The organism is Bartonella sp. 1-1C (assembly GCF_002810325.1).
Classification (GTDB): Bacteria; Pseudomonadota; Alphaproteobacteria; order Rhizobiales; family Rhizobiaceae; genus Bartonella; species Bartonella rochalimae.
Genome location: NZ_CP019489.1, coordinates 1,289,879 through 1,347,549, shown reverse-complemented (window position 1 = coordinate 1,347,549; position 57,671 = coordinate 1,289,879). Strand labels below are relative to the sequence as shown.

Genomic DNA, 57,671 nt, shown 5'->3' with positions numbered 1-57,671 from the left:
TTGCCCTGCTTTCAGAAGAGGAACAATATTGTTTGCGGTAACAGTTTTTGAAACAGCAATGAGTTGAATATTCTTTACAGGGCGATGATAGTCTTGACATGTTTTGGCAATGTCTTGTTGAAGGTTTTTCCACGCGTCAATAGAGGAAATCTGAGGTATATTCATAGGAGTATGCTTTCTGTTTTTATGTAGGAATTAGATAATTTTTTATAAAAGCTTTAAAATAATTCATGAAAAGGTTGACGATAAAGTTAATCCGTGGTGAATCTTGCAAGAATTTTGAAGTTAATTTTATAAAGAGTATAACGGGAATGGTAAGCGAACGCTATAATCCACGTGCACAGGAAAAAAAATGGCAAGCGATTTGGGATGAAAAGAAAATTTTTCAAGTCGCTGATAATGGTGAGCATGAAAAATATTATGTTTTAGAGATGTTCCCTTATCCTTCTGGACGTATTCATATGGGGCATGTGCGCAATTATACTATGGGCGATGTTGTTGCCCGATATAAGCGGGCAAAGGGATTTCATGTGCTGCATCCAATGGGATGGGATGCTTTTGGAATGCCTGCTGAAAATGCTGCCATGCAAAATAAAGTCCATCCTAAAGTATGGACCTATGATAATATCAAGGTCATGCGAAAGCAGTTGCAGCAACTGGGTTTTTCTTTGGATTGGTCCCGTGAATTTGCTACATGTGATGTCAACTATTATCATCGTCAACAAATGCTGTTTCTGGATTTCTATCAGAAAGGGCTTATTTCACGGCAGGTGGCTAAAGTTAATTGGGATCCTGTTGATCAAACAGTTTTAGCGAATGAACAGGTTGTTGATGGTCGTGGTTGGCGTTCTGGTGCATTGGTTGAACAACGCGAATTAACCCAGTGGTTTTTCAAAATCAGTGATTTTAGTGATGATTTATTGGCAGGACTTGAGACGCTTGATCAGTGGCCAGAAAAAGTACGCATTATGCAAAAAAATTGGATTGGCAAATCACAGGGGCTTCTGATTCGTTGGGCTTTGCGTAAAATCAATATAGTGGATGATGTCTGTGATGCATTTGATGAGATTGTTTGTTATTCAACACGTCCTGAGACTCTTTTTGGTGCTTCTTTTTTAGCACTTTCTGTTGATCATCCAATTGCAAAGGCTTTAGCGCAAAAGGATAAGACACTTGATACTTTTATTAAAAACTGTCAGTGTCATGGTACTACAGAAGCGGCATTTGATACAGTGGAAAAACAAGGATTTCGCACGCCACTTTTTGCTATTCATCCTTTTGATTCGACGGTGCATCTTCCTGTTTATATCGCTAATTTTGTTCTCATGAATTATGGAACTGGGGCTATTTTTGGATGCCCTGCTCATGATCAGAGAGATTTGGATTTTGCTCGAAAATATAATCTTGCTGTGCGTCCAGTAATTGTACCAAAAGAAAGTGACGTTGAGAAGTTTGTCATTGCTAAAACAGCTTATTTGGGCGATGGCGTGATGATGAATTCAGGTTTTTTAGATGGTTTGACACCGCAAGAAGCTTTTCAAATGGTTGCTGAACGGCTTGAGAAACAGTTGCTCAAGGGTCAGCCTCAAGCACAAAAAACAGTGCAATTTCGATTACGGGATTGGGGAATTTCGCGTCAGCGTTATTGGGGTTGCCCAATTCCTATGATCCATTGTACGGATTGTGGTGTTGTGCCTGTCCCACATGCTGATTTGCCCATTGTGTTACCCGATGATGTTACTTTTGATCAGCCTGGTAATCCACTTGCGCGCCATGATGAATGGCAAACGGTGGTTTGTCCTTCTTGTGGTCAGTTGGCAAAACGTGAAACCGATACAATGGATACTTTTGTTGATTCTTCTTGGTATTATGCACGCTTTACGACACCTCATGCCCAAGAACCAATAGACCCGAAAATAGCAGCGCAATGGTTACCTGTTCAGCAATATATCGGAGGGATTGAACATGCGATTTTACATCTTTTATATGCACGTTTTTTCACACGGGCAATGAAGATGATAGGCTATGTTTCGATAGATGAGCCTTTCAAAGGTTTGTTTACGCAGGGTATGGTAGTGCATGAAACCTATCAAGATGAGAAGGGGTGGGTTGCGCCGGCAGATGTCGCAATTGTTGAAAAGAATGGAAAGCGTTGTGCCTATAAGCTTACCGATCAAAGTGAAGTAAGGATTGGTTCAATTGAAAAAATGTCCAAATCAAAAAAGAATGTGGTTGATCCTGATGATATTATCGCCTCCTATGGAGCGGATACTGTACGCTGGTTTATGTTGTCGGATTCTCCTCCTGAACGTGATGTTATTTGGTCGGAATCTGGAATTGAAGGGGCGCACCGTTTTGTGCAGCGTGTTTGGCGTTTAGTGGCTTTAAGTGCTCCGGTTTTAAAGGAAGTAAAGTCATGTGCAGGACAGCAAGGAGCTGCTTTGGAGCTTTCCAAAGCAGCCCATCGCACACTTTGTGCTGTAGAAGATGATTTAGAAAAACTTGCTTTTAATCGAGCTGTTGCACGCCTTTATGAATTATTGAATGTGATCGCTTCCTCTTTAAATAATCTAGAAAATGCTGAAGATGAGATGAAGTCTGCACTGCGTCAAGCAATGGATTTTTTCATTGCAATGATCGCTCCTATGATGCCTCATTTAGCGGAAGAATGTCATGCTGCTTTAGGTGGGAATACACTGATGTCGCAGTGTGCTTGGCCTGCGTATGATTCTGCATTAACGGTTGAGGAATATATTACTTTACCAGTGCAAATTAATGGCAAAAAGCGGGGGACTGTCACTCTTGATGCGGTTGCTGATAATGCGGCAATTGAAGAAGCGGTTTGTGCTCTTGACTTTGTCCAAGCACACTTAGCTGGCAAATCTATTAAGAAAATGATTATTGTTCCAAAAAGGATTGTTAATGTCATTATTTGATGGATTGATTGTTGCTGTTTTTTCTTGTTTGTTTGCTTTTCTTAGTGGATGTACCGTTGAACCACTTTATCGTCAGGTCTCGCAGGGGTCGACATCCGCAATTTCTCTTTTGCATGGTGAGACATCAGAAAAGATTTCTACAGGACTTTCTGAAAAATTTGCAGCCATTGTAATTGAAGAACCCTCTGATCATTTCAGTCAAATGGTCCGTAATCATTTATTGTTTCTTCTCTATGGGCATGGAGGAAAGCCTTCTGTACCTCTTTATCAATTGTCATTGCAAACATCGGTTTTTACACGAACATCTTTCGAGATAGATATAGATAATGACCAAGAAGGGGATGGAAGAGGGCATCCATCTGTTGGGACAATTGTGGGTCAAGCTTCTTATCTTTTAAAGACTATGAACAATGAACTTATTGCGAAAGGGGCAGGAACAATAAGGGCCTCTTTTGATCGACTTCGTCAAGAATATGCAACGGTGCAAGCTGAAAAAAATGCGCAAAAACGCGTTGCTGAAGAATTAGCTGAACGCATTTTTATGTTGCTTGCAAAAGATCTTGCAAAAAATCCTTCTTTGTAAAAGCTCAAATTTTTTCACAATTAAAAGGATATGAAGAATTTCTGGACACGGTATAGCCCAAAAAATCTTATTTCCACTCCTTCAATTTATATGTTTGTCTGTTTCAATGTCCCAGTTGAGATGTTTGAAGAAGAATCACAATATTTGTAGGGTTTTAAATGCTTTTTAAGCGATGCTTTGTCCCGTTTTTGCCCAGTCCGCCGCAAATGTTTCTAAGCCTTGGTCGGTTAGAGGATGTTTAATCAGATTTTTTAGGATTGCTGGTGGAACAGTTGCAACATCTGCACCACTTAATGCTGCTTCTTTAACGTGATTGACAGAGCGGATAGAAGCAGCCAAAATTTGAGTGTTGAAATTATATTGGTCATAAAGAGTGCGAATTTCGTGGAGCAGTTCAATACCATTATATCCACAGTCATCGATTCTTCCGATAAAGGGTGAAATAAATGTTGCGCCTGCTTTTGCAGCTAACAAAGCTTGATTAGCTGAAAAACAAAGGGTAAGGTTTGTTTTTAATCCCTGTTCAGTGAGAGCTTTACAAGCTTTTAATCCATCAAGTGTTAAAGGCAGTTTGATGCAAATATTGTTAGCAATTTTTGCTAAAATAGCCGCTTCTTTCATCATGTTGTTGAAGTCAGTTGCAACAACTTCAGCGGAGACTGGTCCGTTGACAAGAGCACAAATCTCTTTGATAGTTTCTAGAATATTACGTCCAGATTTGAGAATGAGAGAAGGATTGGTTGTGACACCATCGACTAATCCTAAATTTTGTAATTCTTGGATATCTTCTTTATGAGCACTATCCACAAAAAATTTCATTTCAAATCTCCTTGGTTTTTAAAAATTTGTTTTTAACACTTTCATTGGTTCTTGTTGTCTATGTTATGCGTCATTCTTTATAGAAAAAGCAAGGATTTGGTTGACGGATAAAGAAGTGGTACAAAACGTCTTAAGACGAAAAAAAATCAATGAAAAAAGTCTCTTATCGTATTGTTTCGTTCTGGGATAGTTATTGAATTGGTTATATTAAAGGACAGATCAGGGAAAAAATGGGGTACAAGAATAGAAAAATGCAACAATAAAACCAAAGTACTGTTTATGAAAAGGTGATGTCCATTGTGACAGAAATGAAAATTGTTTCGGTTGTGGTGCCAATCCCAGTTTTTCAGGCTTATAGCTATGGGGTAGAACCGCATATAGAGGTAAAAGTTGGTTCTTTTGTACGTGTTCCTGTTGCAGGACGCGAGATTTGTGGTTTTGTGGTTGCTCTTGGTGAGTCGATCTTTGAAGAAGAAAAAAAGGATCATTTAAAGAAAATAACCGCTGTTTCTGTGGCGCGTGATAAATTGCGTTTTGTGACGCATGTTTTTGATTGTCCGCCATTAAAAGCTGAGATGATCGCGTTTTTGCGTTTTGTCAGTCAGTATACCATGACGCCTTTCGGTCTTATCGCGGGATTAGTTTTACGTGTGCCGACAGCTTTAGATCCAGAAGAGAAGATGGTGGGACTGCGTTATTGTGGAGGGAACGTGGCACGATTAACACCAGCGCGATCGCGCGTTTTAGACTTGGCGCGTGATGGAATGATTTGGAATCGTTCTGATCTTGCTCATGCGGCCAAAACTGCGCTTTCAGTGGTAGATCTTTTAAAATCACTTGGGGTTTTTGAAGAAGTTATGGTGCCAGCACAAGCAGTCGTTGCTCTGCCTGATCCTGATTTTTGTCCACCTGTTTTAGAAGGAGCACAGAAAGCGGCAGCGAATGTGTTGCGAGAAGGTATTGTGTCTTCTCAATTTCAGGTTTTTTTGCTTGATGGAGTTACGGGGTCTGGAAAAACAGAAGTCTATTTTGAAGCGGTAGCTCAAGCGCTAAGGGACAATAGACAGGTTTTGATTTTATTGCCAGAAATTGCTTTAACACAACAATTTTTAGACCGTTTTCATGCACGTTTTGGAGCTTCAGCAGCTGAATGGCATTCTGATTTAACACCACGTCGTCGTGAACGTGTGTGGCGGCAAGTTTTAGAAGGAAAGGTGCGGGTTGTTGCAGGAGCACGTTCAGCGCTTTTTTTACCTTTTCTGGATCTTGGATTAATCGTTGTTGATGAAGAGCATGATGGTGCTTATAAACAAGAAGAGCGTATTTTTTATCATGCGCGGGATATGGCTGTGGCGCGGGGATCTTTTGAGCGTTGTCCTGTTATTTTATCATCAGCGACTCCTTCCATTGAAAGTCAGGTGAATGTTTTATGGGGACGTTATCAGCGGGTGCATTTGCCTTCACGGTTTCAAGCAGCAGCACTGCCGCATTTGCAAGTCATTGATATGCGGAAAGGGGGTGTAGAAAAAGGACGCTTTATTTCTTCTGTTCTTGAACGAGCTTTGAGAAAAACTTTGGAAAGGGGTGAACAGGCGCTTTTGTTTCTCAATCGGCGTGGATATGCGCCTTTAACGCTTTGTCGGATGTGTGGACATCGTTTTCATTGTACGGATTGTTCGAGTTGGTTGGTTGAGCATCGTTTGCGAGGACAGCTTAAATGTCATCATTGTGGTTATTATGAACCTCTTCCAGAAGCGTGTCCAGAATGTGGAACATTGGATCATTTAGTGGCTTGTGGCCCAGGGGTGGAAAGAATTGCCGAGGAAACACAGAGACTTTTCCCACAGGCACGGTTGCTTATTCTATCTACTGATTTAAAAGGAAGAATTAGTCAATTGCGACGAGAATTAGAAGCAATTGCAAAGGGGGATGTGGATATTATTATTGGAACACAGTTAGTTGCTAAGGGGCATCATTTCCCTGGATTGTCTTTGGTTGGGGTGATTGATGCTGATTTAGGGCTTGCCAATGGTGATTTACGTGCAAGTGAACGGACCTTTCAGCTTTTGTCTCAGGTTACAGGGCGTGCAGGGCGTATGGGATTAGAAAGTCTAGGATTGTTGCAAACATATCAACCAGATCATCCGGTTATAAAAGCTTTACTTTCACAACAGCGTGAGGATTTTTATAAGCGGGAGATTGCAATGCGCCAACATGATGTTTTGCCTCCTTATGGACGACTTGCAGCTTTGATTATTTCTTCGGAAAAACGCCAAGTGGCGGAAAATTATGCCCGTGCATTGCGCCAAGTTGCACCATCGATGAAAGGTGTATCGGTGATGGGACCTGCAGAAGCACAGTTGGCACTTGTGCGGGGCCGTTATCGTTTTCGCCTATTATTTCATGGGCAGCGTTCTTTTGATTTGCAAGGGTTTATTCGTGTTGTTCTATCTCGTGCACCAAAGAAGCCTAGTTCGGTTCGGGTTCAGATTGATATTGATCCGCAAAGTTTTCTCTGAAAAGGCTAAGGGTATTTGTTTGTTAAAAGACTATTTTAAAGGGGGAGTTGTTGTGAAAAAGATGGGATTTACCCTTTTTATTTTGAGCTGGTTTATTGGGACAGGGGCGCACGCATCGATTTCTGATGTCATTAAAAATAATGAAAAAAAGGAAATGAAAAGTGTCGATGCGACTGTTTTTGTTTTTACTTATCGCTTAATAAGAGAAGTGGAAAAAGTTTTTCAGCCAATCATTGCTTCTCCACAAAAAACAATGCAGTCCCTTTGTGGTTTTCCAGTTGTACATGCTCGCCAGTTGGTTTATGCCTACGCGGTTTTTTATGATGATATAATTTTGCAAGATATTATGGCCTTTAATAAATTATTGAATATTGATCATAAGGCTGTTGTCGGACCATTGACAGCACAAATTTTGCAGCATTTACAAAATCATCGCAAATTGATGGAAAAGGCACGTATATTGGATCTTTCAGGAGACGTTGTGAAAGCCCTTTTGATGGATGAAAGTTTTAAAATCGATATTTTATTATCTAAAGTTGGACAAGAAATTTCTTCTTCAGTGTTCGATACCTTTCATGAAGGAGATATGAGAAACTTAAATCAGGTATCAGCCAAGATTAAAAATGGACTCAAAGAAAATTGTGTTCCTCATTCTTCAACTGAAAAGCTATTTTAATTATTTTAACGAAAAATTTTCAAAAAGCATGACTTTGTGGTGTTGCGAGTCAATTATGTCTATGCTAGAGATTGGAAAATTTTTTGTTCTGAGTTTCAAGAAAAAAGATTTTTAGAATTTGAAATATGTGGTCCATTTTTTCTGATCAATATCAGAGAATCCCTTAAGGAAAAGAGGCGGTATTTCGTGTCAGATTCAGTTTCTCTTGTCCCATTGCCGCTCGTGAGCCAGCGTTATGCAAAAGCTTTTTTTGATTTGGTTCAAGAAGCAGGATGTGTCGAACATGTGGAAAAGGAAGTGGCGTCTTTATTGAACGTTTTAGAGCAAAATGAGGATTTAAAATATTTTGTGCATAGTCCGTTTTTTTCAGAAAAAGAACAAAAGGAAGCGTTAAATGTCTTCTGTGAAACTATAGAGTTTGCGCATGAAGAGGCAGGTCGTATTTTTCGCAATTTTTTAGGCGTTATCGCAGCTAATGGTAGGCTTTTTGCACTCTCTAGTATTTTACGTGCTTTTCAGCGTCATATTGCTCTTTTCCGGAGAGAATTTTTTGCGCAAGTTGTTTCTGCGTATCCATTAAATGCTGATCAGAGAGAAATGTTGCGCACGGCATTGGAGAATGTTGTGAAAGGAAAAATTGTATTACAATTTTCCAGTGATCCAACAATTCTCGGTGGGTTTATCATTCGTTTAGGGTCATGTCAAATTGATATGTCCCTTATGACAAAATTATCTTCACTTAAGCTTGCATTGAAAAAAGAGGTCAGCTGATGGATATTAGACCGTCTGAAATTTCAAAAATCCTAAAAAAACAAATCAAAAACTTTGACCAAAAAGCTGAAGTTTCAGAAGTTGGTTGGGTTTTATCTGTGGGTGATGGAATTGCTCGTGTTTATGGTTTGGATAATGTCCAAGCAGGTGAAATGGTTGCTTTTTCCAATGGCGTGCAGGGGATGGCGCTGAATTTGGAAACGGATAATGTTGGGATTGTGATTTTTGGATCAGATCGTGACATTCGTGAGGGCGATACTGTTAAACGGCTCGGGGCTATTGTAGATGTTCCTGTAGGGCCCGCTTTGCTTGGTCGTGTTGTCGATGCACTTGGTAATCCCATTGATGGAAAAGGTCCTATTAAAGCGAATGAGCGTCGTCGTGTTGATGTTAAGGCTCCTGGTATTATCCCACGTCAGTCTGTGCATGAGCCAATGTCAACTGGATTAAAGGTTATTGATGCCTTAATTCCCATTGGACGTGGGCAGCGTGAATTGGTGATTGGTGATCGTCAAACAGGAAAAACAGCGATTTTGCTCGATACATTTTTAAATCAGAAGCATTTTCATGACAATGATACTGAAGAAGATCAAGACAAAGTATATTGTATCTATGTGGCAATCGGTCAAAAACGTTCAACGGTTGCACAGTTTGTTAAAGTTTTAGAAGAAAGGGGAGCTCTTGACTATTCAATTATTGTTGCAGCAACAGCTTCTGATCCTGCTCCGATGCAATTTATTGCTCCTCTCGCTGGTTGTGCCATGGGAGAATATTTTCGTGATAATGGTCAACATGCGTTGATTGGTTATGATGATCTTTCTAAACAGGCTGTTGCTTATCGTCAAATGTCTCTTTTGTTACGTCGTCCTCCTGGCCGTGAAGCTTATCCAGGAGATGTTTTTTATTTGCATTCTCGTCTTTTGGAGCGAGCTGCAAAGCTTAATGCTGATTATGGTTCTGGATCTTTAACGGCACTGCCAGTGATTGAAACACAAGCCAATGATGTTTCTGCTTATATTCCAACCAATGTGATTTCGATTACTGATGGTCAGATTTTTCTGGAGACAAATTTATTTTATCAGGGTATTCGTCCTGCAGTGAATGTTGGTCTTTCTGTTTCACGTGTTGGTTCTGCTGCTCAAATTAAGGCAATGAAGCAGGTTGCTGGTTCTATCAAGGGTGAATTAGCACAATATCGGGAAATGGCTGCTTTCGCGCAATTTGGTTCAGATTTAGATGCGTCAACGCAGCATCTTTTAAATCGTGGTGCACGTTTGACTGAGCTCTTAAAGCAGTTACAATTTTCACCACTTAAAGTAGAAGAACAAGTTGTTGTTATTTTTGCTGGTGTGAATGGCTATCTTGATTCATTAGCTGTTTCTGATGTTGGGCGATTTGAACAAGGGCTTTTAACACTTCTCCGCAGTAATCATGAGGAGCTCTTAGAGGCGATTGCTGAACAGAAACAAATAACAGATGAAATTAAAAGACAGATGATTATTGTTCTTGATTATTATGCAAAGAATTTTTCTTAATTGATTGGTGGAATGCTTGAATGGCGTCGCTAAAGGATCTTAGAGACCGTATTGCCTCGGTTAAGGCAACGCAGAAAATTACCAAAGCTATGCAAATGGTTGCAGCAGCAAAGTTGCACCGTGCGCAAGAAGCCGCTGAATCTGCACGGCCTTATGCTCAGCATATGGCTGCTCTTTTAGCGCATGTGTCTGCTGATCTTGATCCAGTGGATTCCCCAGCTTTGATGCGTGGTACGGATCGAGATGATAAGTATCTCTTGGTTGTATGTACAGCTGAGCGTGGCTTGTGTGGGGCTTTTAACACGCAAATTGTTCGTTGTGCGCGTGAACACATTAATAGCCTTCTTTCTATTGGTAAGACGGTTAAAATTTTAACTGTTGGAAAAAAGGGAGCTGATATTTTACTTCGTGATTTTAAAGCTCTGATGATTGATCATATTGATTTGCGCTCTGTGAAACAGATTAGTTTTGCAGAGGCAGCTACAGTAAGTCAACGTATTATTGACCTTTTCAATGAAGAGGTGTTTGATGTTTGTACACTTTTTTATTCTGAATTTGTATCGGTTATTAACCAGTCTCCAAAGGCTGTCAATTTGATTCCAGTTGTTGCTCAAAATGAATTTTCTGATGAGGTTGGTGGTGTTAAAAAAGAAAAGAAAGGTGGGATTGTCCAAGCGGCTGTTTATGATTATGAACCAGATGCAGTTTCTTTGGTGGATGAGCTTGTTGCGCGTAATCTCTCTGTGCAAATTTTCCGTGCTTTGCTTGAAAATGTTGCGGGTGAAATGGGTGCAAAAATGAGTGCTATGGATAATGCATCACGGAATGCCGGTGAAATGATTAATAAATTGACGGTAACGTATAATCGTCAGCGTCAGGCGCAGATTACAACCGAATTGATTGAAATTATTGCGGGCGCTGAAGCGCTTTAAAGTGAGAAGGTAAAGATTAATGATGAAAGCAACAACGTCAAAAAAAAGAACAGCAAAGGGTGAAGAAAAAAAATCAGTTGCTCGTTCAGGCGTAAAAAAGACTTCCTCAGCAAAATCGGCAAAAAAGGCTCAAGGCTCTTCTAGTCTTGCCCATGTTGATTCTAAGACTGTTCGTCAGAAGGGATCTATTGGTGAAATTAGGCAAGTTATAGGAGCTGTTGTTGATGTGCATTTTGAAGGAGAATTACCTCATATTCTTAATGCGTTAGAAACAGACAATTTGGGTAATAAGCTTGTTCTAGAAGTTGCTCAACATTTGGGTGAAAATACAGTTCGTACCATTGCAATGGATACAACAGAGGGCCTTGTTCGTGGTCAAAAGGTTTATGATACGGGAGCGCAAATTTGTGTGCCTGTTGGAGAGGCAACTCTTGGTCGTATTATGAATGTGATTGGGGAACCTGTTGATGATGCAGGACTCATTATGGCGACTAAAAAACGTTCAATTCATCAAGAAGCGCCTCAATATGTGGAACAATCAACCGAATCAGAAATTCTTGTTACCGGAATTAAAGTGATTGATTTGCTTGCTCCTTATTCGAAGGGAGGAAAGGTTGGTTTGTTTGGGGGAGCTGGTGTTGGTAAGACCGTTTTAATTATGGAACTCATCAACAATATCGCAAAAGCACATGGAGGTTATTCAGTGTTCGCCGGTGTAGGAGAGCGTACGCGTGAAGGGAATGATCTCTATTATGAAATGATTGAAAGTCGTGTGAACGTTGATCCAAGAGAAAATGGGTCAACTATAGGTTCAAAATGTGCCCTTGTTTATGGGCAGATGAATGAGCCACCAGGGGCACGTGCACGTGTAGCGCTTTCAGGTTTGACAATTGCAGAGAATTTTCGTGATGAAGGGCAAGATGTGCTTTTCTTTGTGGATAATATTTTCCGTTTTACACAAGCTGGTGCCGAAGTTTCAGCTCTGTTGGGACGTATTCCTTCTGCTGTGGGGTATCAACCAACTTTGGCAACGGATATGGGTGCTTTGCAAGAGCGTATTACAAGTACCAAAACGGGATCTATCACGTCTGTACAAGCTATCTATGTTCCCGCTGACGATTTAACTGATCCAGCGCCTGCTACGTCTTTTGCGCATTTAGATGCCACAACTGTTCTTTCTCGTTCAATTGCGGAGAAAGGAATTTATCCAGCAGTTGATCCACTCGATTCTTTTTCGCGAATGCTGGATCCATTGATCGTTGGTGAAGAGCATTATACTGTTGCTTGTCAGGTTCAGACTATTTTGCAACGTTATAAATCTTTGCAGGATATTATTGCTATCCTTGGTATGGATGAATTGTCTGAAGAAGATAAATTGTTGGTTGCGCGGGCGCGTAAAATTGAGCGTTTCCTTTCGCAGCCTTTCCATGTAGCAGAAGCTTTTACTGGAGCTCCTGGAAAGTTGGTTTCTTTAGAAGAGACTATCGATGGATTTAAAGGATTGTGTGCTGGTAATTATGATGATTTACCAGAAGCAGCTTTTTACATGGTTGGTTCGATTGATGAAGCCATTGAAAAAGGAAAGCGTTTGATTGAAGAAGCTTCTTCATAAAAGGTGTTCTGTGATGAGTGTTTGTCCTAGAAAGACAAGGGGTTCCCGTGGAAAATAAAAGAACAGAATCTTTCTTGTTTGAGCTTGTCTCACCTGAGAAACTTATCTTTTCAGAAAAAGTGATGGCTGTTGTTCTACCTTCAGTATCGGGATATTTAACGATTATGGCTAATCATGCTCCTTTAGTGGTAAGTCTCGTTCCAGGTGTTATTAGGGTTATGTCTTCCTCAGAAGAAAAAATATTTGCTCTTTTGGGAGGGGTTGCAGATATTACATCTTTGGGATGCTCTCTCTTAGCTGAAACCGCTGTTGCTATTAATCATTTATCTCTTCAGGATCTTGAGCAGCGCATGGCAGAAGTTCGAGTCATGGTGGAAGAAAACGTAAGCGGTAGGACTCATCATAAAGTGGAAGAGGTTTTTCAGAAATTAATTTCTGTGGGTGGTGTTTCAGCACTGGCATAATGAAAAATGTGAGAATAGAAAGATGAGCAACGAGGGGAACAGTGGGGTATCGTCCGCAGAACTTGGGCCTTTCACTCATCTAGGTGCTATTTTTGCAGGACCTTTGCCAAAATGCTTCACTTATATTTTTGCTTCTTTTATTTTACAATGGGCTTATGGATTAGGGGCCAATATGGTTCAATCCAATATTATCGAGCTCACAGGAGATTTCAACACAACACTTATTGAAACGACATGGTTGGTCAGTGCTTATATGGCACCGCATGTCAGTATTGCAATCATGTTGATTAAGATTCGTTATCAATTCGGCTTAAGGAATTTTGCTGAATTATCGATTCTTGGATTTGTTGTGGTGTGTATTTTGCATTTGTTTGTTACAGATTTACGTTCAGCTTTGATTATTCGTTTTTTCGCTGGTATTGCTGCTGCACCAATGGCTTCGTTAGCTTTTCTCTATATGATGGAGGCTTTTGCACCGGCAAAAAAATACACTATTGGTATCAGTTTAAATTATATGAATGCGGCTTTAGCAGTTCCTTTATCTCGTTTGATTTCACCAAGTCTTCTTGAAAATGGCGGATTTTCTAGTCTTTCAGCAGTGGAGATGGGACTTGTTTTGATCGGTTTAGGATGTATTTTTTCTCTTCCACTTACGCCAGTTATTTGCAACAAGGTCATTAAGAAATTAGACTGGGTAAGTTATAGTTTGATTGCACTTGGACTCGGTTTAAATGCTATAGTGATGTCTATTGGCAAATGGTATTGGTGGACTGAAACACTATGGATTGGTTGTGGACTTGCACTTGCCATTTTTTCTTTGACGATTGCTATTATAATTGAACTAAATAGAGAAACTCCGTTGATTGATTTACGGTGGCTTTTTAGCAAAGAAATGATCCAAATTGTTTTGGTTTTGTTGGTGTTTCGAATTCTTTTATTAGAGCAATCAACTTTAGCTGCGGACTTCTTTAATCTTTTTGGTTTGTTAAATCGTGATATGGCCCCTATGTATTGTGCAGTCACTTTTGGTACTCTTTTAGGAGGCGGTGTTTGTGTCTTTTTTTTACGAATGGGTCGAGAGGATTATTTTTATCTTTTATCTTTGAGCTGTTTAGCGGTGGGATCTTACTTAGATAGTCATGTGAGCCAGTTAACTCGTCCGATGGATATGATTATAAGTCAAGGCTTGATTGGTTTTGGTTATGCTCTTTTTTTGCCTCCTGCTTTATGTAATGGTTTTGTTAAAGCTAGTGCGCGAGGGCCCAATTATGTTTTGAGTTTTATTGCGATTTTTTTATTGGCACAAGTTACAGGAGGGCTTATGAGTGCAGCTCTTTTTAGTAGTTTGCAATTTTTTTTCGCACGTCATCATTTTGAATATTTAACACAAGAAATTACAACGACGGGCACATTTGTTTTTGAGAAGATAAATCACTTATCTTCTCCTTACAGCGCTTTAGTTTCTCATAGCTTAAAGGGTGAAAAAACGATATCAAGTCTAACGGATCAGTTGCAATTGACAGCAAATGTTTTGGCTTATGATGATGTTTTTCGGCTTTATTTTTATATGACAATGATTGTTTTAATTATTTTTCTCCTCAAAATATTTTATAAATCATATTTTATGAGGTCTTTATGATGTTGTTAAAAAGTAAAGTGTGATTAGTAAGGATATGTGAAAAGCAATGATCAAAATCTTGCGATCAAAATCAACCATTGTTGCCTTTCTGTCCGGTATAATGGGAATTGTATTGATTTTATGGGCGTGGCAATTACCGCCATTTGTGAGTACCCTTCAAAAAACCAATAATGCTTTGATTAAGGGGAATATTACTCTGATAAGTCCGCAAGTTTCTGGTATCGTGAAACGGGTTTATGTTCAAGATTATCAAAAAGTTGAAAAGGGAATGGTTTTATTTGAACTGGATGATACCCTTTTCCGATATCAGCTTGCGCAGGCACAAGCAATTCTTGAGGCAAAAAAAGCAAAGCTCGCCAGTGTTTTGTTACAGATTAAATTGTTGCAAAAGGAAATTGATAGGATAAGAACCGAGTTGTCTCATTCTAAGAATTTAAATGCTCAAGGAACTTTGCCATTATCTTCTGCTTCTTCACATTTATCAGCAACATTTGAAACAAAGAGCCAATTGCACAAGAAATTGGAATTTGAACGACAAGGTTTACAATCGGATATTGCGGAAGCAAAAGCGGGTGTTGAAGTTGCTGAGCTGAATTTAGCGCACACTAAAATTATTTCTCCTGCTGTAGGACATATTGGATCGGTTGGCATACAAGTGGGGCAATATGTAGAGTCTGGTATGCGGTTGGTGGCTGTTGTTTCTGATGACATTTGGATTATTGCCCATTATAAGGAAACACAGATTTCTAATATGCGTATTGGACAGCCTGTTATTTTTTATGCTGATGCTTTAAAAAATCAAAAATTAACAGGCCGTGTGGTACGCTTTGCTCCTGCGACAGGATCAGAATTTTCATTATTAGGAACAGAGACTGCACATGGTAATTTTATCAAAATTGCGCAACGCATCTCTATTCGTATTGCCATAGATCAAGGGCAAGAGGGAATTGAAAAACTTATTCCTGGAATGTCAGTGATTACGTATGTTGATACAGCATCGCATCATTCTAGGGATTGAAATATTCTCTTTATTTTATACTCAAGTTTATTTTCAGTTTAGAGGATTTCGTTGGATTTATTTTTTCATTATTATTTTAGTTTAAAAAAATGGTGCAGGACTCTTATTTTTGCAAGATAAGATAACAAAGTGCCCATTTTAGGTGAATGGTGAAAAAAGTGTTCAATGAATCATTAAAAAAGGAGCACTTGGTACGTTGATTAGTTTTTGCGCATTAAACAATAGCTAGTTAAAACGAGTCCAGCGGTTAATAAGAGAGTTGTTTTAGGATTGTCTTTTGCTTTCTTTTTTAGCTCTTCGGCATGGTTATTGATATGGTAAAGAGCATGGTGTCCTTTTTGTTTCCATTTTTTCAGCATTTTAGAGATGCTACCAAAACGATCATTCTGAAGGGGCTGACGGTTGATAGTTATGAGCTCCTCTTTTAATTGTGCAATGCGTTTTTTGATTTTATCATTTTTACTGCAAGGGTTTTGAAAGATATACATGGTTTTACTCCTTCTTATTTTTAATGTCTTATAGCAAATATATAAGATGGAAATTGTCTGTGGAACTTGATATAACGGATCGAGAATTGAAAGGTTGCATTTTCTTTCTAAATCTCTGTTGCGTGTTGGTTTTTGATGTTTAAAAAGAGAGACTCTTGAAAGAATTTTCTCATGAATCCATTCTTTTTAATTGTGCTATGATGTGTATTACCATAAGGCTGGATAAGTTTAAGTTTTGAAAGTTTTAAAGAGCTGATGAATATAGCACATTATTTATCTAAACCTTTAGAGCGTCATCGCTCTGTTCCGGTTACGGTTGGTGATATTATGATTGGGGGCGGGAATCCAATTGTTATTCAGTCTATGACCAATACGGATACGGCTGATATTGATGCAACAGTTGCTCAAGTTGCTGCTCTTTGGCGCGCAGGATCCCAATTGGTTCGAATAACTGTTGATCGGAATGAAGCGGCAGCGGCTGTTCCTAAGATACGAGAGCGGTTGGAACGGTTGGGTATTTTTGTACCATTGGTAGGAGATTTTCATTATATTGGTCATACGCTTTTGGCTGATTATCCTGCATGTGCAGAAGCGCTTTCAAAATATCGCATTAATCCTGGCAATGTTGGTTTTGGCGCAAAAAAGGATAAGCAATTTATTCAAATTATTCAGATGGCATGCCATTATCGTAAACCTATACGGATTGGGGTGAATTGGGGGTCACTGGATCATGTGTTATTGACACGGCTTATGGATGAAAATGCTCGGCAGGAAAAGCCTTTGTCTGTTACTGAAGTTATTCGGGAAGCTGTCGTTCAATCGGCACTTCATTCAGCTCTTTTAGCTGAAGAAACTGGCTTAGGACGGGAGTATATTATACTCTCTGTTAAAATGAGTGGTGTACAAGATCTCATTGCTGTTTATACTATGTTGGCAAAACGGTGTAATTATGCTCTCCATCTTGGGTTGACAGAGGCGGGTATGGGGACAAAAGGAATTGTTGCTTCATCTGTGGCGTTAGGGATTTTATTGCAGCAAGGAATTGGTGATACAATTCGTGTTTCATTAACACCTGAGCCAGGCGGTGATCGAACGCGAGAAGTAAAGGTCTGTCAAGAACTTTTGCAAGTTATGGGATTTAGGCAGTTTGTTCCTGTGGTTGCTGCGTGTCCAGGATGTGGTCGGACAACGTCGACGTTTTTTCAACAATTAGCACAAAAGATCGAAGCAGATTTATGCAAAAATATGCCAATTTGGCGGAATAAATATCCTGGTGTTGAAGGTTTAAAAGTTGCTGTTATGGGGTGTATTGTTAATGGACCAGGGGAATCAAAGCATGCCGATATTGGAATCTCCTTACCTGGGGTGGGAGAAAATCCAGCAGCTCCTGTTTTTATTGATGGCAAAAAAGTAAGGACTTTGCGCGGTCCTCATATTGCCGAAGAATTTGAAACGATTTTAAAAGAGTATATTCATACCCGTTTTGGGACATAATGGATAAAAGAGGAATATATTGTTCTCTCTACTTTGTTCTCAATTGCTGAGATTTTAGAAGAATATATTGACGTGTATTTTTGGTATGGGTGATACAAAAGAATTATTTCATTCTATTTGCTTTTATTTTATTTATGATCCCAAAAGAATGGGAAGCGTTAATTTTTACGTGTTGCAATAAAGTGTGCTGCTTGTTTCAATGGGATTGCTTTAGCTCCAAAAGGAAGAAGAAATTCTTCTGCTTTTGTGATAAGTTCATCTCGTTTTTTTTTAACTTCGTCAAGGCTATAAAGATTGATAAGTGTTGCTTTGTTGGCTATTTGATCTTTCCCTGCAGTTTTTCCAAGAATTTTTGTATGAGAAGTAAGGTCAAGAAGGTCATCGGTCAATTGAAAAGCTAAGCCAATATGTGTCCCAAAGGAGGCTAGTTGATGCGTCAATGTTTTGGAGGCTCGACCCATAATAGCACCTGCTTGACAAGCAAAACGGATAAGAGCAGCTGTTTTCATTTGTTGTAAAGTGGTCGTTGCATTTTCATTGTGTGGTTTTTTTTCAGCTTCTAAATCGAGCAGTTGTCCACCGATCATACCGCCGAGACCTGCAGCCTGTGTAAGAGCTGTAATCAGTTCAATTTTCGTTTTTGGAGAAAAGGAACAGGTTTTGTGGGCAATGATTTCAAAAGCAAAAGTGAGGAGCGCATTCCCTGCTAAAATTGCAGTGGCTTCATCAAAAGCTATGTGAACAGTGGGTTGTCCACGTCGGAGTGTGTCGTTATCTAAAGCAGGAAGATCATCATGAATGAGTGAATAACAGTGAATACATTCCAATGCGACACCAATATCAAGAGAGTCTTCAGGAGGGATATCAAAAAGAGCCGCACTTTGAATCACCAAGAAAGGACGCAAGCGTTTGCCGCCATTCAAAACACCATGGCGCATGGCATTGATGAGCATTTCAGGCCGGATAATTTCATCATTTTGGGCTTTATGACTAAGAAGCATATCGAGGCGCTTCTCAACATTCTGCGCATGTTTTGCAAGAAGAGTCGTGAATTCATGCATCCTTTCTTCCTTTCTTCTTTGCAAAATGATAAGGTTCTTTTTATGATAAAAAAATGAAGAATAAAACGGTTATTTTCACACTCTTAAATTTTATAAAAAATAAAAAGAAAGAAAAAGATGGCGATGAGGCGAATGCGTTATTTGATCAGTTTTCTTGTGTTTTTATTTTTGTGTCCAATTATTTTGTTGTTGATTTATCGTTTCGATTTTGTTCACCCTGTTTCTACTTTAATGATACGCGATTGGGTGAGTGACAAAAAATATAAGCGTAAATGGGTTGCACTGCCTGATATTGCATTTTCAGTCCCCTCTGGAGTTATTATGTCCGAAGATGGGCGATTTTGTCATCATTCTGGTGTTGATTGGGCTATGTTGATTGATATCTTAAAAACGGATTCAAAGCCTTTACGAGGGGGATCAACAATCAACATGCAAATGATCAAAAATCTTTTCTTATGGCCTAATAGATCTTATATCCGCAAGGTTATAGAAATTCCTTATTCTGTTATGGCTGATGCTATTTTATCAAAAAAACGGATTATAGAAATTTATTTGAATATTGCAGAATGGGGACCTGGAATTTATGGAATAGAAGCTGCGGCTTTTTATTATTTTCAGAAATCTGCACGAAATTTGACTGTGCGACAGGCTGCTGCTCTTGTAGCGAGTTTACCCAATCCTTATTGGCGTAATCCATATCAACCAATCGATAATTTTATAGCTTTAACCCATCTTATTGAAAAACGAATTTATTTTTCACGTGCTTATACACACTGTCTTCATTAAAGAAGAGTGAGAATTGTTAGAAAAGAAAAATAAAAAAAATTATATAAAAGTCTGGTCAAAAGATTATAATCAATGTATAAAGCAGTGAGATTTAATTTTGTTGTTGACAGAAGTTGTCATTTTGAGCATTAGCGCTTCTGTGTTGATGAGTGTGGAGTGTCCTGTTATGGCTGTACCTAAACGAAAAACTTCTCCGTCTAAACGTGGTATGCGCCGTTCGGCTGATGCCCTTAAAGCACCAACTTATATCGAGGATAAAAGTTCCGGCGAATTGCGTCGTCCTCATCATATTGATTTGAAAACAGGTATATATCGTGGGCGTTTGGTTTTGCCTGCTAAAGAATAAGCTTTCTCTCAGTTACCAAATAAGTTTATTGTTTCTGTTGTATCCTAAGTTTAGTCAACAAAAAGCTTTTCCGCATTTCTTACAGTTAACTGCTTGTTCTTTTGACAAGGGAGGTTTTTTGTTGTCGTAGCGATTATATTTAATAAAAGTTCCAGCGTGTTGCGTCATCTTCATCATATTGATTTGAAAACAGGTATGTATCCGTAAATGTTGGTTTTGTTTGCTCAAGATCGATTGTCTATCAGATGACAATAATCAAGTTGATTGCAAATTCTGTAATTCGGATTAAATGAATAGGAAGCTTTTTCATAATTTATACAGTTCACTAGCTTTTATCATAAAGACTTTTATTGTGTTTACAATCTACTCTATAAAGCTATAGTCTCTCTTTTTTGAGAGACTACAGTGTGTATGTGCAGTTGATATATTAAAAAATCCTTCGGCTTACAATTGCAAAGGATAAAAGCTTAAGAAGCAGATCAAGGAATAATTAAAATTGACTTTTTACCAATTTATCTTGTTATAAGGCAAAATTTTTCAGGAGCTTACGCAGCGTAAACAGCATTATTTCCTTCATCAATCTCATTTTTAAATTCGCATTTCGATTTTTTATCTAGGTGTTTTTCTATTAAGTTTATCGCTTCTGTTTCGGTGAGATTATTGATAATAGCAATTTCACGGGCCATGCGATCGAGAGCAATAGCGTAGAGTTGACGTTCTGAATAAGATTGCTCAGGTTGTAGAGCTGAACGAAAGAGATCGCGAACGACTTCAGCAATAGAAATAATATCTCCTGAATTAATTTTAGTATCATATTCTTGAGCACGTCGTGACCACATAGTGCGTTTAATGCGTGCTTTTCCTTGAAGAATTTTAAAAGCACGATTCACAGAATCAACTGTAGATAATTTGCGCATTCCAGTAGAAAGAGCTTTTGCAACGGGCACTTTTACATCCATTTTATCTTTAGCAAAGTGGATTACAAAAAGTTTTAATTTATGCCCTGCAACTTCTTGTTCTTCAATCGCCATAATTTGACCTACTCCATGGGTAGGGTAAACGATATACTCAGAAGTTGAAAAATCTTCAGCACTGAAAGAGGTATTTCGCGGGGGTGCCATATTTTAGTTTACTCCCTTTACGGCCAATAATAATATTGGCAAACGAATTAAATGCTTTAAAGCTAAATATCTTTAGAGTTGAGCGTTGAAGCTAAGTACTTTAAGGCCAAAAAAATGCTTAGCAAAATAGTTATGTTAAGACTTTGTTAACATAAAAATTCAAAAGAATCAATCATTTCTCGTAAGAATTTTGTATACCCATACAATAGTTTAAACTTTTGGAAAGATCTTTTGTTCAGAAGATGAGGTATTATTCGCCATTTCCTGGATTTTCTGAAAAATATTTTTCTAGTTTATTGGGAATACCATCCATTTCTTTTGCTTGGGGAAGTGGATCTTTTTTGGTCATTAAATTAGGCCATTTCTTTGCATAACGGAGATTGAGTTCCAGCCATTTTTCGAGTCCTGGTTCAGTATCTGGTTTAATCGCTTCGGCTGGGCATTCTGGCTCGCAGACACCACAATCGATGCATTCATCAGGGTGAATAACAAGCATGTTTTCACCTTCATAAAAACAGTCAACAGGACAAACTTCAACGCAATCAGTATATTTGCACTGAATACAATTGTCAGTTACAACGTAGGTCAAGATCAAACTCCATTTTCTGTTTTAGTGATCTTTAAAAAGGGTTTATAAGCGTGCGTCTTTATCACGTTTAAGTTGATCACGCAGCACAGCCAATTTTGCAAAAGGTGAATTGGAATCATAACTTTGTGTTCGCGGTGATTTATTGTGTGAGGAAGCATTTTTCTTTTTATTATACTTATAAGAATGTTGAGCTTTTAAAGGTTTTTCTTGAGAAGCGTTATAGGGTGTATTGCTTCCTAGTGTAGAAGTTTTTTGGCTCTTCTCTTGCCATTTTTGTTTAGAGCTATTACGGTTTCGATCATGTTGCGTTTGTTGAAAATGATAATGCCATAATAAAATAGTTTTATTTTCTGTTTTATTTTGTATGTGTTTGGCAAAATCGCCAACGGGTTCAGCTTTTGGTAGACAATCTGTGGCACAAGGGCGCTGTTTAAGAGAAGAAACCGTTTTTATTTCGGCTTGGAGTGAGTTGGAGTGTTGTATTGTTTTCCAAAGATCACCTACACATTCTGCTTCAGGAAATAGTTTCCTTGTTTTTGAGGTATTATGCGCCAAATCTTGATGGACGAGATTTTGTGTAAGCACAGAATTATCATAACGATTCGACCGATAACCAAGTCCTTTAAGAATTTCCTCCATATCAGTCTCATTGGCTCCAAGAGTAGACATCATCGCTGGAGTAACAAAAAAACTTTTACCATCATAGGCACCATCTGGTTTTGGCTCTAATCCTGGTTTCCAATGGAATGCAGGGCGAATAAGATTGGCAAGACGTTCTAGAATATCAATACGTACAGCACGTTTTCCTAGAACTTGATAACCCGCTAAACGATAAAATGTGGAGTTATATGTTGGGTCCGCAACAAATGAAGTTCGTCCGTTGTTCAAAGCCGCCAATATTTCATTTAACCCTGTTTGATCACTGTCTTTATTTTGGAGACACCAAAGCAGTATGAGTGCTTGGATCGGTGCTGGTTTGAGCATTCCCATAACATAGATATTAAAAGTACCGAAGCGAATGCCGAGCTGTCGAAGATTTCCCCGTGCTTCTTGGTCAAGATTTTTAACCATTTTGGCAACACTACGACGGGGTAAAATGCCTAAAGAATCGAAAAGTTGTGAAGCAAGTTTAGCTGTTGAATCTGTCAAATGATTAGCATTGCGTAAATCTAAGAGCGGTTTTAAAATTGTTTCAAAATGAAAGATTACAAAACGCTCTAATCGTGCTATCACTTGGTCACGAGGTTCGCCTGTTAGTTGTGCATCTGCTAAGAGAAGAACTTTGGGCTTTAAAATATCTGTTGTTGCAATGAGTTGTCCGACAGGTTGACCAATCCAGCGAATAATTCCATCGGAACTGAGTGTAAAATCCCCATTAGCGGCAGCACAAAAACGTGTTGCACGTTTCGTAAAGGCAGCAATTAAACTTTCGTTATTGATACTGTTTTGTTCATCAGTTTCTTTATTTGTCTCTGTGTTGCCTTTATTGATATAAAAACGAAACCCCTCAAATCTACCACTTCCACTTTTTTCAATAAGAATATCATCCTTTTGAATAATTTCGCTCTCCATGATCATTTTCTTTCTCAAAGTTTTATGGGGTAAAAGGTTATTCTTAATAAGACCATTTTGCATTCTCTTTAGCATTTTAGCATGTTTATTATGCTTGCTTCAATGTGTTCTTATTGTCTTTTTATAGGTATTTTAATTTTCGATATTGTCTTATCAAGACACTATACAACTTTTAATTGTAAATATAGGCGCTAATGTTAAAATTTCTCTCTTATTTCACAATTAAAGTGAGTGATAAAAGACACTAATTTCTCTTTTATTTATCCTTTTTAATTTTTTTTCTTCATTTAATTACGTGGTGAAAGCAAGCATTTGCAGGCATTTGCTGTGTAAAAACCTATGCGTGAAGAAATAAGTTGTGTCGTCAAAATAAAAAAAACAATTGCGATTGTAAAAATACACGTTAAAGTAGTATTCGTAATAATAAACAACTTTAAAGTTTATTAGAGCAAATAATGATGTTGTTGTCAAAACAACTTAGAAAATAATTTTAATCGCAAGGGATTATTATGAGTAGTCATTCACATGTTGTGTATAAAAGCAGTAAAAATTATAATAATACTGACACAAGTTTGGGTCGCAATATGATGCGTTCTGCGAAGCAGGCGCCCTATCTTGAACGAAAAAAGGAGCATGATTTAGCACTGCGATGGAAAAATAAACGTGATGATAATGCTATGCACCAAATTGCAGCTGCTCATATGCGTTTGGTTATTTCAATTGCTAGCCGTTTTAAACGTTTTAAAATGCCCTTAGGTGATTTAGTTCAAGAAGGATATGTGGGACTCTTGGAAGCAGCTGCACGTTTTGATCCTGATCGTGGGGTACGTTTTTCCACCTATGCGACATGGTGGATAAGAGCTTCTATTCAAGATTATATTTTACGGAACTGGTCAATTGTTCGGGGAGGAACGAGTTCTTCGCAAAAAGCACTCTTTTTTAATCTTCGACGTTTGCGTGCTAAATTAGCGCAAGATGATAACACTTTGACCAAACAAGAAATTTTTCGTGCGATTTCTGAAAAACTTGGGGTTTCAGTGAATGATGTTGAAAAAATGGATTTCCGTTTTTCTGGGACGGATAATTCATTAAGTCTTTCTATTTCTGAGAACGGTGAAACTCCAATTGCTAAAATGGATTCTTTAATAGATGATCATCCTCTCCCCGATTCTGTGATTGAGCAAGCAATTGATGGGCAACGGCGGGCACAATGGCTTCATGAGGCTTTACAAATTCTCAATGAACGAGAACTCGAAATTATTCGTTTTCGCCGCTTAAATGAAGAGGGTACAACCTTAGAAGTGCTCGGTGAAAAATTGGGGATTTCAAAAGAACGTGTACGCCAAATTGAAGCGCGGGCTTTGCAAAAGCTTCGTTGTGCTTTGTTAACAGTGAATTCTGCAGAAGTTTATCAAGCATAGGGATAAGTATTGGATCATTCTTTGAAAAAAATCAAAATTATCATTGTGAAATGAGGAGGCAAAATATTCTTCTCCCTTCATTCAGAAATGATTTTAACATATGATCCTTCAAGGAGAGTTTGTGTTGGTGACAGTCCATTAATCAGCCGAAAGAGTTTTTCTTTGTGTGGTGTATCTTGCATTTTATCCGAAAGGCTTAAAATTGTATCTTTCTGTTCAACACGGACAATATGAATCTTTAAAGGGGGTAATTTCTTCAGCTCTTGAGGGGAAAGGGTGTGAAAACTTTCGGTTGTATTTTTTGCGATAGCTTCAAAATTTTTGGAATGATGAGGGGCAGCTGTTAGAAAGCGGAAAACACGATTTTTGATGGGAATAACAACTATATCAAATTGCCATTGTTCATTAGTCGCATAGGCATGGGCTGCAGGTAAGCCTTGAATTGTTATGGGTTGAACAGAGGTTTCATCAAGTCCAGAAACCCAACCGCTTTTCAAGTAATCGCTTGCAGATATGTTTGTCGGAAAAGGGATGGCATCAAAACGAATAGCAATTTTATCTGGGCCACTTGCAATGAAAGCTTGAGAAGAATTGTTGATGATAAAATTAGTTGGGATGGAGAAAGTTACACCCCATTTTGGATGGACAAATTTATTCTCTCGTATGTATCCTTTCTCAGGGTTATCTCCGAAAATCATGTTATCAAGGCTCTTAAGAAAGGTATCGCGATCAGTGTTTTTAGTCTTAGGATCAGATGCGCTTATTTGATGTGCTTTATTAATAGCTAGGCGAATTCGTTGTGGGGTTGTAGGATGGTGGGATAAAAAGTCTAATGAATCATTCGTCGTTCCGGAGATGTTGCGAAAAGCTTTATAAGCTTCCATGGATTGCAAAAAGCGTGGAAACGCAAATGCATCGTATCCAGCATGATGGAGCATTTCAATTCCAATGGCATCAGCTTCAAGTTCTTGATTCTTTGAAAATTGAGCTAGAGTTTGTTGCGTGTTGACAGTGTTGTGCAATTTCATGTTAGAGGATAATTCAACATGTGAGGATGTGCTATTCGTGTATTTCAATTCTACTTTTTTTTGTAGGCGCAAGATACCATGATTAGCCGTAATATGCGCTATTTCATGTGCTAAAACAGCTGCAACTTCTGAAGAGTCATTAGCAAGTGCCAGCATTCCACGGGTTACATAAATATAACCACCAGGTAACGCAAATGCATTCACATGGGCTGAGTTTAAAATTGTAACGTGATAGGTTTGATTGGGGTTGTGTGAAATGGCAACGAGTTTTCCTATAATTTTTGCTAACATACGCTCAAGTTTTGGATTATTATATTCCTGACCATAAGTTTTTAAAATGCGGGGGTGTTGTGTAGCACCCAATGTGGCATAAACATCATTGTTGTTGGAATGAGCTGTTTTTATAGGAAAGTCTGAAGGATGTAAGCGATTATTCCGTTTAAATTCTGTTTGGCATGCGACAAGAAAAAGGGAGAAGCTTACAAGAAATGTTCTATAAATTGCGCGGTAAGGAAAGAAATTTTTTGGAAAAAATCTGAATCCTTGAATCATTGCTTTTTTCATTTTTTATTATTTCAGCTTTCAGATTTTGTTTGTACTTTATATTTAAGAATTTTTATAAGGATTCTTGAGATGTTTTCATGACTATAATCTATAGCAGTAATATATTAAAGGATGTTTTATACAAGGCGTAATATGGCATGAAAACATTTACAATATTATTAAATGGGGACATTTGCGTTACGCAACGTTTGCGTGATCAAATTCGTAATAGTTGCATCATTGCTGCTGATGGTGGAATACGTCATGCTGAAGCACTATGTGTTGTCCCCGAATTGTGGTTAGGGGATTTTGATTCTTCTGAGCAGGATTTATTGCAGAAATATAACCATATTGCACAGGAATTTTTTCCTTCTGATAAAGATGCAACTGATAGTGCATTGGCTTGTGAGCGCGCTTTACAGGAAGGCGCTCAACGACTTATTTTATGTGGTGCTTTTGGAGGAGAAAGAAGTGATCATACTTTATCTCATATGACTCAAGCAGTAGCAATGGCAGAGAAAGGCATTTCAGTGTTATTGACCAGTGGTTTTGAAGAAGGATGGCCAATCATACCAAACTCTTTTTCTTGTGATTTGCCGAATGGATGCTTGTTTAGTATTATTGGATTTTCTGATTTACAAGGTTTAACAATGTCGGGGGTTAAATGGCCATTGTTAGACAAAAATGTACCTTTTGGATCTTCTTTAACACTCTCTAACCGTATTTGTGGAACTTTTTGTTGTCATTTGTATTCTGGTAAAGCTATATTATTAGCATCTATACCTGCCTCATAGAGTCTTTTTGTCTGTGTAAGACAAGTAATTTATATGTATAAGGTAAGTAAAAAGACAGGAGCAGGAAAAGTAAGGGGACTGATATAATAGTATAACGTGATTTTAGACTTTAAAGTAGAAAAAGAAAGGGTTTAATATGTTAAAACCAGTTTTTACAATGGCAGTTATTGCAGCTGTTGGGTTGAGTTCAACAGCATGTACAATGTCTGAACGAAAAATTACAGAATATGGTGTTGGAGGTGCTGCATTGGGCGCTTTAGCTGGTGCAGCGCTTGATGGTGGGAAACTTGGCGCAGTAACGACAGGTGCAGCCGTTGGTGCTATTGCAGGAACCGTAACAGGTGTTGCTGCAGTTCAAAGAAAAAATCAAAAGAAAATGGCACAACAGCAAGTGATTCAACAGTCTGGCTTATGCACTTATCGTGATGGAAAAGGGTATGTGTATAGAGCACCTTGTGCTCATCAGACACCACATCAGATACCACAATTGTGCACTTATACTGATCAAAGAGGACAACGTTATCAGGCTCCTTGCCATTAATAATGTGAATGGCTATTCCACTTCTGCGGCTTGATCGTATTTTCTTAACCTTTGGAGGGCATCCTTTACTCGATCAGGTGAGTTTATCAGTTGGTCAAGGTGAGCGTATAGCTCTTGTGGGTCGTAATGGGTGTGGAAAATCGACGCTTTTAAAAATTGCTGCTGGATTATTAGAGCCGAGTGGAGGCGAGGTTTTTCGCCACCCTCTGGCGACGCTCCATTATGTGTCGCAAAACCCTGATTTTTCAGGATTTGATGATGTTAATGCTTATATACAAGCTGGTTTAAATGAGACTCACGATAAGCAGTGGGTCAACACTCTTTTGAGGAATTTTGGTTTTTCGGGTACAGAAAAAGGAGGAACCCTTTCTGGAGGAGAAAAACGTCGTCTTTCATTATTACAAGCAATTGCAGTGCAACCGGATATTTTGTTGTTGGATGAACCAACCAATCATCTTGATTTACCAACGATCGAATGGTTAGAGGGTATGTTATGTTCTTTACGGTCAGCGATTGTGGTTATTTCGCACGATCGGAGGTTTTTAGAAACGGTGACGCGTTCAACAGTTTGGATTGATAGGGGCACAGCTAAAAGGGTTGAAAAGCCTTTTTCTGAATTTGAAAGGTGGCGTGATAAAGTGCTCGAGGAGGAAGCGCGTGATCAGCATAAATTGAACCGCCAGATTGAACGAGAAGAACAATGGTTGCGTTATGGAGTTACTGCACGACGTAAGCGCAATGTACGGCGGTTAGGAGCGTTAAAAGAATTGCGTCAGCGTTCTCAGACCTATAAAGGACCTCTTGGAAATGCCTCATTTGAGGCGTCTAAAAGTCAAGAATCTGGGCAACTTGTGTTGGAAGCGAGGAAGATTTCAAAATCTTATGGGGATCGCATTCTCGTTAAGGATTTTTCATGGCGTCTTCAACGGGGGGATAGGGTAGGCTTGGTTGGCCGAAATGGTATTGGAAAAACGACATTGCTTTCTGTTTTGATAGGGCAGGAGCCTGCGGATCATGGAATCATAAAGCGGGGATATAATTTATCGATGGCCTTGCTTGATCAACAGCGTACTGTCAATGAAGAAGAAACATTAGCGCAGTATTTAACGGGAGGCAGAGGCGATACTCTTTTGATTAATGGGCAAGAGAAACACGTTGTTTCTTATATGAAAGATTTTTTATTTTTACCAGAACAAGCACGCACGCCGTTGAAGGAGCTGTCAGGCGGTGAAAGAGCGCGTTTAATGTTGGCACGTCTTTTGTCCCAACCTGCAAATTTTTTGATTTTAGATGAGCCTACCAATGATCTTGATATGGAAACGCTTGATCTTTTACAAGAATTTATTGCTGATTTTCCTGGAACAGTTTTGTTGGTAAGTCATGATAGAGATTTTTTAGATCGAACTGTATCTCATATCTTAGCGCCTCAAGGGGATGGTCACTGGATTTTATATGCTGGGGGCTATAGTGATATGGAGGTGCAAATAAAAAAAGCTGCGCTTCCTTTGCGTAAAGAGTCGCAAAAATTAACAACTCTGGAGCAGAAAAAACAAACATCATTACGTACAAAAACAGCACCCCGTAAATTATCCTATAAGCAAACATATACTTTGGAAAAATTACCGGAACAGATTACTGCTTTGCAGAATGAAATCAAGAAAATTGAAGATTCTCTTTCTGATCCAGCGCTTTATTGTTGTGATAAAAATCGTTTTGAAGATTTATCCATAGCACTGGAAGAGAAGAAAAAACTCTGTGCGCAAAAAGAAGAAGAATGGTTAGAACTTGAGCTTTTACGTGAAGAAATAGAACAAAAATGTCTCACTGATTAAGTCATCCCCAAGGCGTCTTTATAAAGTTGGATTACTGCTTCTTCTTCAATTCGTTGGTGATCTTCTTTTTTGCGGAGTCGTATGATGCTGCGGACTGCTTTACTGTCAAAACCAGATCCTTTAAGCTCCGTATACACATCTTTGATGTCATCAGAAATTGTTTTTTTTTCTTCTTCTAACCGTTCAATCCGTTCGATAAAACTACGTAGTTGATTAACGGATATAGCTTGTGTGGTATCAATCACATCGCTCATCGTATTCTCTCCGAATATATACATTGTTTATTGGACTGTTGATAATAAACCCTTATTGGGGATGCCTTAAGAAGGGGTAGAGAGTCAAGCTCTACATTTTTTTTTAATCTATTGACTTTAATTTTTTGTATAAACGAGTTTTCTACACTGAGATAAAGAGATCAAGAAGTAAAAAAGAGATAGAAAGAAATATATAGAGTGCTATAATTTTGAAAAAAAAGAAAAAATGGATATTTTATTTTCAATATTTGCCTTGTGAAAGTGAACTTATGGATTTTAAAACGAAGATAAGGAGCAAGGACTGTGCTAAAAGAGCTTAGAGTTTTGTTCTTCAATATTCTTTTTTTCTTCTCTGCTTTTGAGTGTGCAAAAGCTGATTTTCGGGTTTGTAATACAACGCAAGAGTCTGTCGGTATTGCTATTGGTTATCGTACAGTTTCAAACTGGGTTACGGAAGGTTGGTGGATTGTTCCAACAACAGAGTGTAAAACTTTGATCGATGGCCCCCTTGCATCACGATTTTATTATTTATATTTCGAAAACACGCGAAAAAAAGGGAGTGGGGTAGGGAAAGTTATGATGTGTGTCCAAGATAGTCAATTTACAATTGAAGGTATTCATAATTGTTTTGTAAGAGGGTTTCAAAGAGCTGAGTTTGAAGAAATTGATACCGGTGATCAAACCAATTGGATGGTGCAGCTGACCGATAAGCCTGTATCGCACGATTCAAGTGTACTCAAACCCACCCCTATATCTAACGCTTCACCATCTAAGGCGGCTACATCTGTGCCCCTGTTTGTCCCTTCTGCTGAGCCTCTTTCTTTACCTGTATCTATTCCTGTTCCTACACTTGCACCTTCAAAACCATCATCTTCATCATAAAACATAGTGTTGCATAAAGTGGCGATCGCTCTTTTTTTTGCTGATATTTTGATCAGTGTTCATGAATGACAAACTTTTTAAAGCTACGATAAAAAGCTTAATTCTTAAATATGGAAGAGTGTTAAAGGAAATAAAGTCTTTTCTCTTGGTTGAGAGGAGGCTCACTGGGTCCTTTGTTTATGTGTTAGTACGGTCGTTTAAGAATCCAGATAAGCATATATTTTGTTTTATTCCTGTAGAGAAGATTCCTCTTTATTGTCTTTGAGTAATTGATGGGTGATCTTTTCAATTCTTTTCGTTGTTTCTGTTATAATTTTATCCATCATTAAGTCTTTTTTCTTATTTTCTTCGAGAAGAGCTTTATAACTTTCTTGTAATTTTTTATTTTCTCGTTTTATTTCTTCCATTTCATCTATGATCATAATACCGGCCATAAGGGAAAGACGCTGATCACCAATTTCCCCAAAGTTTTTTTTAAGATGTGCAATATATTGATCCAATTTAGCTGCGAGCTGAATGAGATATTCTTCTTGCCCTGCATCGCAGGCCATACGGTAAGTTTTGCCATCAATCGTGACAGAAACGGTTTCCATTTTTTTAAACCTTTATCGATCAACTACAACACGAATTGTTTCCATAACTTTAATCAGACGTTTAGAAACGTCCTTGTTGACTATGGTCAATCGTTCCGTCTGCGCTTCGGATTTATCAATTTCTTGAGCAAGACGACTACGATCCGCATTCATTCGTTGAATTTCTTCTTCCCATTCGTTGCTTTTATCAATAATAGTATTGTGATTGATAACAGCAACTTCTAAATTTCTGAGTGCTTTTTCCAATTGTTCTAGAGCTTGTGGTAAAATAACAGTCTCTTGATTCATAATGAGTGCATTCCTTAACAGTCATTTATGCAAAAACGAATCACTTATATTCTTTTTGCATCTTTTTCATTTTTAAAGATATAGGTTATTTTAGCAAGCAAAGCAGAAGATTGATGTGAATTAAAAACTGGATTATTTGACATTATAGGCAGAAGTGTGGTGTGCATAAGGATGATGATAAGGAAGGATGTTATTTTGGTTGATATGAGGTATAGGTGTAAAGTATGCGCGTATTTTAAGAATTAACCGGCATAAGAACGGCGTAAAGAATGATTAAGATAAAAGTAAATTTTACAAAAAAGTGGTCTATTATTTATGACAAATAACGAACAACAAAATCAAATGGCCCACGCCATTCGTTTTCTTGCTATTGATGCAATTGAAGCTGCTCATTCTGGTCATCCCGGTTTACCAATGGGGGCTGCGGATATTGTTACTGTTCTTTACACAAAATTTTTAGCCTATGATCCCAAAAATCCGCATTGGCCTAACCGCGATCGCTTTGTTTTATCTGCAGGGCATGGGTCAATGTTGCTGTACGCTCTCTTGTATCTTTCTGGTTACGAGGATGTCTCTTGTGAGGATTTGCGCAATTTTCGCCAAATAGGATCTAAGCTTGCTGGTCATCCAGAATATGGACATGTCGCTGGGGTTGAAACAACAACTGGTCCTCTCGGTCAGGGGCTTGCGAATGCTGTTGGAATGGCATTGGGAGAACGCTTGCTCAATGCACGTTTTGGGGAGTTAATTTGCCATTATACTTATGCTCTTGTAGGAGATGGGTGTTTAATGGAAGGGATTTCTCAAGAAGCGATAACCTTAGCAGGACATTTAAAACTCAATAAGCTGATTGTGTTTTGGGATGATAACGATATTTCGATCGATGGGGCTATTTCATTAACCGATAGTACAGATCAAATAGCGCGTTTTAAAGCATCTGGCTGGAATACTATCAAAGTGAATGGGCACAACCAAGCTGCTTTAACGCGGGCTATTGAAGCGGCACAAGCTTCTTGTAAACCAACGTTAATTGCTTGTAAAACAACGATTGGTTTTGGAGCGCCTAATAAAGGTGGAACGAATAAGGTTCATGGCTCTCCTTTAGGAGCAGAAGAAATTGATGCAACCCGTAAAGCTTTGGGATGGAAAGAAGAACCCTTCGTTGTTCCGGCTGATATTCTTGATGGCTGGCGTTTGGCTGGTTTGAATGCTGCAAAAAAACGAAAAAAATGGGAAGAGAAATTTCTTGCTTTATCTGTTGCAGAGCGGGTTGAATTTGAGAGGTTGATGCGTGGTGATCTAATCGGAAATTTTGAAAATGTTGTTGATGCTTATAAACAAAAATTGGTTGTTGATCGCCCTGCTGTTGCGACCCGTAAGGCCTCTGAAATGGTGCTCGAAGCTATCAATGAGGTTGTTGAGGAAACAATTGGTGGTTCTGCTGATCTTACCGGATCTAATAATACCAAAACAAGTCAGATGAAGGCTATCTCTGCAGAGGATTTTTCAGGACGCTATCTCCATTATGGAATTCGTGAACATGCTATGGGTGCAATGATGAATGGTCTTGCACTTTATGGTGGTTTTATTCCTTATGGTGGGACCTTTTTATGTTTTTCAGACTATATGCGTCCTGCAATGCGTTTATCGTCTCTTATGGGATTACGGGTTATTTATGTCATGACCCATGATTCAATCGGTTTGGGTGAGGATGGTCCTACTCATCAGCCAGTAGAACATTTAGCAACATTACGTGCGCTGCCAAATCATTTTGTTTTCCGGCCAGCGGATGCTGTTGAAACACTCGAATGTTGGCAATTGGCCTTAAAGGCAAGAAAAACACCTTCTACTTTGGCTTTAAGTCGGCAAAATTTACCTCTTGTCCGTCAAGAATATACAAAAGAAAATCTCTGTATGTTCGGGGCATATGAATTATTAACAGCCAGTGATGATGCTCAAGTTACACTCTTTGCTTCTGGTTCAGAGGTACATATTGTTGTCAAAGCGCACTCTGTTTTAGAAGAAAGTGGGATTCCAACACGGGTGGTTTCTGTTCCTTGCTTTGAATTATTTGCACAACAATCTGCAGCGTATCAAAAGGCACTCATTGGTGATGCTCCAATTAAAATTGCTGTTGAAGCAGCTATTCAACAAGGGTGGGAGCGCTTTATTGGCTGTGATGGAGTCTTTGTTGGAATGGAGGGGTTTGGAGTTAGTGGGCCAGGTGATGCCCTCTATGGGCATTTTGGCATTACCTGTGAGGCTGTGGTGGCAATTGTTAAAGAAAAACTTGAAGAGATTAATAAGGAAGTAATGATATGAGTGTTCGCGTTGCAATTAATGGATTTGGACGGATTGGACGTAATATTTTACGGGCTATCGTTGAAAAAAAACGCCAAGATATTCAGATTGTGGCGCTTAATGATTTAGGATCGGTGGAAGCAAATGCTCACTTATTACGCTACGATTCCATTCATGGGCGTTTTCCTGCTCCTGTGAAGGTGGTGGGGGATAGTTTGGATGTTGGATGTGGTGCGATTAAAGTGATCGCTGAACGTGATCCGGCACAATTACCATGGAAGTCTTTAGATATTGATATTGTTCTCGAATGTACGGGGCGTTTTACAGCGCGTGATAAGGCGTGTCTTCATTTAGATGCAGGGGCAAAGCGTGTTTTGGTTTCTGCACCTTCTGAAGGGGCTGATTTAACCGTAGTATACGGAGTCAATCATCAGGCATTGAGCAAAGAGCATCGTGTTGTTTCGAATGCTTCTTGTACAACGAATTGCTTGGCTCCCGTTGCACAAGTGCTTCATCAAGCAATTGGAATCGAAAAAGGGTTTATGACAACGATTCATTCCTATACCGGTGATCAGCCTGTTTTAGATACAATGCATAAAGATCTTTATCGTTCGCGTGCTGCAGCTCTTTCTATGATTCCCACATCAACAGGAGCTGCTAAAGCAGTGGGATTAGTTTTACCAGAACTAAATGGTTTGTTAGATGGTGTGTCACTGCGGGTTCCAACACCCAATGTTTCTGTTGTGGATTTAACGTTTACTGCTAAGCGTTCTACGACTGTTGAAGAAATTAATGCGGCTATTCGGATGGCTGCTGAAGGATCTCTAAAAGGAATTTTGGATTATACAGAGGAAAAACTTGTGAGTAGTGACTTTAATCATGATCCACATTCAGCAATTTTTCAGAATGATCAAACCAAAGTGATTGATGGAACATTGTGTCGCGTTTTGGTTTGGTACGACAATGAGTGGGGTTTTTCAAATCGGATGAGTGATACGGCTGTTGCTTTTGCCAAAACATTGTGAAAGAAGGATTTTTGATCCTTGTTGTCGCATAAAAAAGAGGGTGTTTTGAAAAAAATCTGATGTTTTTGAGGAGCATCAAAAAATATTTTATCGCAAGAAAAATGGTGAAGGAGTGCTATGAAGGCTTTGAATATATAAAGAACTGATGAACAGTGAGCTAAAAGTGCACGCCAAAGGAAAGAAGAGTGTTTTCAAGGATAAAGAAGAAGAGAAAATAGTTATGGAATTTCAGACACTCGATGATGTTGATGTAACAGGAAAACGCGTGCTGGTGCGGGTGGATTTTAATGTTCCTATATTGGATGGGAAAGTGTGTGATGCAACTCGGATTGAAGGCCATAAAGACACCCTTGTTGAACTTCAAAAGCGCGGGGCTAAGGTTATTATATTGTCTCATTGTGGTCGTCCCAAAGGACAAGTTGTTCCAGAATTGACCGTGCGTTCTGTCGTTGAGGTGCTCGAAAAAATCATAGATCAGCCGGTTTTATTTGCAAGTGATTGTATAGGGGAGGTCGCTCAAAAAGCGGTCAATACAGTACAAGAGGGGCAAATTCTTTTGCTTGAAAATGTGCGGTTTTATCCGGGAGAAGAAAAGAATGATCCTTCTTTTGCTCAAGCTTTAGCGCACAATGGGGACCTTTATGTGAATGACGCTTTTTCTGTTTCTCATCGTGCACATGCTTCAGTAGAAGGGATTACACATCTCTTACCTTCTTACGCAGGGAGGGCGTTGCAGAAAGAATTGCGGGCATTAGAAAAGGGTTTGGATCGTCCGATGCACCCAGTGGTAGCGGTTGTTGGAGGGGCTAAGGTTTCTAGTAAGCTTTTTGTTCTTAATCATTTGGTTGAAAAGGTTGATTATTTGGTTATTGGCGGTGGTATGGCCAATAGTTTTCTAGCAGCACAAGGTGTTTCTGTTGGTCAATCATTGTGTGAAAAAACGCTGATGACAACAATAAAAGAAATCATTGAGAAAGCACAGAAAAATCACTGTAAACTCCTTTTACCTTTGGATGTCATTGTTGGATTTCATTTCGAAAAAGAAACACCGCATCAGTGTTATGCTCTTGAGGATATTCCTGAAGAAGGAATGATCTTGGATATTGGTCCTCGTTCTATTGCACATATTCAAGCAGCAATTGATAAGGCAAAAACGCTTGTCTGGAATGGTCCGCTTGGTGTTTTTGAAATGTCTCCCTTCGATCAGGGAACGGTGACAGTTGCACGGTATGTTGCAGAACGCAGTCAGCAGGGACAATTGGTATCCATTGCTGGAGGAGGAGATACAGTTTTTGCGTTAAATCACGCAGGTGTTGCCAATGATTTTACCTATCTTTCAACAGCAGGTGGGGCGTTTTTAGAATGGATGGAAGGGAAAGGTCTTCCTGGAATTCTCGCTCTTCAGCATGTATGAAGGGAAAAGTATCCGATGACTTCAGCAAATGGGCTGATCGGTTATTGATTTTATAGCGTGGAAAAAAGAGGAGCTTGATTATGAATGAGCGTCTTGAAGATATTGCAGTTTCTTTGGTTCGTCCGGGAAAAGGCATTTTAGCAGCCGATGAAAGTACAGCAACGATTGGAAAACGATTCCAAACCATTGGTGTCGAATCTACCGAAGAAAATCGTCGGGCTTATCGTGAAATGTTGTTTTCAGCAAAAGAAGCAATGGAAATGGCTATTTCTGGTGTGATTTTATTTGATGAAACAATTCGTCAAAAAGCGTCAACAGGGCAAATGTTAACAGATCTCATTCGTCATACTGGTGCTGTGCCAGGCATTAAAGTTGATACAGGGGCTAAGCCTTTGTCTGCTTTTCCTCAGGAAACAATTACAGAAGGATTGGATGGTCTGCGTGAGCGATTGAAGGATTATTATGCTTTGGGTGCGCGTTTTGCTAAGTGGCGTGCGGTGATTGCAATTGATGAACATTCTTTGCCAACAAGGGGTGCAATCAATCAAAATGCTCAAGCTTTGGCACGCTATGCTGCTTTGTGTCAGGAAGTTGGACTCGTGCCAATTGTGGAGCCTGAAGTTTTAATGGATGGTCCGTCGCGTCAGCATTCAATTGCTCGCTGTTTTGAAGTAACACAAATAGTTTTAAAAAGAGTCTTTGAAGAATTATTTCAAGCACGTGTTCTTTTGGAAGGCATGATTTTAAAACCTAATATGGTCATTGATGGCAAGGATGCACGCAAGGCTTCCGTTGATGAAGTCGCTGAAAAGACAGTTCGTGTTCTGAAACAAACTGTTCCTGCTGCTGTTCCAGGAATTGCTTTCCTTTCTGGAGGGCAATCCGATGAAGAAGCAACAGCGCATTTGTCTGCTATGAATAGTTTTGGTTTATTGCCTTGGAAATTGACTTTTTCTTATGGACGTGCGCTACAAGCTGCAGCTTTGAAAGCATGGGGTGGAAAAGCCGAACAAAGTGCTGCGGCACAAAAGGCTTTTTATCATCGCGCGCGCATGAACCATTTGGCGGCTTTAGGACAGTGGACAAAAGAGCAAGAACAGTCTTGTTTATAAATTAAAAATAAATAAAAGATAAAAATAGATTTTAGATTTTCTTTAGCCTCTATCCGTTATGATGAAATAATAGACAGGGGTTTTAGGTGCATAAAGCTGTATTTTTTTTCTTTTCTTCAAGAAATATATGCCTTAGCAAATAACCTGATTTATGGTTTGAGCAGTATTGATCGGGGGAATTTGTCTGACCGAAATAGCACTGATACAATCCGTTGCGTATAAAGAGAAGACTGCAGACCGTAAAGGTAGTTTTGAGAGTTTAAAAGGCAATAGTCTCTTTATTTGTTTTTTATCGTTTTTATTGCATATTGAGGAGAGGAGACCATGCTGGGTCAGAGGCATCATTTGGGGTGGGCAAGAGGCGTTCATTGCGTCCGGTAATATCAATTGTGTAAATTTTTGAGCCTTCTCCTGGATTTTGACGAAAGAACATTAGTACTCGGCCATTGGGTGCCCATGTAGGACCTTCATTATGGAAACCTGTTGTTAAAATACGCTCGCCTTTTCCATCAGGATGCATCACACCAATGGAAAATTGACCCTGAAATTGTTTTGTGAACGCAATATAATCCCCACGCGGAGACCAAATAGGCGTGGAATAGCTTCCTTCATTCGAAGAAATACGTTGGAGATCACTGCCATCTATGTTCATCGTATAAATTTGCTGTTTTCCATTTCGATCAGAGGCAAAAACAATTTTAGTGCCATCTGGTGAATAAGAGGCTGATGTATCAATAGCTTGAGTTGCGGTTAAACGGGTCATTTTCCGTGTGCGTAAATCCATCGTATATAAATTAGCACTTCCATCGTTTTGTAACAAACTCATAATAACTTTTTGTCCATTCGGAGAAAAGCGGGGAGCAATGGTCATGTTATCAAAGCTTCCGATCAATTCTCTTTGTCCTACTTCCATTTGCTGGAGATAAACATGAGGTGTTTTGTTTTTCCCATAAGCCATATAAGTGATTTCTTGTCGCTTAGGAGAGAAACGTGGCGTAAGGACAAGTTCACTGCCATCGGAAAGATAGATTAAATTTGCTCCATCTTGATCCATAATCGCTAAACGTTTGATACGCGCATTCTGTGGTCCTGTTTCATCAATAAAGACAATGCGGGTATCAAAATAGCCCTTTTCACCTGTCATTTGACTATAAATTTCATCTGCAATCATATGGGCAACACGGCGCCAGCGTTCCGTTGCTGTATAAAAGCGTTGTCCTTTGATTTGTCGCTTCCCTGCAACATCCCATAAACGGAAATCAACTTTAAGCCGTCCATCTGTTTCTCTATAAATTTTTCCTGTAACTAACCCTTGAGCGTTTATTTTTTTCCAATCAGGAAAGTTTGGTTGTTGATCGGGATTAGGTGTTGTTTCAGGAAAAGAAGATTTCTGCAGGGGGAAAAAAAGTCCTGATCTTTCTAGATCTGCTGCAACGACAGCTGCAATTTTAATGCCTAATGAGTCGTGAGAAACAAAATCTGCGACGGCAATGGGAATGGGGTTAAAATCAGCCTTTGCAATTGTGCCTTTCAGCTGTGCATATGAAGATGAAAAACCGGAAAACCATAAATATACACTGAAAAAAAACAAGGAAGAAATTATACGTTTTATCACAGTCATGTGGTCTTCATCCTTTCTTTATATAAAAACTGTTGTTTTATGGTGCTGTTTCTTGAAAAGGATCAACATTAAAATCAAAACCTTGTCCCCATAAATTATATTGATCACGGGGAAGATTTTCATAGGGTTGGCACGAAAAAACAGCAGCATAAACTTGTTGTGTCATGATAGCAAGCTGACTTTCTTCACCTTTGAGGGGATCAATCTTTGGTTCGCCTATCACATTTCCATTATTATTTAAATAAAATTGTAAACGCACAACAGGGCGATTGTTCAACCTCCCTCCGATAGCAACAAGTTTGAGCTTTTGTTGAATACAGGTGCCTACAATATTAACAAGTGTTTGTGCTTTTTTTTCGGAATCACCAATATTTTTTTGCGCACCTAAAGCTTCTGGTTTGTTGGAACGTTTTGCACCTCCCCCTTGGGTTTTTGTACGATTGATAAGCTGTGTTTTTTCCATTGCTAAAATGTCTTCAATTGTTTGTTCTCCTTTAGGAGGAGATTTTTGTACCTTTTGAAGATGAGAAGGATCAACCGGCTTTTCCTTTGGTTTAAACGATGGAATAGGAATAGTATCTGGAAGCGTCATTGTTGGTGTTGATTCATGAGGGCTTTCCTCAGTAAGTTCTTCTAGTATTTTCTGAAGAGGATCTTCGGGCTTTGTTTGTTCTAAAGCTGTTGGAGGAACTGTTTGGTCCGTTGATTCCGGTTTTTGTGGCGGTGTTTTCATTTCATTCTTTGTCAGTTCTGGTCCTGGGTGGAGTAAGGTTTCTGTTGTTGTCAAATTTTGCGTTTTTAGGGATGTTTCAGGGATATCCGATGCATCTTGTTGTCCAAAAGAAGAAGGTGTTGCATCCATAGATTGCACTTTTTCTTTTGGCTGAAAGGGCGCTTGAAGATCCATCGTTCCTTCACCAAAATGATGCGCATCTTCTTTTTCTTGTGGTTGTTTCGTTGGTTTGCGAGCAGAGTCTTCAAGCGGGGGAGCGTTTGATGAGCCCTCTTGAACAGAAAGCTCTTGGTCAAGAGAAGATAAAGTAATCGGAGCGATTTCTAAGGGATGTTGCATGAAAGGAGAAGAGGGAGTGAAGTGTATTATTCCCCAGCTGAAAAGAATGAAATGCAGTGCAAATGATAAAGTTAAACTTTTCTTCATGCCGTGATGAGAGCCTTGTTCCATTTGTATGCCTTGCTGTTTTGTTTTTTACTCTTGCACGGAGTTTTGAGATAGATAATGCAATAGTTTATAGAGAATTTTATTGTCCTAAACTGGCCAAAGCAACCTGCGAAAAACCTGCTTTTTGAATATGTGCTAAAAGTTGCAAAACTTGTTGATATTCAACAGTTTTGGCGGCACGGACAAAAATACGTTTGTTCTTCTGCGTAGGATCCTCGGCTAATAGGCCTTTGAGATGAGCAATCAAAGCTTCTTTTGTATCGTAGTAGTTTTGATTGATAGCTAAACGCCCTTCGGCATCAAGCGAAACCGTTAAGGGTGTGCTTTCCATTTGTACGGGCCCTGCTTGGCTGTGGGGGAGATCAAGAGGAACACCGTTTACCAAAAGAGGAGCGGATACCATAAAAATAATCAGCAAAACGAGAATAACATCGACAAAAGGTGTAACGTTAATTTCGCTCATTAAAGAAGTGCGTGAACGGCGCCGTCTACGTGTCGTTTTGTGAGCGGAAGAAGCAACAGATAATCCCATAGCACACCTCTTTATAAGGATGAATTGTTGGATGTTGTTTCATCAATTCGCCGTGACAAAATTGTCGAAAATTCATCAGCAAAATTTTCTATTTTTGCTATAATCTGTCCACTTTCACTTATCAATTTGTTGTAAGCAATTACAGCGGGAATGGCTGCAAACAAACCAATCGCAGTGGCTAAAAGTGCTTCTGCAATGCCTGGAGCTACAATTGCTAGCGATGTATTTTGAGAGGCAGAAATAGAAAGAAATGAATTCATAATTCCAACAACGGTTCCAAATAAACCAATGAAAGGACCTGCAGATCCAAGAGTTGCTAAAAAGCCTAATCGTGATTCTATTTTTACACTTTCACGGCCTAAGGTTAGATCCATTGCTTTATCAATTCTAGATTGGAGGCTTAAAGGTGTGGGCAATCCTTTTGAGAGTGACTTTTTCCATTCCGTCATTGCAGCAAGAAAAACAATTGACATACTGTTATTTCGTTGGCTTTTATAGGTGGTGTAAAGGTCGTCTAAAGATTTTCCTGACCAAAAATTTCGCTCAAAATGATGGATATCTCGCCGTATTCGGCGATAAGAAACGATCTTATCAAAAATAATAGCCCAGCTCCATATAGAGGCAAAGATTAACCCAATCATAACAGCCTTTACAATCCAATTGGCTTGCATAAATAGGCTTAATATTCCTATTGTCTCTGGACTTGCAAATTCTACTTGTTCCATGATCTTTTAACCTCTTCAATGAAAGATTCATTTCTTTACAGTCCATTACAGCATATTGTTTTATAGTTTCTAAATTTGACAAAACAAAGTTGCGTTTTTTTAGCAAAAATGTCTAAAAAGTTTCTTTATTTTCTTCCAAGAGCAGTTTACCCTTTAAGGACGTCTGGTCCAAGATCGCTTTTTAAAAGAGCAGAGGAGAGATTCTTAGGTAAACGGCGCGGTTTTGCTTCTTGATTAATGAGGGCAATTTCAACTTTTGCTTTAATTAAGATTATTTCATCGCGCAAAATGATCTGATTCATGAAAAAGCGCGCCCCTTGAATGCTTTGCAGGGATGTTTTGATGGTCAAAAGATCATCAAGCGTGGCTGGTTTGGAAAAGGTGATGTCCATATGACGGACGACGAAAAACAATTTCTCCCCTTGGCTATCCGAGAGTAATTCATTGTTGTTAAATCCCATATCACGCAGAAATTCTGAACGTCCTCTTTCTAAAAATTCAAGGTAACGTGCATGGTAGACAACACCGGAAAAATCCGTATCAGCCACATAAATTCGTGTTTGAAGAGTATGAGAAGAGGAAGAAGGCGATTGTATCAAAGATGTGGTTTTATTCATTGTCTTGCTCCCACAAGGAAGATTGAGAAGACGTCTTCGTTGATGAAGAAACCTTTTTGATTGATTCTGCTGTTGTGGGCGGACAAAGTCTTAAATGTGTCCAAGCTTTTTCTGTTAAAATCCTCCCACGTGCTGTTCGTTGAATAAAGCCTTGTTGAAGCAAGTAAGGTTCAATGATATCTTCAATTGCATCACGCGGTTCTGAAAGAGCTGCAGCAATTGTTTCAATACCGACCGGCCCTCCTAAAAAAGTTTGCGCAATGAGGATGAGATAACGGCGGTCTAAAGGATCAAGTCCAAGATGATCAACTTCAAGACGTGAAAGAGCTTCATCAGCAATTTTATGATCAATTTTTTCAGCCTTTTTGACTAAAGCAAAATCACAGACACGTCGTAAAAGACGCCCTGCAATTCTGGGGGTACCACGGGAACGGCGCGCAATTTCATGAGCGCCGTCATCACTGATCTGAACCGAAAAAAGACGCGCGTTTCGTTGAACAATGTATTCTAATTCTTCGATGGTATAAAAATTTAATCGGATGGGAATGCCAAAACGATCCCGTAAAGGGGTGGTCAGCAATCCTAAACGTGTTGTTGCCGCAACTAAGGTAAATTTAGCTAAGTCAATTTTGACTGAACGAGCCGCAGGACCTTCTCCAATGATAAGATCAAGTTGATAATCTTCCATGGCTGGATACAGAATTTCTTCGATAGCTGGGTTTAAACGATGAATTTCATCAATAAAAAGAACATCTCGCTCTTCTAGATTGGTTAAAAGAGCTGCCAAATCACCTGCTTTGGCAATGACAGGTCCTGAAGTTGAACGAAAATTAACACCTAATTCCTTTGCCATAATTTGCGAAAGTGTTGTTTTTCCTAAACCAGGAGGTCCAACAAATAAGACATGATCTAAGGCTTCATGTCGTGTCCGCGCTGCTTCAATAAAAATTTTTAAATTCGCACGGGCAGCTTCTTGACCAATAAAATCATCGAGGGTTTGAGGCCTTAAGGAGCGATCTGGATCGTTAGGAAGAGGGATAGATCCGAGAAGGCGCTGAGAATCATCTTTATGCATTATGCATTGTTCCCTTGATTTTGTGAGGAAAGAAGTTTGAGACTATGGCGAACAAGGAGTGCTGAGGAAACTGTTTCTCCTTTAAGAGCAGAAACAGCGGAAGCTAAAGCAGTGGTTGCTTTGTCATGATCAAAACCAAGCTTGATTAACGCTAATAAAGCATCGTTGGTTGGCTGATACTCCTCTTCTGAAGAAAAAGTCAAAGAAGACGAAAAAGCAGGATTCTTATTGTCTTCTTTAGAAAACTGAAGCGTTTTGTTTTTGAGTTCGCTTACAATTCTTTCGCTGACTTTTTTGCCAACGCCTGGAGCACGACTGATCGTTGCAATATCGTTGAGGGTAATTGCTTGGGTGAGTTCATTAACGGATAAGGATCCTAAAATTGCCAATGCAACTTTTGCACCAACACCTGGGACATTTTGCAAAAGGCAAAACCATTCTTGTTCAGATTTTGTTGCAAAGCCAAAAAGCCGTATTGCTTCTTCACGGACATGGGTCTCGATGAATAAACTGAGACTTTCACCTATGGCTGGTAAAGAAGAATGAAGGCGGTTAGGGATAAAAATAATATATCCAACACCCTGCACATCGAGAATAATGTGATCGCTAAAAATATGTTCAAGAATGCCTTTGAGTTTCCCAATCATGCGCTTGCCTTTAAACGTTTAGAGGGACTTGTGTGTTGAGGACTATGGCAAATGGCAAGGGCTAGGGGCGTATCGTAATTCCCAATCTTGCGCTTGCCTGTAGAGGGGTCAGAGGAATGTGTGTGTTGAGCGCTATGGCAAATGGCAAGGGTTAGGGGTGTATCGCAATTCCCAATCCTGCGCTTGCCTGTAGAGGGGTCAGAGGAATGTGTGTGTTGAGCGCTATGGCAAATGGCAAGGGTTAGGGGTGTATCGCAATTCCCAATCCTGCGCTTGCCTGTAGAGGGGTCAGAGGAATGTGTGTGTTGAGCGCTATGGCAAATGGCAAGGGTTAGGGGTGTATCGCAATTCCCAATCCTGCGCTTGCCTGTAGAGGGGTCAGAGGAATGTGTGTGTTGAGCGCTATGGCAAATGGCAAGGGTTAGGGGTGTATCGCAATTCCCAATCCTGCGCTTGCCTGTAGAGGGGTCAGAGGAATGTGTGTGTTGAGCGCTATGGCAAATGGCAAGGGCTAGGGGTGTATTGCGTTTCCCAATCATGCGCTTGCCTGTAGAGGGGTCAGAGGAATGTGTGTGTTGAGCGCTATGGCAAATGGCAAGGGTTAGGGGTGTATCGCAATTCCCAATCCTGCGCTTGCCTGTAGAGGGGTCAGAGGAATGTGTGTGTTGAGCGCTATGGCAAATGGCAAGGGCTAGGGGTGTATTGCGTTTCCCAATCATGCGCTTGCCTTTAGGCGGTAAGAGGGATTTGTGTGGTGAGCGCTATGGCAAATGGCAAGGGCTAGGGCATCGGCTGCGTCACTGCTATCAAATTCAGCTCGAGGGAGAAGAATTTTCACCATCATGTGAATTTGCTCTTTCTCTCCGTGCCCAACACCAATAACTGATTTTTTGACTTTATTCGGAGCATATTCGGAAATGGGAAGACCTTCTTGTGCAGGAACAAGGAGTGCAATAGCACGGGCTTGACCAAGTTTTAAAGTGGCAGCAGCATTTTTATTGACAAAAACATGTTCAACAGCTGCTTCATGGGGCATAAATTGATGGACAACTTTTGAAAGCCCTTCATAAAGTTCGCATAGTCTAGAAGCAAGGTCATTCTGCGCATTAGAGTGAAGTGTTCCCGATGCTACAAAATGAAGATGATTGCCACATAGATCAATCACTCCCCATCCTGTACGCCGAAGTCCAGGATCAATCCCTATGATGCGAATCGTGTCTACCATAAAATCCAGTTTATTTGATTTCTTAGTATTTTAATAGATGGATTTAACGAATAGAACAAAAGAAGGAAATATAAAGTAAAGAAAGTTCAAAAATATTTGAAAACAAAGACGAAAATATAACTTTAAAAAAATTGTTTTTTCTTTTTAAAGGCCTTTATAGAGAAAAATAGCAGAAGAAAGTCTAAGAGAGCATTGAGGGCGAAAGTGCTTAAAGGCGCTGAAAGGCTGTTTTAAGCAATTGAAGTTGTTTATTGACTGGATTGTTTTGGGATACAGTCTGTAAAGAAGTGTGTTTTTTATCATAGTTCATATGCTGCATTCTTTTTTCTAGTCGAAGCGAGCGTTTGACAAAGTGACGAAAAACTTCTGGCAATTCTTTCCAGTGTGCAGATTTTGATTCAAGAGATGGGGTGGAAAGAGAGACTTTTGCGATCTCTTTTTGAATTTGTTCCGGCGACATTTCCCCTTCACGCTCGGCTCGAATCAACAAAAGCTGAGAAGCAATTTGCATTAAACGTGTACTCAAATACATCGCTTCTTTCCCATAAATTTCAGAGAGCTCTATCGAAAGATCGCGGGCAACTAAGCGACCTTCTGTATCAATATAAGTTGCTGTCTCTTCAATCAGGGCCATTGTTTCTTCATAAAGACGATTAAACACGTTTTCAAAAGCATTGTGTTCAATCATGACAATAGCTTGATTGTGTGGACGCTCATGTACGTTCACCACCTACTATACTCCAACTATACTCCAAAATTAGAACAATTTCGGGAACATTTAAAAAATAACACTACAGAACAGAAATTTCTTTTTTAAAATGCCTCCTAGAGAACAGTAAATACCTTTTTTAGTATTGTTGTGCAATGTTCTTTTTAGGCTAAGGTTAATGAGCTTTGAGAAGAAGGGTTTCTATGTTTTTCTTTACAGTGAAGCGGAAGGCGCGCTTTTGTTTTCATAATAATAAGCAATCATAAATTGAAGACAGAGACCACTCATGATCAAAAAACTATCCCATATAAATGTACTACTCATTGCCGTTTTTAAAATCTGTCCACACATAGCAAGAAGAGTTCCAGTTACAAAAACCGGTAAGCTCTGTTTTCCTAAAATCGCTAAGGGATGTCGTGTTGAAACATGAAGATTTTGATGCACCCAAGGAACACAAACAAGCAAAGAAGATAAGGAAAGAATATGTAACAGACGTGGGAGGCTTAAAAAAGTCTTATTGAAATTAATTAAGGGGGAAGACCAACTAAGCCAACTAAAACTTCCCCACCAGTTTAAGCGTACCCATAACAGAGAGAAAATAAGATAAATGATAGAGAATGTCAATAAAAGGCGGCGAAAGGGAATCGCTTTCTTTTCTTTAAGAAAGAGAGTCGTTGTAAGGCCAATAACAAAGAGAAATTGCCATGAAAGAGGATTTAAAAACCACTGACCTTGAAGAGGATAAGAAGGGGGTGCAATCCTATAAAGGCCACAGAGAACATAAAGAGTGAAGGAGGTGAAAAGAAGAAGCCCCTTGTGTTGACAGCTCAAATAAAGCATAAAAGGCGCTAAAATCATGAAAACAACGTAAAGCGAAAGAATATTATTATAGCCAAGTTGATGACCAAAGCTTAAAATACTCAAAAATGCCAGAAAAGGTTCTGTAAAAAATAATCCTACGTTATTCATAGAGGTGAATTTCTCTAAATGCCATAGGGAAAAAGCCCCCCAAAAAAGACCTAAGGTGACAAAAGTAGTAAAGAGATATGCTTTATAAAGGCGAAAAGCTTTGCGCCAAAGTTTGCTTATCAGAGAAGAAAAGGGCAGTTTATACCAGCGCGCGTGAAAGCTAAGTCCAAGCGAAACACCTGAAAGAAGGACAAATATCTCAGCTGAATCAGAAAAACCAAAGTTTTTATGGGTGAGATGTTCATAGAATGTACCAGGAATATGGTTGATGAAAATCGTCAACAGCGCTAAAGAACGACAAACATCAATCCGTGTATCACGGGGAGCCTGTGGATTGTGATGAGAAGAAGTTCTGGAACATGTCATGAAGGAGCTCCTAAGTATCAAAAAGAGTCTGTTTTTAAAAGAGCATGACCATAAAATGGTTTTTAAGTGTGAGTCGTGCAGTACAATATTGAAAGATGCAGGATGACAAAACAAAAAAGTGAATCAATTGTGCAATGTCTTTCCCCTCAGTTGATTTTGACAGTGGATGTTTGTCGTACACTCAATCCTGTTTTATTTCGTCAGATTTTGCAAACGCAATCTTTTGCTTGCGTTATTTTGTATGATTCGCAAGGGGAAAAAATGGGGGAAGAGCATTTGCAAAAGAGTGGACACCTTTATGCTCATGATATTCAGCAGAATGGTGCAGCTTTGATTATTGCTGAGCAAAGCCGTGTTGTCGGACGGATCAAGGCTGATGGTTTGCATTTAGAAAGCCATTTCAATCTTTCTACAGTTGTCGAAAGCTTGAAAAAAGAAAAAAAAATAATTGGTTGTGGAAATTTGCAGACTCGCCACTCTGCAATGGTTGTCGCTGAAGCAGGGGTTGATTATTTGCTCTTTGGAAAATTAGGTGCTGATAAAAAACCTCGTTCTCATCCTCGAAATATTCAGTTAGCACAATGGTGGGCAGAAATTATGAATACTCCTGCCATTATTCAAGCGGGAAGTGAATATGCATTTTTTGATGAAGCTTTGGAAACCGCTTGTGAATTTATTGCCGTGGAAGAAATGATTTTTATGCATGATGATCCTTTTAGGGTGCTTGATATGATAAAAGAAAAATGTCAAAACGTTTTTCTACGGACGGAGAGGTAAAAGTCATGAGTAAATTTTATGGGGTATTTATTCTGGGAACAATCGCATTAGTGATATCTTTTGGAAGCTCTTCACAGGCTCAACAGGAAGAGCAAGTTGTAGATCTCTCTCAAAGTATTCAAGAGAATCAAAAGATTGTGATGCCTTTAGAAGTCGGTCAATATGATGAAGCCTATGATTATTACACCCAAGGGTATTATGTAAAAGCTTTTCGTGCCGCGCTCATGCGTGCCGAACGAAATGATCCAATTGCTCAGACTTTGTTAGGGCGAATGTATCTGGAAGGATATGTCGGACCTGTTGATGGAAAACAGGCCGCTTTGTGGTTTGAACGCGCTGCAAACCAAGGAGACCCACAAGCACAGCTCCGTTATGGTTTGATGTTATTTGATGGAAAATTCATCGAAAAAAATATAAATCTTGCCGAAGAATTCATTCAAAAAGCAATGCATGCTGGTGTTAGAGAAGCTTATTTTTATGCTGGGCAAATTCACCTTTATAAAGCATTGCAGGAAAACAAAGCATCCAGAAAGGATGATGTAAAAGAGAGTGATATAAAAACTCAAGAAAATGAGAGTATAGAACAGGCGTTGATATGGTTCTTAAAAGGGGCTTCTCTTGGAGATCCTGAAGCGGCTTTCGCTGCTGCAAAAATTCTTTCTGTAGGGACTTTTACAATTCCCAAAAATGATGGTAATGCGCGTAGACTTTTGGAAGCTGCAGCACAAAATAAACATTTAATGGCTCAGGTTATTTTGGCACAATGGTTGCTGCAGGGACGTGGAGGAGAAAAGAATTTTCAACGTGCTTTTAATTTGTTTTTCGACAATGCAAATAAAAATATTGTGATTGCACAGGTTCAGTTGGCAAGGCTTTATCGCGATGGGGTTGGGACAACCGAGGATCGCGTTATGGCTGCTGCGTGGTATTTGATTGCAAAAGGCAAAAAAGTAAAAATTCCCGATCTTGAAACCATGATTGAAGGAATGGATAGAGCTCAATTACAGAGAGCAGTGCAGCAAGCAAAAAGATTGATCTAATAATTTTTAGAAAGCATTTAAACTAAAGTTTTATGGTAGTGTAAAATATTCATATATTCAATAACACAATGATTTTTGCAAAAAGTAAAATAAGAGGTCTCCTCTGTTATCATCAAATTGGAGATGAACAATGAAAATTAATGGAAATGAAATTCGACCTGGCAATGTGATTGAACATCAAGGAGGTTTATGGGCAGTTGTGAAATGTAATGCCGTTAAACCAGGGAAAGGAGGTGCATTTAATCAGGTTGAAATGAAAAATGTAATCGATGGTACAAAACTGAATGAACGATTTCGTGCTGCTGAAACCGTTGAAAGAGTGCGACTCGAACAAAAAGATTTTACTTTTCTTTATCAGCAAGGGGATGTTTTGGTTTTTATGGATTCACTTTCCTACGAACAGCTCGAATTGCAAAAAGATTTCGTTGGCGAGCGTGCCGCTTTCTTAAACGATGGAATGACCGTGACTGTAGAGCTTTACCAAGAAAAACCCATTGGGGTATCTCTGCCTGATCAAGTAACTGTAACCATTGCTGAAGCTGATCCCGCAATCAAAGGACAAACCGTTACCTCTTCTTACAAACCAGCCGTTCTTGAAAATGGAATTCGTATTCTTGTTCCTCCTTTCATTAATTCAGGAGAGCGTATCGTTGTGGATACCAATGAGTTGAGTTATGTACGTCGTGCAAATGAAAAAGGATAAGAGATGGCTCATTCTGCAATCATGCATATTATGGTGCAGGCCGCTATAAAAGCTGGCCGTTCTTTGGTGCGTGATTATGGTGAAATTCAAAATCTGCAAGTGTCTTTGAAAGGCCCAGGAGATTATGTAAGCCGAGCAGATTATAAAGCTGAGAAAATTATTTTTACTGAATTGAGCAAAGCAAGACCAAAATTTGGCTTTCTGATGGAAGAGTCTCAGGAAATTATCGGAGAAGATTCTCAGCATCGTTTCATTGTTGATCCTTTGGATGGAACAACAAATTTTTTACATGGTCTTCCTTTTTTTGCTGTTTCAATTGCTTTAGAACGTCAAGGGCAGATCGTCGCTGGTGTTATTTATAATCCTATTCTTGATGAGCTCTTTACTGCTGAACGTGGCTGTGGGGCTTTTCTCAATGATCGCCGTTGTCGTGTCGCAGCACGACGCCAATTGGAACATTGTATCATCGCTACAGGGTTACCTCATTTGGGATATCCAAATCACGGAAATTACTTAGTGGAATTACGCAATGTAATTGCTGAAGTTTCTGGAATTCGTCGTTTCGGAGCTGCTTCTCTTGATTTGGCTTATGTGGCCGCTGGAAGGGTCGATGGCTTTTGGGAAAATCATCTTCAAATTTGGGATATGGCCGCTGGACTTTTGATGGTTCGTGAAGCAGGTGGATTTGTAAGCGATAAAGACGGCGGGCAAGATATTTTTGATAAAAAAAATATTGTTGCTGGTAATGAGATTATTCACACCCAATTACGAAAAATCCTCAAAAAAGGAACGTAAAATACAAACTTTTTACAGAGGAAAGCAGTCTTTTACAGAAGAAAGAAAAGCGAGGCTTTACGAAAAGTAAATGTCTGGTGAGAAAAGTGGGGATGGTTTTCTTTTTCGTTTGAGGATTGACCAGCGTTGTTTGAAGGGAAGCACAAATCAGTTGGTACATATTCTTTAGTTCTTTAGTTTGAGGTTTTGGACTTTATTTTTTTGAGGATTTTCTTTTTTTATTTTCTTGAGATTTGTTTGGTTTCATTTTTTGTGAAGTTTGTTCAGGCGAAAATTGCAGTTTAGCTAAACGGGCATAAATTCCATTTTTCTCAATCAATTGTGTGTGCGTTCCCTCTTCAACAATAGAGCCTTGATCCATTACAAGAATACGATCTGCTTTTAAGACTGTTGCTAAACGGTGAGCAATGACCAGAGTTGTGCGATTTTTCATAAGTTCATCTAAGGCTTTTTGTACCAGCTTTTCATTCGTTGCATCTAAGGCTGATGTTGCTTCATCCAATAATAGGAGAGGAGCATTTCTCAAGATCGCTCGTGCAAGACCAATGCGTTGTTTTTGTCCCCCTGAAAGCGTGATGCCTCTTTCGCCTACTTGGGTGTCAAAGCCCTTTGGTAAGGAATCGATAAATTCAGATGCATTGGCTGCTTGGGCTGCAGCAATAATTTGTTCTTGATCAGGATTGTGAGCACCAAAGGCTATATTTTCGCGAATTGTTCCTTCAAAAATATCGATTTCTTGAGGAACATAGGAAATCGAAGAACGTAAATCGTGAAGGGAAAGGCGGTTAATATCAATGCCGTCAAACTTGATTCGACCACTGATAGGATCATAAAAACGCAGAATAAGGGAAAAAAGAGTACTTTTCCCTGCACCTGAATGGCCAACAAAAGCAACAGTTTCTCCTGCCTTGATAGAAAAAGATAAATCACGAAAAATCTTTTTTTCTGGTCTGGAAGGATAGCTGAAATGAACACGATCAAAAATAAGAGACCCTTGAATGGGAAGAGCACGCGATAAAGGAGATGCAGGTGTTGTAATAGTGGGTTTCTTTTGTAATAATTCAGCAAGGCGTTCTGCTGCTCCTGCTGCTTGCACTAATTCTGCACCAGTCTCCGATAATTGTGTAAAGGTTGTTGCTGCAAAAACCGCATAGAGAACAAATTGGCCGAGAGTTCCGCTTGTCATGGTGCCATGCAAAATATCCTGTGATCCAATCCACAAAATAGCGACAATGCTACTGAAAACCAGAAAAATCATAAAGCCCGTGAAGCAAGAACGAAGAATCACAGAAACACGGGCGGTTTGAAAAACACGTTCAATCAGTGTTGAAAAACGCTCAGAGATATCTTTTTCGGCTGTAAAAGCTTGCACTGTGCGAATGGCACTTACCTGTTCAGAGGCTAAAGCATTGGCTTCTGCCAAGCGGTCTTGCGTTGTGCGTGTGCGTGTGCGTACTTTGCGTCCAAAAATAATCAGGGGAATTGCAATCAGGGGAATGGAAATCAAAACTAATAAGGAGAGTTTAGTGTTTGTGATGATCATCATGATAATGGCCCCAATCACAACAATGAGATGACGCAATGCTGTCGAGGTTGTCGATCCTACCGCTAATTTTATTTGGGTTGTATCCGTTAAAAGACGTGAAACAATTTCTCCTGAATGGGCATGATCAAAAAAATCAGGAGAAAGGTGCAGAATATGCTGAAAAACATCACGCCGTAAATCAGCAATGAATCGCTCACCCAATGTGATAACACAATAGTAACGAATGGCGGAAGCTAGGGCGAGCAGTAAAGCTAAGATAAATAAAATACCAAAATAGAAATGAATCTTGCCATGGCTTGGAGCTGAAAAACCGTGATCGAGCATTTGACGAATGGCAACAGGTAACGCAAGAGTGACGAAAGCCGCAACCAATAAAGACAGAAAAGCAAAAAGTATAAGCCAATTGTAGCGCTTTATATAAGGGCTAAAACTGGATAATAAAGAAAGAGAATATTTCGCTTTTAAAGGCTTCTTAGATTTTTCTGAGAGATTCAGGAATTGCATGGGATTTTGTATCTTAATTGGGTTGACAATAAAATTTTAAGAAATTCAAACATTTTGAATACTTGTTTTTTGATGTGTGCTCAGCTATTGAAATTTTAATTGAATGAGTGTATCAAAAAGACAAGGAGAGCGCACTTAAAAAATACATAAAGTGCTACTTCGTTGTGTGGAAATAGAAAGTTTGTCGTATGAAACCCAATATTCACCCTGATTACCACATGATTAATGTTGTGATGACTGATGGAACCAAATATGTGACGCGTTCAACATGGGGCAAAGAAGGGGATACCCTGAATTTGGATATTGATCCGATAAGCCATCCAGCTTGGACTGGAGGGTCGCAAACATTTGTCGATCGTGATGGGCGTGTTTCTAAGTTTAAGAATCGCTTTGGGGGCCTTGGCTTCTAAAATTTTTAGGAATATGCGGTATAAATTGTATGCGCTTTGCAAGAGCTCTTAAAGAGAGCTGTGTCTTTTTTGCAAAAAAATAGGACGCACTTAATTGCTTAAGTCAAAAGGGAAGGCTTTAGATGAAGAAAGCCTTATTTTGACAGAGCAGCGTAAAAGATCTTTGAAGAATCCCAAAAATAAGTGAAAAACTCAAGAATCCTAATCCTCGATCAAAAAAATTATAGAACAAAGAAATAAAAAATTCTAGAATAAAGAAAAAGTGCTGAAAATTCTGCGTGTGAAAAACAAAGGCAATGCTGTTTTCAGAAAATAAAAGAAAAAAGCCTCTCTGCATTTAAAGAGGTCAAATAAAAATCCTTCCTTAACAAGTGAAGATTCTTTTTCAAACAGGATGTTTGCTTCTTTTTTCCTTTTCGTTCTTTTTTTTCCTATGAAATTTCCGTCAATAAGGAACGGAATAAAAGATTATGCTGACAATTTTGCTAAAATTTCATCACTAACGTCAAAATTGGCATAAACATTCTGCACATCATCATCTTCTTCTAAGGTTGCAATTAAACGTAAAACAGAAAGCGCTTTTTCTTCATCAATGGGTGCTAGGGTGGTTGCTTTCCAAATGGTTTTGATGGATTCTGCTTCGCCAAGTGTGGTTTCAAGAATTTTCGAAACTTCACCGATATCCTCAAAGGCACAGAAAATATGGTGGCCTCCTTCTTCTTCCGATTGTACGTCTTCAGCTCCTGCTTCAATGGCTGCTTCCATAATAGTGTCTGCGGTTCCAGATTCAAATTTATAAATAATTTCACCAATGCGATTAAACATAAAGCTAACGGAGCCTGTTTCTCCTAAGGCGCCTCCTGATTTTGTAAAAGCAGCACGGACATTTGAAGCCGTACGATTTCGGTTATCGGTTAAGGCTTCAACAATAACAGCCACACCGCCGGGACCATATCCTTCATAGCGGACTTCATCATAATTTTCGACATCACTCCCTGAAGCTTTTTTAATTGCGCGTTCAATATTATCTTTCGGCATTGATTGTGCTTTTGCATTTTGAACCGCGAGTCTTAAACGTGGATTCATTGTTGGGTCAGGAGAGCCTTGTTTGGCTGCAACCGTAATTTCACGCGCAAGTTTGGAAAATATTTTTGAACGCATTGCATCTTGGCGTCCTTTACGGTGCATAATATTTTTAAATTGTGAATGGCCTGCCATGGCTTACCTTTTTGTTTGGATGATCAAACATTTCCTCTTTGAAGAATAAATGTATCATAAAAAGAATGAAAGAGAATAAAGAAAGTCTTTATAAAAAAATTCTTCTCAAAGGTAAAGACATTCTGATCATGATTGTTATTAAGAGAGATCTCTTGTCGTGGGGCAAAAATCAGGGTATAAAGATCATGATTTCATAATCATTAAGTGACTTGTTTTGTATTTCATCTTATTAGAAGGAGTGAAAGTCTTCTATGATGAGAGGTCATAGCGCTCCAAAGTTTCAGAGTGGGCAATAACTTGCCTCGAAAAGAGGTCGATAAAAGGATATAATAAATATGTCAACGCAACTTTTGATGCCTAAAGCAACAGCTGTTTGGTTAGTCGATAATACAGCACTTTCTTTTGATCAGATTGCGGAGTTTTGTCAATTGCATGTGTTGGAGGTCAAAGCAATCGCTGATGGTGAAGCAGCACACGGAATTAGAGGTTTGGATCCTATTAGTTCTGGTCAGTTAACACGGAGTGAAATTGCACGTGTTGAAGCAGATGCAACGGCGCGATTAAAAATTTCTGAATCAAAAGTGCGCGTTCCTCAAGTTAAACGCAAAGGGGCGCGCTATATTCCTTTGTCTCGGCGTCAAGATCGTCCAAATGGTGTCTTATGGTTGATTCTCAATCATCCTGAATTAAAAGATGTGCAAATCGCTCGATTGATTGGCACGACCAAAGGAACGATTGAGCAAATTCGTAATAGAACCCATTGGAACAGTAATAATTTAGTTCCTCTTGATCCGGTAGGATTAGGGTTATGTTCGCAAATTGATTTGGATTTTGAATTGCAGCGAGCAGCAAAAAATCTTCCTTTGCCCGTGGAGGGAGACAAAACTTTACTCCCTACATCGGTGACGGAAAATGTTGCTCTTGATGAGAGTGAACTTGAAAAAACTTTTGACAAAAATCTCGATGCTGATACTGTGTTTGCTAAACTCAACGCTCTGCAAACAAAATCTCAAGAGGAAGAACAAGAATAATAAGCAAAGCTGTATAAGTGAGGCAGAAAATCTTAGATAAATTGAAAAAAAGCATTTTAGAAAGAAAAGGAGGCGAAACATTCAGTGAAAAACGTGGGAAGAGGGGAGAAAAAAGAGAAAATAAAAGAGGATAAACTTTTATTTTCGGAAAGATTGTGAAAAGAAAGGCATCTTTTTATGATGATGCTAAAAATTAAGGAGCACTGTTTTATGAACTCTCTTCGAAATGTTGTTCGCTATCCACTTACGATAGTTTTTTGTTTGTTATTAACTTTGATCGGTTGTACGAGACAAGATATGGGTGCAGAAAACTCTCCCAGTCATTCTGGTTACAAGAGTGTCCAGGCGGATTTGTCATAAGGCTTCACTGTTAATGTTGAGGATCACGTCACTATCCGTACTCTTCTGTTATGATTGAAGGTCATGCTGATGAATGCGGGACATGTGTGTGCAATTTAGCTCTTAGATAACACTGTGCTATTGCGGTGCGTGGTCGTCTCATTTCTTTCTGTTCATGATGATGCTAAAAATTAAGGAGAACTGGTTTATGAACTCTTTTCGAAATGTTGTTCACTATCCACTTACGATAGTTTTTTGTTTGTTATTAACTTTGATCGGTTGTACGAGACAAGATATGGGTGCAGAAAACTCTCCCAGTCATTCTGGTTACAAGAGTGTCCAAGCGGATTTGTCATAAGACTTCACTGTTAATGTTGGAGATCGCGTTGTTATCCGTACTCTTCTGTTATGATTGAAGGTCATGCTGATGAATGCGGGACATGTGCGTACAATTTAGCTCTTAGATAACACTGTGCTATTGCGGTGCATGGTCGTCTCATTTCTTTCTGTTCATGATGATGCTAAAAATTAAGGAGAACTGGTTTATGAACTCTTTTCGAAATGTTGTTCACTATCCACTTACGATAGTTTTTTGTTTGTTATTAACTTTGATCGGTTGTGGCAAAAAAAGTATTGATGCAACAAATTCTCTCGGTCAGTCTGGGTACAATAATGCACAGGCAGGTTCGTCACAAGATTTCACTGTTAATGTTGGGGATCGTGTTTTTTTTAGTTTAGATTCCTCTTCTATTGAATCGGATGCTGAATATATTTTAGCCCGTCAAGCAGAATGGTTGCTCCGTTATCCGCACTATTCTATTACGATTGAAGGTCATGCCGATGAACGTGGAACACGCGAGTACAATTTAGCTCTTGGACAGCGTCGTGCTGTTGCGGTGCGTGATCATCTCATTTCTTTGGGTGTCTCTTCCCAACGAATGAATACGATCTCTTACGGAAAAGAAAGACCTGTAGCAGTTTGTGATAACATCTCTTGTTGGAACCAAAATCGGCGTGCTGTTTTGGTCGTTAATAATACCGGAAGTTATTAATAGATAAAGGGTTGAAAGAGGCCAGTCAGTGGTCTTGAGTAAAGGAATGAAGTGCCGAGAAGGGATAAAAAGAGAAGAAGATAGAGGCAAAAAATAGAAAGGAACAACAGAGTGGGGAATTTTTTCTTCATGCTAGCTCTGTTTGTGGGCTTTTCTGTAGAATATTTAAAAAATTCTTTTCTTCCCTTTTCTGTCAGAGAGAAAAAGCGGTTTTTGATCGATAAAAAAGAATGCTTTATTTGATCTATGATTTCTTTTTTTATTGAGCTTCTCAATAGATGGATGAGGGGAACTGTAAAGAAAGTTGATGCAGGAGGGGATGAAAGACGATGCGGCAGCCAATCATAATCCCTGTAATGATTGTCTAGAGGATATAACGCAGAGAAATCATAGGAAGGAGCACTCAAGCAAAGAGGTGCATTTTTTCTACAATGCTGTGAGGGGCATATGCTGTATCATGTTTGCTGTGACCGAAGGCTTTCATTTTTATTTTGAGGATGTAAGAATTTTTACGCCATTTATTAAGTGTTTTGATCTCAATTCTTGAAGATATGCAGTTTGGGTATTCTGTTGAAGCTATAGAGTGATAAAAGAGTTTGACGAAGCGCTCTTCTCTTTCATGGAGAGTTAAGAGATCAAAACATTTTATGATTCTGAGATTTTACTGATTTTAACTCGGTTTATAATGGATTAATCAAAAGAGTAAAGTTTGTGATAACTTAAAGATAAATCAAAAGAGACTAAAATATTAGAGGTGTTTTTGTCTGTGCTTTAAATGAGGAGTGTAGTCGTTCTCAGTGTCTATTAAATTAGCAAAAAATCTTTTTAAAAAAACAGACTTTGCTCATTGTCAGAAATTGATTTTAGGGGTTTCTGGAGGAGGCGATTCGTTAGCTTTATTGTTTTTGGTCAAAGAGCATTTAAAAACAATGCCTCTTGCTCCAGAGGTGATTGTTGTAACTATTGATCATCAATTACGTGAGGAGTCAGCGTATGAAGCAGAAAGTGTTGCAAAGATTTGCCATGCCTTGCAGATAAAGCATATCATTGTACGGTGGGAAGGTAAAAAGCCGAAGACACAAATAAGCGAAAAAGCGCGGATTGCACGGTATGATTTACTGTTCAAAGAAGCACAAAAACAAGGTGCAGCACTGATTATGACGGGGCATACGCTCAATGATCAGGCTGAAACTTACCAAATGCGTGTTCAACGAAGTCAAAAGAAAACAGACAGTGCACAACAAGAAATTCCAGAAGCACTCTCGAAAGAGAGGCGACAAGAGAGGGAATCTGCAAATGAAGAAATGCAGATCTTAAAGGAAGAGAGTCAAAAAAGATCTACCGAAAAGGATGAAGAAAGATATGAGCGCGGTTTGTCTTGTATGCCTAGGGAAGCTTTGTTGTATGGCAAAGTACGTTTGATTCGGCCATTACTTGGGGTGAGGCGTAAAACGCTGCGTGCTTACTTATTTTTGCAGGGATCAAAATGGATTGATGATCCAACAAATGAGGATTTAAAATTTGAACGTGTGCGTGTGCGTCATGTTCTTCCTCAAAAAAAGCTGACTGAAATTGCTCAAAAGGTTCATAAAGCTGCGTTG

The 57,671-nt window shown here is 39.1% G+C and carries 55 protein-coding genes and 1 pseudogene (2 of these 56 running past the window's edge); 33 read left to right on the top strand and 23 right to left on the bottom strand.

What is annotated here, in order from left to right; all coding sequences use genetic code 11:
* Positions 1–165, bottom strand: the 5' end (the start) of a protein-coding gene (locus B11cv2_RS06060) for a YggS family pyridoxal phosphate-dependent enzyme (protein WP_100693748.1). 516 nt of this gene lie to the left of the window's left edge; only the first 165 of its 681 coding nucleotides appear in the window; the start codon lies at positions 163–165; its stop codon lies beyond the left edge, outside the window.
* Positions 166–311: 146 nt separating this feature from the next.
* On the opposite strand from B11cv2_RS06060, the gene leuS reads away from it, so the two are divergent.
* Complete coding sequence (leuS, locus tag B11cv2_RS06055) at positions 312–2,936, top strand: leucine--tRNA ligase (RefSeq protein ID WP_100693747.1); 2,625 nt, start codon at positions 312–314, stop codon at positions 2,934–2,936.
* Positions 2,923–3,519, top strand: a complete 597-nt coding sequence (locus B11cv2_RS06050) for a hypothetical protein (RefSeq protein WP_100693746.1) — start codon at positions 2,923–2,925, stop codon at positions 3,517–3,519. Before leuS ends, B11cv2_RS06050 begins: the two co-directional genes overlap by 14 nt.
* A gap of 165 nt (positions 3,520–3,684) precedes the next feature.
* On the opposite strand, the gene fsa is transcribed toward B11cv2_RS06050, so the two are convergent.
* Positions 3,685–4,338: a fructose-6-phosphate aldolase gene (gene fsa / locus B11cv2_RS06045; RefSeq protein WP_100693745.1), complete on the bottom strand. Its 654-nt coding sequence runs from the start codon at positions 4,336–4,338 to the stop codon at positions 3,685–3,687.
* 290 nt (positions 4,339–4,628) lie between these two features.
* On the opposite strand from fsa, the gene B11cv2_RS06040 reads away from it, so the two are divergent.
* The 9 genes from B11cv2_RS06040 to B11cv2_RS06000 all read left to right on the top strand — a co-directional run bounded on the left by B11cv2_RS06040 (position 4,629) and on the right by B11cv2_RS06000 (position 15,504).
* The gene (locus B11cv2_RS06040; protein ID WP_100693744.1) at positions 4,629–6,857 is read left to right on the top strand and encodes a primosomal protein N'; all 2,229 of its coding nucleotides are present in this window, start codon (positions 4,629–4,631) and stop codon (positions 6,855–6,857) included.
* A gap of 61 nt (positions 6,858–6,918) precedes the next feature.
* Positions 6,919–7,533 carry a hypothetical protein gene (locus tag B11cv2_RS06035; RefSeq protein ID WP_245407005.1) on the top strand — a complete coding sequence of 205 codons (615 nt, stop codon included), beginning with the start codon at positions 6,919–6,921 and terminating at the stop codon, positions 7,531–7,533.
* A 186-nt stretch (positions 7,534–7,719) separates the two neighbouring features.
* Positions 7,720–8,304: an ATP synthase F1 subunit delta gene (gene atpH / locus B11cv2_RS06030; protein WP_100693743.1), complete on the top strand. Its 585-nt coding sequence runs from the start codon at positions 7,720–7,722 to the stop codon at positions 8,302–8,304.
* Positions 8,304–9,839, top strand: coding sequence for a F0F1 ATP synthase subunit alpha (atpA, locus tag B11cv2_RS06025; RefSeq protein WP_100693742.1), 1,536 nt, complete (start codon positions 8,304–8,306; stop codon positions 9,837–9,839). The genes atpH and atpA overlap by 1 nt, the downstream gene beginning before the upstream one ends.
* A 20-nt stretch (positions 9,840–9,859) precedes the next feature.
* On the top strand, positions 9,860–10,771 hold the full coding sequence (locus tag B11cv2_RS06020; protein ID WP_100693741.1) for a F0F1 ATP synthase subunit gamma: 912 nt from the start codon (positions 9,860–9,862) through the stop codon (positions 10,769–10,771).
* A 19-nt stretch (positions 10,772–10,790) separates the two neighbouring features.
* On the top strand, positions 10,791–12,383 hold the full coding sequence (gene atpD / locus B11cv2_RS06015) for a F0F1 ATP synthase subunit beta (RefSeq protein ID WP_100693740.1): 1,593 nt from the start codon (positions 10,791–10,793) through the stop codon (positions 12,381–12,383).
* 47 nt (positions 12,384–12,430) lie between these two features.
* Complete coding sequence (gene atpC, locus B11cv2_RS06010) at positions 12,431–12,847, top strand: ATP synthase F1 subunit epsilon (protein ID WP_100693739.1); 417 nt, start codon at positions 12,431–12,433, stop codon at positions 12,845–12,847.
* A 22-nt stretch (positions 12,848–12,869) separates the two neighbouring features.
* Positions 12,870–14,486 carry an MFS transporter gene (locus B11cv2_RS06005; RefSeq protein ID WP_100693738.1) on the top strand — a complete coding sequence of 539 codons (1,617 nt, stop codon included), beginning with the start codon at positions 12,870–12,872 and terminating at the stop codon, positions 14,484–14,486.
* A 46-nt stretch (positions 14,487–14,532) separates the two neighbouring features.
* Positions 14,533–15,504 carry an HlyD family secretion protein gene (locus B11cv2_RS06000; RefSeq protein ID WP_100693737.1) on the top strand — a complete coding sequence of 324 codons (972 nt, stop codon included), beginning with the start codon at positions 14,533–14,535 and terminating at the stop codon, positions 15,502–15,504.
* 200 nt (positions 15,505–15,704) lie between these two features.
* Here B11cv2_RS06000 and B11cv2_RS05995 read toward each other — a convergent pair whose 3' ends face one another.
* Entirely contained in the window at positions 15,705–15,992 is a 288-nt protein-coding gene (locus B11cv2_RS05995; protein ID WP_100693736.1) for a hypothetical protein, read from the bottom strand.
* A gap of 255 nt (positions 15,993–16,247) precedes the next feature.
* Here B11cv2_RS05995 and ispG point away from each other — a divergent pair, with 255 nt between their 5' ends.
* The gene (ispG, locus tag B11cv2_RS05990) at positions 16,248–17,486 is read left to right on the top strand and encodes a flavodoxin-dependent (E)-4-hydroxy-3-methylbut-2-enyl-diphosphate synthase (RefSeq protein ID WP_100693735.1); all 1,239 of its coding nucleotides are present in this window, start codon (positions 16,248–16,250) and stop codon (positions 17,484–17,486) included.
* 158 nt (positions 17,487–17,644) lie between these two features.
* Here the strand turns inward: ispG and B11cv2_RS05985 are convergent, their stop codons facing one another.
* On the bottom strand, positions 17,645–18,547 hold the full coding sequence (locus B11cv2_RS05985) for a polyprenyl synthetase family protein (protein ID WP_100693734.1): 903 nt from the start codon (positions 18,545–18,547) through the stop codon (positions 17,645–17,647).
* A 117-nt stretch (positions 18,548–18,664) separates the two neighbouring features.
* On the opposite strand from B11cv2_RS05985, the gene mtgA reads away from it, so the two are divergent.
* Together mtgA and rpmF are read left to right on the top strand one after the other, a co-directional pair.
* Positions 18,665–19,333, top strand: coding sequence for a monofunctional biosynthetic peptidoglycan transglycosylase (gene mtgA / locus B11cv2_RS05980; RefSeq protein ID WP_100693733.1), 669 nt, complete (start codon positions 18,665–18,667; stop codon positions 19,331–19,333).
* 166 nt (positions 19,334–19,499) lie between these two features.
* Positions 19,500–19,679 carry a 50S ribosomal protein L32 gene (gene rpmF, locus B11cv2_RS05975; RefSeq protein ID WP_100693732.1) on the top strand — a complete coding sequence of 60 codons (180 nt, stop codon included), beginning with the start codon at positions 19,500–19,502 and terminating at the stop codon, positions 19,677–19,679.
* A 545-nt stretch (positions 19,680–20,224) separates the two neighbouring features.
* Here rpmF and B11cv2_RS05970 read toward each other — a convergent pair.
* From B11cv2_RS05970 to B11cv2_RS05960, 3 genes are all read right to left on the bottom strand, one after another.
* On the bottom strand, positions 20,225–20,800 hold the full coding sequence (locus B11cv2_RS05970; RefSeq protein ID WP_100693731.1) for a CarD family transcriptional regulator: 576 nt from the start codon (positions 20,798–20,800) through the stop codon (positions 20,225–20,227).
* Between the two features lie 250 nt (positions 20,801–21,050).
* Positions 21,051–21,389, bottom strand: coding sequence for a ferredoxin FdxA (fdxA, locus tag B11cv2_RS05965; RefSeq protein WP_100693730.1), 339 nt, complete (start codon positions 21,387–21,389; stop codon positions 21,051–21,053).
* A gap of 42 nt (positions 21,390–21,431) precedes the next feature.
* Positions 21,432–23,024 (bottom strand): hypothetical protein, encoded by a 1,593-nt coding sequence (locus tag B11cv2_RS05960; RefSeq protein WP_245406969.1) that lies wholly within the window; start codon positions 23,022–23,024, stop codon positions 21,432–21,434.
* Between the two features lie 446 nt (positions 23,025–23,470).
* On the opposite strand from B11cv2_RS05960, the gene B11cv2_RS05955 reads away from it, so the two are divergent.
* Positions 23,471–24,382 (top strand): RNA polymerase factor sigma-32, encoded by a 912-nt coding sequence (locus B11cv2_RS05955; protein WP_100693729.1) that lies wholly within the window; start codon positions 23,471–23,473, stop codon positions 24,380–24,382.
* A gap of 77 nt (positions 24,383–24,459) precedes the next feature.
* On the opposite strand, the gene B11cv2_RS05950 is transcribed toward B11cv2_RS05955, so the two are convergent.
* Positions 24,460–25,962 carry a M48 family metalloprotease gene (locus B11cv2_RS05950; protein ID WP_100693728.1) on the bottom strand — a complete coding sequence of 501 codons (1,503 nt, stop codon included), beginning with the start codon at positions 25,960–25,962 and terminating at the stop codon, positions 24,460–24,462.
* 149 nt (positions 25,963–26,111) lie between these two features.
* On the opposite strand from B11cv2_RS05950, the gene B11cv2_RS05945 reads away from it, so the two are divergent.
* From B11cv2_RS05945 to B11cv2_RS05935, 3 genes are all read left to right on the top strand, one after another.
* Positions 26,112–26,747, top strand: a complete 636-nt coding sequence (locus tag B11cv2_RS05945; RefSeq protein ID WP_100693727.1) for a thiamine diphosphokinase — start codon at positions 26,112–26,114, stop codon at positions 26,745–26,747.
* Between the two features lie 136 nt (positions 26,748–26,883).
* Positions 26,884–27,288 carry a hypothetical protein gene (locus tag B11cv2_RS05940; protein ID WP_100693726.1) on the top strand — a complete coding sequence of 135 codons (405 nt, stop codon included), beginning with the start codon at positions 26,884–26,886 and terminating at the stop codon, positions 27,286–27,288.
* A gap of 8 nt (positions 27,289–27,296) precedes the next feature.
* Complete coding sequence (locus B11cv2_RS05935; RefSeq protein WP_100693725.1) at positions 27,297–29,120, top strand: ABC-F family ATP-binding cassette domain-containing protein; 1,824 nt, start codon at positions 27,297–27,299, stop codon at positions 29,118–29,120.
* On the opposite strand, the gene B11cv2_RS05930 is transcribed toward B11cv2_RS05935, so the two are convergent.
* Positions 29,117–29,374 carry a DUF2312 domain-containing protein gene (locus B11cv2_RS05930; RefSeq protein ID WP_035006538.1) on the bottom strand — a complete coding sequence of 86 codons (258 nt, stop codon included), beginning with the start codon at positions 29,372–29,374 and terminating at the stop codon, positions 29,117–29,119. The two genes, B11cv2_RS05935 and B11cv2_RS05930, sit on opposite strands and share 4 nt — an antisense overlap.
* A gap of 303 nt (positions 29,375–29,677) precedes the next feature.
* Here B11cv2_RS05930 and B11cv2_RS05925 point away from each other — a divergent pair.
* Positions 29,678–30,142 (top strand): annotated as a pseudogene (locus B11cv2_RS05925) (DUF1036 domain-containing protein); the annotation flags it as partial.
* 341 nt (positions 30,143–30,483) lie between these two features.
* On the opposite strand, the gene B11cv2_RS05920 reads toward B11cv2_RS05925, so the two are convergent.
* Positions 30,484–30,849 carry a cell division protein ZapA gene (locus tag B11cv2_RS05920; protein WP_100693723.1) on the bottom strand — a complete coding sequence of 122 codons (366 nt, stop codon included), beginning with the start codon at positions 30,847–30,849 and terminating at the stop codon, positions 30,484–30,486.
* Between the two features lie 12 nt (positions 30,850–30,861).
* A complete protein-coding gene (locus B11cv2_RS05915) occupies positions 30,862–31,137 on the bottom strand; it encodes a DUF4164 domain-containing protein (protein ID WP_100693722.1) in 276 nt (91 codons plus the stop codon).
* Between the two features lie 315 nt (positions 31,138–31,452).
* Between B11cv2_RS05915 and tkt the strand changes: the two genes are divergently transcribed.
* The 4 genes from tkt to B11cv2_RS05895 all read left to right on the top strand — a co-directional run bounded on the left by tkt (position 31,453) and on the right by B11cv2_RS05895 (position 36,989).
* Complete coding sequence (tkt, locus tag B11cv2_RS05910; protein ID WP_100693721.1) at positions 31,453–33,459, top strand: transketolase; 2,007 nt, start codon at positions 31,453–31,455, stop codon at positions 33,457–33,459.
* On the top strand, positions 33,456–34,463 hold the full coding sequence (gap, locus tag B11cv2_RS05905) for a type I glyceraldehyde-3-phosphate dehydrogenase (protein WP_100693720.1): 1,008 nt from the start codon (positions 33,456–33,458) through the stop codon (positions 34,461–34,463). The genes tkt and gap overlap by 4 nt, the downstream gene beginning before the upstream one ends.
* A gap of 220 nt (positions 34,464–34,683) precedes the next feature.
* Entirely contained in the window at positions 34,684–35,877 is a 1,194-nt protein-coding gene (gene pgk, locus B11cv2_RS05900; protein ID WP_100693980.1) for a phosphoglycerate kinase, read from the top strand.
* A gap of 80 nt (positions 35,878–35,957) precedes the next feature.
* Positions 35,958–36,989, top strand: coding sequence for a class I fructose-bisphosphate aldolase (locus B11cv2_RS05895; RefSeq protein WP_100693719.1), 1,032 nt, complete (start codon positions 35,958–35,960; stop codon positions 36,987–36,989).
* Between the two features lie 298 nt (positions 36,990–37,287).
* On the opposite strand, the gene tolB is transcribed toward B11cv2_RS05895, so the two are convergent.
* The 10 genes from tolB to B11cv2_RS05845 form a co-directional block, all read right to left on the bottom strand.
* Entirely contained in the window at positions 37,288–38,610 is a 1,323-nt protein-coding gene (tolB, locus tag B11cv2_RS05890) for a Tol-Pal system beta propeller repeat protein TolB (protein ID WP_100693718.1), read from the bottom strand.
* A 37-nt stretch (positions 38,611–38,647) separates the two neighbouring features.
* Positions 38,648–39,793, bottom strand: coding sequence for a cell envelope biogenesis protein TolA (locus tag B11cv2_RS05885; RefSeq protein ID WP_100693717.1), 1,146 nt, complete (start codon positions 39,791–39,793; stop codon positions 38,648–38,650).
* 76 nt (positions 39,794–39,869) lie between these two features.
* Positions 39,870–40,322: a protein TolR gene (gene tolR, locus B11cv2_RS05880; protein WP_100693716.1), complete on the bottom strand. Its 453-nt coding sequence runs from the start codon at positions 40,320–40,322 to the stop codon at positions 39,870–39,872.
* A gap of 11 nt (positions 40,323–40,333) precedes the next feature.
* Complete coding sequence (gene tolQ / locus B11cv2_RS05875) at positions 40,334–41,047, bottom strand: protein TolQ (RefSeq protein ID WP_100693715.1); 714 nt, start codon at positions 41,045–41,047, stop codon at positions 40,334–40,336.
* Between the two features lie 146 nt (positions 41,048–41,193).
* A complete protein-coding gene (gene ybgC, locus B11cv2_RS05870) occupies positions 41,194–41,664 on the bottom strand; it encodes a tol-pal system-associated acyl-CoA thioesterase (protein WP_100693714.1) in 471 nt (156 codons plus the stop codon).
* Positions 41,657–42,739, bottom strand: coding sequence for a Holliday junction branch migration DNA helicase RuvB (gene ruvB, locus B11cv2_RS05865; protein WP_100693713.1), 1,083 nt, complete (start codon positions 42,737–42,739; stop codon positions 41,657–41,659). Before ruvB ends, ybgC begins: the two co-directional genes overlap by 8 nt.
* Complete coding sequence (gene ruvA, locus B11cv2_RS05860) at positions 42,739–43,386, bottom strand: Holliday junction branch migration protein RuvA (RefSeq protein ID WP_100693712.1); 648 nt, start codon at positions 43,384–43,386, stop codon at positions 42,739–42,741. The genes ruvB and ruvA overlap by 1 nt, the downstream gene beginning before the upstream one ends.
* Before the next feature lie 715 nt (positions 43,387–44,101).
* Positions 44,102–44,611 carry a crossover junction endodeoxyribonuclease RuvC gene (gene ruvC, locus B11cv2_RS05855; protein ID WP_078674124.1) on the bottom strand — a complete coding sequence of 170 codons (510 nt, stop codon included), beginning with the start codon at positions 44,609–44,611 and terminating at the stop codon, positions 44,102–44,104.
* A gap of 208 nt (positions 44,612–44,819) precedes the next feature.
* Positions 44,820–45,338 carry a DUF1465 family protein gene (locus B11cv2_RS05850; protein WP_100693979.1) on the bottom strand — a complete coding sequence of 173 codons (519 nt, stop codon included), beginning with the start codon at positions 45,336–45,338 and terminating at the stop codon, positions 44,820–44,822.
* 195 nt (positions 45,339–45,533) lie between these two features.
* Positions 45,534–46,655 (bottom strand): OpgC family protein, encoded by a 1,122-nt coding sequence (locus B11cv2_RS05845; RefSeq protein ID WP_100693711.1) that lies wholly within the window; start codon positions 46,653–46,655, stop codon positions 45,534–45,536.
* Positions 46,656–46,757: 102 nt separating this feature from the next.
* On the opposite strand from B11cv2_RS05845, the gene B11cv2_RS05840 reads away from it, so the two are divergent.
* The 4 genes from B11cv2_RS05840 (at position 46,758) to B11cv2_RS05825 (ending at position 49,970) form a co-directional block, all read left to right on the top strand.
* Positions 46,758–47,432, top strand: a complete 675-nt coding sequence (locus B11cv2_RS05840) for a thiamine phosphate synthase (RefSeq protein WP_100693710.1) — start codon at positions 46,758–46,760, stop codon at positions 47,430–47,432.
* A 5-nt stretch (positions 47,433–47,437) separates the two neighbouring features.
* Positions 47,438–48,472, top strand: coding sequence for a tetratricopeptide repeat protein (locus B11cv2_RS05835; RefSeq protein WP_245406968.1), 1,035 nt, complete (start codon positions 47,438–47,440; stop codon positions 48,470–48,472).
* Positions 48,473–48,602: 130 nt separating this feature from the next.
* On the top strand, positions 48,603–49,175 hold the full coding sequence (gene efp, locus B11cv2_RS05830) for an elongation factor P (protein WP_035006559.1): 573 nt from the start codon (positions 48,603–48,605) through the stop codon (positions 49,173–49,175).
* Positions 49,176–49,178: 3 nt separating this feature from the next.
* Positions 49,179–49,970 carry an inositol monophosphatase family protein gene (locus tag B11cv2_RS05825; protein WP_100693708.1) on the top strand — a complete coding sequence of 264 codons (792 nt, stop codon included), beginning with the start codon at positions 49,179–49,181 and terminating at the stop codon, positions 49,968–49,970.
* Between the two features lie 193 nt (positions 49,971–50,163).
* On the opposite strand, the gene B11cv2_RS05820 is transcribed toward B11cv2_RS05825, so the two are convergent.
* On the bottom strand, positions 50,164–52,020 hold the full coding sequence (locus tag B11cv2_RS05820; RefSeq protein ID WP_100693707.1) for an ABC transporter transmembrane domain-containing protein: 1,857 nt from the start codon (positions 52,018–52,020) through the stop codon (positions 50,164–50,166).
* Positions 52,021–52,208: 188 nt separating this feature from the next.
* Between B11cv2_RS05820 and rpmE the strand changes: the two genes are divergently transcribed.
* On the top strand, positions 52,209–52,430 hold the full coding sequence (rpmE, locus tag B11cv2_RS05815) for a 50S ribosomal protein L31 (RefSeq protein WP_035006561.1): 222 nt from the start codon (positions 52,209–52,211) through the stop codon (positions 52,428–52,430).
* A 468-nt stretch (positions 52,431–52,898) separates the two neighbouring features.
* Here the strand turns inward: rpmE and B11cv2_RS05810 are convergent, their stop codons facing one another.
* Positions 52,899–53,648: a YebC/PmpR family DNA-binding transcriptional regulator gene (locus B11cv2_RS05810; protein WP_035006562.1), complete on the bottom strand. Its 750-nt coding sequence runs from the start codon at positions 53,646–53,648 to the stop codon at positions 52,899–52,901.
* A 335-nt stretch (positions 53,649–53,983) separates the two neighbouring features.
* Here B11cv2_RS05810 and B11cv2_RS05805 point away from each other — a divergent pair, with 335 nt between their 5' ends.
* From B11cv2_RS05805 to tilS, 5 genes are all read left to right on the top strand, one after another.
* Positions 53,984–54,679: a DUF1013 domain-containing protein gene (locus B11cv2_RS05805; RefSeq protein ID WP_100693706.1), complete on the top strand. Its 696-nt coding sequence runs from the start codon at positions 53,984–53,986 to the stop codon at positions 54,677–54,679.
* A 210-nt stretch (positions 54,680–54,889) separates the two neighbouring features.
* On the top strand, positions 54,890–55,039 hold the full coding sequence (locus tag B11cv2_RS07170) for a hypothetical protein (RefSeq protein ID WP_158521551.1): 150 nt from the start codon (positions 54,890–54,892) through the stop codon (positions 55,037–55,039).
* 187 nt (positions 55,040–55,226) lie between these two features.
* Positions 55,227–55,376, top strand: coding sequence for a hypothetical protein (locus tag B11cv2_RS07165; protein WP_158521550.1), 150 nt, complete (start codon positions 55,227–55,229; stop codon positions 55,374–55,376).
* Positions 55,377–55,563: 187 nt separating this feature from the next.
* Complete coding sequence (gene pal, locus B11cv2_RS05790; RefSeq protein ID WP_100693705.1) at positions 55,564–56,070, top strand: peptidoglycan-associated lipoprotein Pal; 507 nt, start codon at positions 55,564–55,566, stop codon at positions 56,068–56,070.
* 797 nt (positions 56,071–56,867) lie between these two features.
* On the top strand, positions 56,868–57,671 hold the 5' portion of the coding sequence (gene tilS / locus B11cv2_RS05780; RefSeq protein ID WP_100693703.1) for a tRNA lysidine(34) synthetase TilS. It continues 660 nt past the right edge of the window; 804 of the gene's 1,464 nt are visible here — the first part of the coding sequence; the start codon lies at positions 56,868–56,870; the stop codon falls past the right edge of the window.

Coding starts and splice junctions, on each gene's coding strand:
- B11cv2_RS05810 (WP_035006562.1), bottom strand. CDS start 53,648: ATGGCAGGCCATTCACAATTTAAAAATATTATGCACCGTAAAGGACGC.
- tolR (WP_100693716.1), bottom strand. CDS start 40,322: ATGGGATTATCTGTTGCTTCTTCCGCTCACAAAACGACACGTAGACGG.
- B11cv2_RS05825 (WP_100693708.1), top strand. CDS start 49,179: ATGGCTCATTCTGCAATCATGCATATTATGGTGCAGGCCGCTATAAAA.
- tolQ (WP_100693715.1), bottom strand. CDS start 41,047: ATGGAACAAGTAGAATTTGCAAGTCCAGAGACAATAGGAATATTAAGC.
- gap (WP_100693720.1), top strand. CDS start 33,456: ATGAGTGTTCGCGTTGCAATTAATGGATTTGGACGGATTGGACGTAAT.
- ybgC (WP_100693714.1), bottom strand. CDS start 41,664: ATGAATAAAACCACATCTTTGATACAATCGCCTTCTTCCTCTTCTCAT.
- B11cv2_RS05845 (WP_100693711.1), bottom strand. CDS start 46,655: ATGACATGTTCCAGAACTTCTTCTCATCACAATCCACAGGCTCCCCGT.
- ruvA (WP_100693712.1), bottom strand. CDS start 43,386: ATGATTGGGAAACTCAAAGGCATTCTTGAACATATTTTTAGCGATCAC.
- mtgA (WP_100693733.1), top strand. CDS start 18,665: ATGGCGATGAGGCGAATGCGTTATTTGATCAGTTTTCTTGTGTTTTTA.
- efp (WP_035006559.1), top strand. CDS start 48,603: ATGAAAATTAATGGAAATGAAATTCGACCTGGCAATGTGATTGAACAT.
- pal (WP_100693705.1), top strand. CDS start 55,564: ATGAACTCTTTTCGAAATGTTGTTCACTATCCACTTACGATAGTTTTT.
- B11cv2_RS05835 (WP_245406968.1), top strand. CDS start 47,438: ATGAGTAAATTTTATGGGGTATTTATTCTGGGAACAATCGCATTAGTG.
- B11cv2_RS06050 (WP_100693746.1), top strand. CDS start 2,923: ATGTCATTATTTGATGGATTGATTGTTGCTGTTTTTTCTTGTTTGTTT.
- B11cv2_RS05935 (WP_100693725.1), top strand. CDS start 27,297: ATGGCTATTCCACTTCTGCGGCTTGATCGTATTTTCTTAACCTTTGGA.
- B11cv2_RS05840 (WP_100693710.1), top strand. CDS start 46,758: ATGACAAAACAAAAAAGTGAATCAATTGTGCAATGTCTTTCCCCTCAG.
- ruvC (WP_078674124.1), bottom strand. CDS start 44,611: ATGGTAGACACGATTCGCATCATAGGGATTGATCCTGGACTTCGGCGT.
- B11cv2_RS05985 (WP_100693734.1), bottom strand. CDS start 18,547: ATGCATGAATTCACGACTCTTCTTGCAAAACATGCGCAGAATGTTGAG.
- ispG (WP_100693735.1), top strand. CDS start 16,248: ATGAATATAGCACATTATTTATCTAAACCTTTAGAGCGTCATCGCTCT.
- B11cv2_RS05945 (WP_100693727.1), top strand. CDS start 26,112: ATGAAAACATTTACAATATTATTAAATGGGGACATTTGCGTTACGCAA.
- B11cv2_RS05820 (WP_100693707.1), bottom strand. CDS start 52,020: ATGCAATTCCTGAATCTCTCAGAAAAATCTAAGAAGCCTTTAAAAGCG.
- B11cv2_RS07165 (WP_158521550.1), top strand. CDS start 55,227: ATGAACTCTTTTCGAAATGTTGTTCACTATCCACTTACGATAGTTTTT.
- pgk (WP_100693980.1), top strand. CDS start 34,684: ATGGAATTTCAGACACTCGATGATGTTGATGTAACAGGAAAACGCGTG.
- atpA (WP_100693742.1), top strand. CDS start 8,304: ATGGATATTAGACCGTCTGAAATTTCAAAAATCCTAAAAAAACAAATC.
- B11cv2_RS06000 (WP_100693737.1), top strand. CDS start 14,533: ATGATCAAAATCTTGCGATCAAAATCAACCATTGTTGCCTTTCTGTCC.
- B11cv2_RS06040 (WP_100693744.1), top strand. CDS start 4,629: ATGTCCATTGTGACAGAAATGAAAATTGTTTCGGTTGTGGTGCCAATC.
- B11cv2_RS05805 (WP_100693706.1), top strand. CDS start 53,984: ATGTCAACGCAACTTTTGATGCCTAAAGCAACAGCTGTTTGGTTAGTC.
- B11cv2_RS05955 (WP_100693729.1), top strand. CDS start 23,471: ATGAGTAGTCATTCACATGTTGTGTATAAAAGCAGTAAAAATTATAAT.
- B11cv2_RS05970 (WP_100693731.1), bottom strand. CDS start 20,800: ATGGCACCCCCGCGAAATACCTCTTTCAGTGCTGAAGATTTTTCAACT.
- B11cv2_RS06035 (WP_245407005.1), top strand. CDS start 6,919: ATGGGATTTACCCTTTTTATTTTGAGCTGGTTTATTGGGACAGGGGCG.
- B11cv2_RS06020 (WP_100693741.1), top strand. CDS start 9,860: ATGGCGTCGCTAAAGGATCTTAGAGACCGTATTGCCTCGGTTAAGGCA.
- atpD (WP_100693740.1), top strand. CDS start 10,791: ATGATGAAAGCAACAACGTCAAAAAAAAGAACAGCAAAGGGTGAAGAA.
- rpmE (WP_035006561.1), top strand. CDS start 52,209: ATGAAACCCAATATTCACCCTGATTACCACATGATTAATGTTGTGATG.
- tolB (WP_100693718.1), bottom strand. CDS start 38,610: ATGACTGTGATAAAACGTATAATTTCTTCCTTGTTTTTTTTCAGTGTA.
- ruvB (WP_100693713.1), bottom strand. CDS start 42,739: ATGCATAAAGATGATTCTCAGCGCCTTCTCGGATCTATCCCTCTTCCT.
- B11cv2_RS06005 (WP_100693738.1), top strand. CDS start 12,870: ATGAGCAACGAGGGGAACAGTGGGGTATCGTCCGCAGAACTTGGGCCT.
- B11cv2_RS05885 (WP_100693717.1), bottom strand. CDS start 39,793: ATGGAACAAGGCTCTCATCACGGCATGAAGAAAAGTTTAACTTTATCA.
- B11cv2_RS05920 (WP_100693723.1), bottom strand. CDS start 30,849: ATGGAAACCGTTTCTGTCACGATTGATGGCAAAACTTACCGTATGGCC.
- B11cv2_RS05940 (WP_100693726.1), top strand. CDS start 26,884: ATGTTAAAACCAGTTTTTACAATGGCAGTTATTGCAGCTGTTGGGTTG.
- fsa (WP_100693745.1), bottom strand. CDS start 4,338: ATGAAATTTTTTGTGGATAGTGCTCATAAAGAAGATATCCAAGAATTA.
- leuS (WP_100693747.1), top strand. CDS start 312: ATGGTAAGCGAACGCTATAATCCACGTGCACAGGAAAAAAAATGGCAA.
- B11cv2_RS05895 (WP_100693719.1), top strand. CDS start 35,958: ATGAATGAGCGTCTTGAAGATATTGCAGTTTCTTTGGTTCGTCCGGGA.
- B11cv2_RS05960 (WP_245406969.1), bottom strand. CDS start 23,024: ATGCAAAATGGTCTTATTAAGAATAACCTTTTACCCCATAAAACTTTG.
- B11cv2_RS05915 (WP_100693722.1), bottom strand. CDS start 31,137: ATGAATCAAGAGACTGTTATTTTACCACAAGCTCTAGAACAATTGGAA.
- B11cv2_RS05930 (WP_035006538.1), bottom strand. CDS start 29,374: ATGAGCGATGTGATTGATACCACACAAGCTATATCCGTTAATCAACTA.
- B11cv2_RS07170 (WP_158521551.1), top strand. CDS start 54,890: ATGAACTCTCTTCGAAATGTTGTTCGCTATCCACTTACGATAGTTTTT.
- B11cv2_RS05995 (WP_100693736.1), bottom strand. CDS start 15,992: ATGTATATCTTTCAAAACCCTTGCAGTAAAAATGATAAAATCAAAAAA.
- B11cv2_RS05950 (WP_100693728.1), bottom strand. CDS start 25,962: ATGATTCAAGGATTCAGATTTTTTCCAAAAAATTTCTTTCCTTACCGC.
- rpmF (WP_100693732.1), top strand. CDS start 19,500: ATGGCTGTACCTAAACGAAAAACTTCTCCGTCTAAACGTGGTATGCGC.
- tkt (WP_100693721.1), top strand. CDS start 31,453: ATGACAAATAACGAACAACAAAATCAAATGGCCCACGCCATTCGTTTT.